Origin of the sequence: Pedobacter sp. Leaf176, from assembly GCF_001424305.1 — a bacterium.
Lineage (GTDB): Bacteria > Bacteroidota > Bacteroidia > Sphingobacteriales > Sphingobacteriaceae > Pedobacter.
The window spans coordinates 230,687-288,357 of sequence record NZ_LMPD01000006.1 but is presented as its reverse complement, the minus strand read 5'-3'; the positions used below and the strand labels follow the sequence as shown (position 1 = coordinate 288,357).

Sequence of the window (57,671 nt, the reverse complement as noted above, 5' to 3'; positions counted from 1 at the left end):
TGTGCTGAATGAACTGCTCGCAGAACTAAATGATTTCGGTGATGTATTTAACACCAGCAAAAATCCTAACGCAATAAAGCTGGTGATAAGCGGCGATATGCCCGCGCCTTCAAACTTTAAAAACTGGCCTGATTATATTTATTTTGATGGCCGCCCTGAAATTCAATATACAACTGAGGAATTAAAACATATTGCCATGATAAGTCAGGATATTAAAAAATATTCTGTATGGAACGGAAAAGGTGTACCTACACCGACAGATTTAGCGAAATTGAAAAAAGTTGTCGAAGATGCACATCAGTTGAATAAAACCTTTCGTTTCTGGGCGACCACAGACAATCCCAATACCTGGATTGTTCTTAATCGCCTTGGTGCTGATTGGATTAATACCGACCATCCAGAAAAATTTTCAGAATTTTATGCGCAGCAGGAAAAACGCAGTTACACCAATCCAAATCCTTATCCGGTTTACACACCGTCTTATCGAAACGATGGCACCAATAAAAAAGTTAAAAACGTTATTTTACTAATAGGAGATGGGATGGGCCTGGCGCAGATTCACGCCGGTTTAATTGCCAATCATGGAGATTTAAATATCAGCAGGATAAAAAATATCGGTTTTTCACAAACTGCCGCAGCCAATTCAGATAATACGGACTCCGCTGCCGGAGCAAGCGCGATGGCAACCGGCGAAAAAACCAATAACCGATACGTTGGTATGGGAACCGACAATAAAAAGCGTACAAATCTTATCGATTCGCTGAATAATTTTGGGATTAAAAGCGGGATACTAAGTGTAGGAGACATTACCGATGCCACTCCCGCAGCTTTTTACGCGCATCAAACCGAGCGCACCAGAAGCAATGAAATCGCCGCTGATTTATTAAATTCTAAAGTAGAAGTCCTGGTTGGCTCCAATCAAAAAGCATTTTTGAATAATAACGATGCCGGCTTGATTGAAAAATTAGGCAAATCTGGATTTTCGCTGAGTAAAAGCTGGTCTGATTTTTCAAAGCAATCAAGCGGAAAACAACTCGTTCTATTGCCCGATGAAGATACCCGGCCGGTATTGAAAGGGCGTGGAGACCTGCTTAAAAAAGCCCTTTTGAAAACCGTTGGGATGCTCAATAAAAACCCTAACGGCTTTTTCATTATGGCAGAAGGTGCACAAATCGATCATGGTGGCCACACAAACGATTTACCCGTGGTTATTACCGAAATGCACGATTTTGATAAGACGATTGAGGCTGCCTTGCGCTTTGCAGACGAAGACGGAGAAACACTCGTTCTGGTTACAGCCGATCATGAAACCGGCGGCTTAACACTTTTAGATGCAGATACAAAAAGCGGAAAGGTTAGCGGTCATTTTAGTACCGACGATCACACCAATATTATGGTACCTGTATTCGCTTACGGTCCGCATTCTGGCGAATTCAGGGGAATTTATCCTAACAACGAAATATTTAAAAAGATAATGAGTGTACTTGTAAATGGCAAGTAGTCCTTTTAGACTTAATTGCTTTAGTTGTCCTTATAGAGTAAATAGTGAATTGATCAAAAGAAAAATTAATTTTCGAGTTAGAATCATCGTTATTTTTTTAGCTGTAAGCCGTGCAAAGGTCAATAATTGAGTATGTGGAAGTATGTTGTGAATATGTTAATGCAACATTTTGGCAATTCTGCGACTTACCTTAAAATACTAAATATTTATGATCCGTATTACCACTATGCTGCTGGGTTTGATTACCAGCCTTAATGCTTTTTCTCAAACTCGGGTCCAGCTAAAAATTGACAGTGTGTTTAGAATGATGCATGCCCAGCGTCAGTTCAATGGTACCGTATTAATTGCAGATGGTGGCAAGGTAATTTTCTCCAAGGGCTATGGACATCGGGATACGCTCTCAAGACATGGAAATACGCGTGAAACCATTTATGAACTGGCATCCTGTTCCAAGCAGTTTACTGCTGCTGCTATCGTACTGTTGCATAGAAAAGGAATGTTGCGTTATGAGGATAGCCTGGTCAAGTTTATTCCGGAATTGGCTTCATGGAAGGGAGTCACAATCTATAATCTACTCAGGCATACTAGTGGAATAGGCGAATATTTTATAGATATGTCGGCTGGCTGGGACCATAAGAAAATAGCAACCAATGATGATCTGATCAGATTTTATGCATCGCGTCAGGATTCGCTATTATTCACGCCAAATAGCAAGCACCAATATACCAATACAAATTATGCACTTCTAGCCACCATTGTGGAACGTGTCTCCGGTTTGAGTCTTGCTGAATTCTTAAAGAAGCAAATTTTCTTGCCTTTAAAAATGAACCATACTTTCATTTACAATAGCAGGCAACATCCGGAGAAGATCAGAAACCGGGCTACAGGATATGTATGGAAAAGAAATTCATTTGATAAAATAACATCTGAAAATCCAGCGTATGGCGACAGTTTTGTCTTCTATCTCGATGGTATTGTTGGAAATGCCAAGGTGAATTCAAATGTTAATGATGTTTATAAATGGATAAGAGCATTGAAAGACAAAACGTTTTTTTCTTCAGAAGAATTTAATTTGATGACGGCCGTAACGAAGACAAGCTCGGGCAAATCCATTCCGTATGGATTTGGGCTTGATTTATCCGGCAACAACGATGACCTTTCCTTTGTCCATACGGGAAGCTGGGATGGCTATGCAACCTTTATCCATCACAACATGAGTAAAGATCGTTCTGTCATCGTTTTACAAAATTTTAAAATGGGTGCCTATCCATTTAAAACAATTAGCCAGATTCTGAATAATCAACCCATTGGTGTAGAATATGCAAAAAAGATTTCATTACCGCGGGCAGCTGTAGAAAAGTTTACAGGTGTTTATCTTGATGTTGACACCAACGGAGGACAGCAGAAAATTACATTTTTGGATGGTTATCTGATCCATAATTCCAAAGCTGTACAATGGGATATGCGATTTTTTCCTATAAATGAAAATTGTTTTCAGGCCATTAGGCAAGGCGGCGCAGATGCGGTGCTCAAGTTTACGGAAATGGTCAATGGAGATACCAAACTTGAAATGCTACAACGCGGAAAGGTTATCGGCACCGCTTTAAAAAAGAAAGTTTCTGAAATTTAGTTAGGGATTGCTGATAAATGTATACTGAAGAATATTGATTATTTAATGTCCGGACCCGTAAAAATAGTTTTAAATGTAGTACCCTGCTCTGGTACAGAGCTCAATTTAACGTTTATATTCAAATAGTTTGCTATGCTTTTTACAATGGCCAGTCCCAATCCATATCCGCTGTGCTCTGAATTTACTTTTTTGAAACGATCGAATATCCTGGGCATATCTTCTGCTGAAATTCCCTTTCCGCTATCTTCAACAATAACATAATAATTTTCTTTTTCAAAGCCATCTGCTATTGTGATTTTACCATTTTCCTTGTTGAACTTGATCGCGTTGTTAATCAGGTTATAAAACAACTGGAATAAAAGGTCGTGGTTTATATGGCCTATCACTTTATTGTGAACCAATTTGATTTCGATCCGTATATTTCTTTCTTCCAGCCTATGGCGAATTTCCTCAAGTATTTCTTCGAAGAGCTTTTTGGGTTCTATGCTTTCCTGCCTGGAAAACTGTTCATTCTCAATTCTGGAAATCAGCAGCAGCGAACGGGAAATCTTTTTTAACCTTTCCAGGGTCTTCATCATGTCGATGATGTATTCTTGTACCGCTTCCGAAGCCGTTTCTTCAACTAAAAGGTTTTCCATCTTATTTTGCAAAATGCTGATGGGCGTCATAAACTCATGCGATGCGTTGGCTGTAAATTCCCGCTCTTTTTCGAAAGCATCGTTAATCTGGTTCATCAGGGAGATCAACGATTGATCCAGGTAGCTAAAATCCGCAGTAGTAGTACTGATCTTTTCGTGGTTCTTTTTAAAAGGAAATCTATTATTGGAAAGCCTTGTTTTAATTATTTGCCCTAATGGTTTAATCAGCTGGCGTGTAAAAAGTAAATCAATTACAATGCTCAGGGCGATTAGAATTATAAGGACATACAAAGCAAATTTTTGCAGCTCTTTGTTATAAAGGTTGATGCTGGCGGTGGTTTTACCGATTTCTAGAAGGTAATTGACCTGGTCTTTCTTAAAAGTATGGCTCAACACCCGGTAGGCGATCGTATCCTGCTCCACAATCCTTCTGGTATCCCGAATGGTGTCTAGTTTTAGTTTAGGGTTTGCAAGCTCAAGTGCGATGTACTCATCTTTAAGCATGGTGTAACTGCCATAATTGTTCTCGCCTTCAAAATAGTAATTAATGCCCTTCTGGTTGATGTTATGAAGTACTTTTTTTTGCTGATTCCGGAGTGAAAAATTAGTGTAATTTGATGCAATCTCCTTAATCAGAAAAGGAAGCACTAAAACAAACAGGCCTACAATTGCAAGTTTAGAACCTGTGATAAATAAGGTAAGCTTAGTAGATAGTTTCAATGCTTTTTAATTCTATAGCCAACACCTCTAACAGTTTCCAGCCAATCGGTAGGTGCATAAACGTTTAATTTTTTCCTGATATTTTTTATATGGGCATCGATATAGTTGGAGTCGTAATCATCATCAGCAAAATTACCCCAAATATGTTCACTTAATTGTATTCTGGTAAGCACCCTGTTTTTATGCAACAAGAGATAACTTAAAAGGTCGAATTCTTTTCTCGAAAGTTCGATCTGTTCCTTATCAAAAAACACAAATCTTCTTTGCAAATCGACATTAAAAGCACCCAATGAAATCAATTCTTCAGTTACGTTAAATTTTCGCCTGGCAATGGCCTGCATTCTCGATTGCAGCTCCGGGAGAAAGAAAGGTTTGGCGAGGTAATCATCAGCACCCATATCCAGTCCAGCAACCCGGTCCTCTAAATTTCCCCGGGCGGTTAGAATAATGTAAGCGGCGTCAGGATTGTTTTTTTTTGCGTTTTTCAGCAATTCCAAGCCATCGCCATCCGGCAGGCCTAAATCAATTAAAATATAATCATACTGGTTTAAGTCGAGCTTTTGCAAGCCTTGTTTAAAGTTGTGGGCTAAATCGCACAGGTAGAATGCCTTTTTCAGGAATTTTTCGATCTCGAATGCGAGCGTCTTTTCATCTTCAATGATGAGTACTTTCATAAATTAAAACTGATAATAAGCAGCTAAACCAAAAAACGATTGTTGATGTGCTACATTTTCTTCCTTTTTATTCCCCAAAACTGAAAACTGATAACTTGCCTCCGCTAAGAAATTTCCGTAGCTCCAATTGAGTGGCAGTTTGAAGTTATAGGATAAAAGCTTGAACCTGCTGGATGAATTTTCTATGGTTTGGGTGTTACCTTTGTTTGAAATGCCAGGTGCTGAACCGCTTTTACCATTGCCATTAGCGTTTTGTCTTTTGCTTTTTTCGATGATATAGGTTTCGTAAAAATGTGTCGTGCCGGCAGTAATTTCAATTGCCGGAACAATAGAAATTAAATTGTTTTCGCTAAAAATGGCACCCAGACCAATCTCTTTGGAATTGGTAAGACCGATAAATAAATCCTTTTGCTTTCCGAAAGCGAAATCGATACTGAAATCCGTTTTAAACCAGGGCCATTGACGGGCAGCTGAAGCATTGATGTTATTGTTATTTGAGGCCTGGAGCAGGGGGGAGTTAGACGGGAAAAAGGAATGTGTGTATGCAACTCCAGCGCTAAAGTTTTCATTAAACTCATGGTCATAACCAATGCCTAAGTCGGTTTCGGAGATGGCCGAACCGAAATTTAATAACTTATAACCACCTCCCGAAAAGTATAAGCCATTTGGCAACCTGTATGTCGCATTAAATAAAATATAAGGATATTTTTCGGCAGTCACCTGTCCGTAGTAACTGATATTACTGTTGTATATAGCGGCAAGGGTAAGCGTGGCTTTTGAAGTATCCTGCTGGGCAAATACGACGCTTGTAAATAGGAATAAAGCCAAAATTGAAATACGGAAGCGCATATGCCAATTTGTTAAGGTCTTTTAATTTTTGGTTTAATAATTTTAATTGGTTTTACCTTAATATTGGGTTTAAGGGCCACCGGCTTAGGCTGCCTTTTCGCCTTGGGTACTTCTTTAATTTCAGGCTTGTCAGGCTTTTGATTTGATGTTTTCTGCTTCTGGCTTTTTTGCGCCTGTTTTTGTTTATCCTGATCCTGTTGTTTATCTGTTGCACTAATCACCGCGGCATCCTGAGGCATAGAATAGCCTTTCAGAGAAATAAACAGGAATAAACAGCAGGTGATAAAAAATCTGAACATCCGATAAATATAAAAAAAGTTTACCTCATACGAGGCAAACTTTACCTAAAACCATTCAATAATTGAACAATCTATAATTCAAATCTAAATGAGCAACATGAAAATAAGATGAAAAAAATAAATTAAAAATTTCATGTTGGTTTCATCTTCGGCTTACAACTTTGGTGCGTTAATAAAAAAATAAAATCTACTCATTATGAAAACAAAATTTGTCTATACCATCTTTTCGGCGTTATTGCTCGCCAGTGTAGCATTTACCGCATGTAAGAAAAACGAAACAAGTGACGGCACGACTAAAGTTCAGATTAAAATGACTGATGCACCGGGCGATTTCGATAAAATCAATCTGAGCGTAAAAGAAATTGTATTGGTATCAGGGGGCAAGCCTTATGCATTCGCATCTACAGTCGGTGTATTCAATATCCTTGATTTTAGGATCGGAACCAGCAACCCTGATATTTTAGTTGCTTCAGGCGAGATGCCTACAGGAGAAATAACGGAAATCAGATTGGTATTAAATGAAACGGGCAATACCATTGTTGTTAATGGTGTTTCGCAAGAGCTTAAAACACCAAGTGCGCAAACATCGGGCTGGAAAGTAAAGCTAAGTGCGAATCCAAATTTGGTTGATGGCGCTGCATATACGCTGCTTTTAGATTTCGACGCCGCAAAATCCATCGTAAGTACCGGAAATGGAAAATATTTGTTGAAGCCTGTAGTGCGTGGCATCGCTACAGCAACCACCGGTTTGGTTTCGGGCACCGTGTTACCGCTCGCAAGTCATCCTGAAGTTCTGGTTATTGCCGGAACAGATACAGTTGGGACTATCGCAGATCCGCTGACAGGCAGGTTTACTGTAGGCGGTTTATCAGCCGGAACTTATTCGGTGAAATTCGCTCCGCTTGCCGGCTATAGAGATAGCACAATTAATTCGGTTAAGGTTTCGCTGGGGCAAAATACAGCACTAGGAACCATTACCCTAAGACAAAATTAATTTAACCCTTAAACTTACTATATGAAAAAGTTATTATTTATGTTGCTGCTTGCATTAGCTTTCAGCATTCATTTTGAATCAAAAGCGCAAGTTGATGTAAATGTCAATATTGGTTCGCAACCATCATGGGGTCCATCCGGCTATGACTATGTAGATTATTATTACCTGCCCGATATTGAAAGTTACTATTACGTTCCTAAAAAGCAATTTATTTACATGGGCAACAATGGCTGGCTTTTTACAACAGCGCTGCCACCCAAATATAAAGGCTATAATTTGTACAATGGCTACAAAGTGGTCATAAATTCGCCCTCACCATACATGTCCTTCAAAGCACATAAGGTAAAGTACGCCAAGTATAAGGGAAATCATGGTCAGTCAGTAATTGGAAAAAACAAAAAATATACGGCCGCCAAAGGAAATTCAAATTTCAGGAAATCTGTTTCTCATCAAAAAGTAAAGCCAATGAAAGCGCAACAGGTTAAAGGCAATTGGAAAGGAAATCACCAGGGCAATGGCAAGGGAAAACATTAGTTATTTGCGTGTTTAGTCCTGTTATTTTATTACGCTTAATAAAATGATGTGATTGAGCTTATAAAATGAACTGCGTCAGTCATACATATCTTCAATAAATTTGTGTTAGAATGCGGAAGAACCTTTGGTTTAATGCATTCTAGCACAATTAACAACAATGAATTGTTAACGAAAAGGCTTGAGCTTGCGATGTTTTAGCAGTCAATAGGCAGCACTGGTAATATTTGTTTAAGGTGTTAATAATAGAATCTAAATCCAAAATAAGAACTCAAAAGGTTTAAAGAATATGGATTTGATGGGAAAGTATTTAAACGCTGATGCCTCCTAGAAATAAAGCCCTTATAACCTGGCCTGTTACCAGTGAGTCATGTTCTAATGGTTGTCTGTAACAAACTCTTAGCTCTGTAAACAAACCGCAATTGACGATTATAGCAGTATTAAAACAGCTTCATTTGTATTTCTGACTTCTGAATTCCAAAGACTGTCCTTCCACCGTATTTCCAGCTATCTGATCGCTCTTTTTCTATAACTTTATTAAAATCCATGTTTGGGGTAAAATTCTGTTCCGCATTTTTTGAAATCTGATGGAGGGATTTTATTGCTTGCTGTTTATCGCTATTTCCGATTTTTGCCATATCAATTGCCTTCTGCAAAACCCTTATGGTTTCGTCATAAACATTTACGGGAACTGGAAAAGGATGACCATCTTTTCCTCCGTTAGCAAAAGAAAACCTTGCCGGATCACTAAAGCGAGAAGGCGTTCCGTAAATAACTTCGCTTACTAAAGCCATGGATTGCAATGTTCTCGGACCCATACCTTCCAGCATTAAGAGTTCTTCAAAATCCGATGGTTTTTTTTCCTGAGCCAGCCACAAAATACTGCCCAGTCGCTTTAAGTCCACATCTTTCGCTTTTAAATCATGGTGCGCAGGCATAACTAGTTTTTGTATTTCTGCAATCATTTGATTTGGCCTTTCATCAGTAATCGCTAACATGCTTGCCCTCGTTGTTGAAGCGTCGTTAGCTGTTAAATTTAGAATTTTTCCCTGGTTGATGCCGCAGATACCGGTATGCGGTTCTTCAACAAATGATTTAAGGTTTTCTGAATGCCAATGGTACCTCCGCGCGGTTGAACTAGAGTTGCTCATTCCTTGCTGAACAACAGCCCAGTCACCCTCACTGCTCAAACTAAAACTGTGCAGGTAAAGCTGGAAACCATCCTGGATCGCAGTATTATCAACCTTGGCACTCAATTTACTGGCACGAACCAGTTCATTTCCGTTTAAACCCGTTCTATCAGCAACTCTTAGAAGTTCGGCAGGTGTTTCACGGCTATGCTTTCCCTTTCCTCCGCAGATGTATATGCCCAACTCTTTAGACAAGGGATTTATGGATTTTTTCAAGGCACCCATTACAGATGTTGTAATACCCGAAGAATGCCAGTCCATCCCCATAACCGCTCCCAGGCTCTGAAACCAGAATGGATTACTTAGCCGTCTGATAACTTCAGCCTTGCCATATTCTGCTAAGATGGATTCAGTAATTGCCAGACCAAGTTTGGCCATACGCTCGGCAAGCCAGGGCGGTACATGGCCATAATGTAATGGTAAATCTGCGCTTCCTGATCGTTTCAATACTAACAAATTTAGTAAATATTTTAAAGATTATTAGTGCATTCAGAAGAAATAAAATAATACGATTATCTAACAATGTGTTTGTGCTCTTTGATACCATCATTAAACAATCGATTTACGCTTGAAATCAATAGAACATTAATTTTTCTGTCAAAAAATGAGTAATGAACATTTTGATCATATAAATTAGACGGACGCTTATTGTCACTAAACTAATGTATTTTATTTTTGTTAAGATTGCTATTGATAACGCTTTCGAAATGAGAAGACTTTTACAGAAATTACTTAACGCCTGGATCATCAGGATGTCGAACAAATTTGGCTCCAGGCCAGACAGAGCGCGCATCCATGAAGCCTTGTCGAAACTTTATGACAATATAAATTCTCATCCGGGTAAAAGAGGTGAAATTTATGAACTTAACGAAGGGCATAAAATTATTGTTCTATCTGATCAACATAAAGGGGGCAGGGATTTTTCGGATGACTTCGCTTTAGCGGAAAAAAACTATTTGAAGGCACTTGAGTACTATGAAGCAAGGCAGTTTATCTATGTAAATCTGGGCGATAGTGAAGAGCTTTGGGAAAATTTACTCGAATCAGTTATCAAACATAACAAGGCAACTTTTGAAGCGGAAAAAACATTTATAAAACGAAAAGCTTTTACTAAAATATTCGGAAATCACGATTTATACTGGGATAACGATCCCTTATCTCAATTTAACTTAAAGAGGATATACGGAGAAGTAATTCGTATTTATGAGGGTGCAATTCTCCGTTTTAATTTAAATGGAAAAAAGTTAGATGTTTTTTTAACGCATGGCCACCAGGGCGATCTACAAAGTGATGGAAATTGGTTCAGCAAATGGTTTGTGAGTACGATATGGGCTCCTCTGCAAGCCTACTTAAGAATAAACCTGAACACACCCGCTTATAATAATCAGCTAAAAACGGAACACAATATATTAATGTATGATTGGGTTCAGAATCAGAATGGGGTTGCTTTAATTACAGGACATACGCACCAGCCCGTTTTCGCATCTCTGACCTATCTGGAACGCCTGTACGTAAAATTAAAAAAGGCTGTTGGTGAAAAAAATACGATTGAGGTCGATAACTTAACTTTAGAATTGCATAAATTGGCTGCGAAAGGCGAAGAGCCGCCTGTTATAAATAAATATAAATCTGCCTATTTCAACTCAGGTTGTTGCTGCTTTAGTGATGGAGATATAACCGGAATAGAAATTGAATCGAGCTTAATCAGGTTAATAAAATGGTCTTATAAAAATGGGGACATGTCTGAAAGATTTGTACTTGAAGAAATGAAACTTGAAGATTTGCTTTAATAATCATTTATTTAATAGGCAATTCGACATAGAAAGTGCTGCCCTGGTTTTTTCCGTCACTTTCTGCCCATATTTTTCCTTTGTGCAGATCGACCAGCATTTTAACTAATGCTAAGCCCAAACCATTTGCGTTCTCGTTATCTGTGGCATAAGAACTCATAACAGCAAATTTCGTAAAAACCTGCTCAAGGTCTGCCTCGTTTAACCCAATTCCACTATCTTTAACTGCAATGGTTATTGTTTCGCTATTTTTAAACACCAAAACTTTGATTTCAGTACCATAGTTAGAAAACTTAATGGCGTTGCCGATAAGCTGTTTAAAAATTTCAATAAATTTTCCTTTTTCTGAATAGATTTCGATGTTTTGTTTGATATCGATCAGAACGGTTTGTAATTTCTTCTTAGCAGAAAGCGAGGTAATATTTTTTATTTCATTAAAAACATCAATAATATTCAGCTTTTCCTTCTGAAGTTTATAAGTACCTTTTACGCTTTTTGCCGATGAAAGTATATGGTTGAGTTTATCGATGATACTTTTAGATTGCGCATTAATTTTCCCTGCAATTAACGTAATTTTTTCATCAACTCCAGTTATCCTGCTCATTAATTCAGATTGAAGGGATATGGTAGTCATCGGATTCTTTAAATCGTGCACGAGCACATGCAGCCTGTCATCTTGGGCCTGCAAGGTTTTTCGAATGGAAATTCTGGTTTCAAGCTTATCCATTACCATAGTCGCCAATGATTTTAAAATCGTTAACTGCCTGCTATCAGGATTGTGCGGAACAACATCCGATACGCATAATGTACCCAAAGCGTATCCATCGTCGGTTAAGAGTGGTGCAGCAGCGTAAAACCTGACTTCATCGTTATAGTTATTTAACCTGATATCGTCTGTCTTATCATCGATAACAGTAACGTCTTCACTTAACATAGCAATTGAGCACAAACTATTTTTCCTCAGATTACTTTTTTCTATATTGCCGATGTTAGATTTGAAGAATACATATTCCTTAGCTATGAAATTGATGCCAGCCATTGGTACATTGAAAACTTCAGCTGCCAGTGAGGCAATTGTATCAAATGCCTTTTCGGCTGGGGTATCTAAAATTTCAAATGATGTTAATTTTTCAAATCGATTTTCCTCGTTAGCAGGAATAATATTTTCAGGAAAACTGATTTTAGTCATAATGATAAAAGAAATTCAAAGTTAAATATTAATATTTACCTGTGTTGTGAAAAAGATAAAGATCGAAACAATTAATAAGTAAATTAGTTAGTTATAACGATTGATATCACGAGATAATATTAAGCCTAATCATTAACAATGTTATAAAATGAGACTGCATATAGAACGAAAACCTGTAAAAGTAAACCCCGATACAAAAAGAGTTATTGCCAGATTCTTCTTCAATGGTGAGGAGAGAGCCTTGCAAGTAATAACGAAAGTGCTTCAATTTTCAGATGATAAAGTTTTTTCATTGATTTCACCAATCCTTCAGGAATATTCTAAGCGCCATAGAAATATTACCAAAATATTAAATCGCCACTGTAAGAAACTCAAAAAGCAATTTGCTACGCTTAATGTTGACTACGAGAGTTTAGATTCTTATATGCGTTTATTAATAGGTGCTTATTTTACCCATGAATACTCAATTGAATCGGCGGCCTTTTTTAACCCGAGTATAATCGAAGATCCCGATCAAACCGATCTGGTAGAAGGCGAAAAGCGGGTAATCATTAGCTTTAGAGCAGTCGGCGAAGGACATATTTCTTCTATTGTGTTCAGGAGGGCATTAATAGATGCAAAAAATAACATACAGGTGTTGCCTGTTGGAAATTATGTGGATGAGGCTGAGGTTGTAAAAAATGCCATCTACGTAAAACGTATGTTCTTGAAAAAAGCGGCTTATGCACAAATTGATGCTTCCGTGCTGGAAGAAATGGAAACCAAGCTGGATGACAAATTTGAATACACAAGTTTGAGTAACATCATTAAAGATTCCAAGACGTTACATAAAGAAAACGCTCAACGTTTAATTGAATATGATAAAGTACTCTGGCTATCGGACACCTATCATACCATAACCTTTTCAAAAGATACTGATATTTCTGACCGCGTAATTTTCCCTATTTCTGAGTTCGAACGTAAGGGAATTGAAGATGCGCGTTTCGTTAAATTTATTAAAGAAGACGGGAGAATTGTTTACTACGCAACATACACAGCTTTTGACGGTTCGCTAATCATTCCTAAGTTGGTTCAAACAGAAGATTTTTATGAGTTTAAAGTCATCCCATTATATGGGGATGGTGCACAAAATAAAAACCTGGCACTTTTTCCCAGAAAGATTAAAGGTAAATACGTCATGATGAGCCGTATTGATGGCTGGAATAATTATTTAATGTTTTCAGATAAAATAAATGTATGGGAAAACCCGATACTATTAAAACAACCTAGGTTCGACTGGGATCTGGTACAAATCGGAAATTGTGGTTCTCCAATAGAAACCGACAAAGGGTGGGTCGTAATTACACATGGCGTAGGGCCAATGAGGCGTTACTGTATAGGTGTGAGTTTATTAGACCTTGAAGATCCAAGCAAAGAAATCGGACATTTAAAGGAACCATTAATTATCCCAAACAACGATGAGCGTGAAGGTTATGTACCCAACGTTGTTTATTCATGCGGCTCTATTATTAGCAATGGAGAATTAATTATTCCTTATGGTTTATCCGATTATAGTTCTTCGTTCGCAACAGTCAATTTGGAATTGCTACTGAATAAGTTGTTAGAAAACAACGGGAAGTAATTTCTAAGCAGAAAAAGGCCTGAATATGATGAGTATTCAGGCCTTTTTATTATTTGTATAAGCAATCGTTACTTTTTACCTTTTGTAGGCAACTGCTGCTGTTGTTGACGCATATAATCATCTAAACGTTGTTGAAATTTAGATTTTTTCTTTTTCTCATCAGCAGGTCTTGCTTTGTTTTGTTGAATTAAAGCGTGGATTTTATCATCATCAACCATTTTACGGATTAGGAACTGCTGTCCGAAAGTCATTAAGTTGGCTAAGAAATAATAGTAGTTCAAACCTGCCGGATAGCTATTTAATACCCCTAAGAAGATAACCGGCATAATGTAACCGATGTACTTCATTTGTCCTGTAGCGCCCGAAACCTGATTGTTAAAATAAGTCATGATTAATGTAGAGATGGTCATCAATACACACATCAAACTTAAGTGATCACCTATAAAAGGAATCTTCACACCGAAACGGATGAACTCGTCATAAGTTGATAAATCTTTCATCCAAAGGAAACTTTCCTGCCTCAGCTCAAATAAGTTCGGGAAGAAGAAGAAGAAGGCCATTACCAATGGCAATTGTAAAACCATCGGTAAGCATCCGCCTAACGGGTTTACACCAGCCTTTTTATATAGCTTTAAATATTCCTGTTGTACTAGAGTCGGGTTATCTTCACCAACTTTTGCTTTAATTTCATCCATTTCAGGTTTAAGAACCCTCATTTTAGCCATAGACAGGTATGACTTGTATGTTAATGGCGATAAAGCTAGTTTAAGGAGGATGGTCAAGGCAAAAATAATTAACCCGTAATTCCATCCGAAGCCGTTAAGGAAGTTGAAAACCGGTAGAACAATGAAACGGTTAACGTATTTTAATGGCCAGTAACCCATATCTACCTGCTGTTCTAAATCATAACCTTGCGCTTTCAACGCTGAAAACTTATTGGTTCCAAAATAGAATTCCATTTCGTACGTCTGGTTAGCTTGATGCGCATATGGCAATTGCATATTGGCAGCATAAAATTTAATCTGGCCAGGAGCAGTTGGAATTTTAACTTCCAGGTTTCCTTTTTCGAAAGCTTGCTTAGCAATTAATGAAGCAGAGAAAAAGTGTTGTTTAAATGAGATCCATTGAATTTTCCCTTTCGTCAACTCTTCTTTTTCATCTTTGGAAACACTCAAATGGTCGACGTCACCGTCTAAATATTTGTAATAAGGAGCAGAATAACGGTGTTCGCTTTCAATGGATTTTTCCTGCTGGAGTAAAGTCGTTTCCCAGTTTAAGTTAACGCTGTTACCAGAAATAACTTGTTGCAAGCCTACTAAATTAATATTGAAAGCAACTTTATTGCTAAGCGCCTTTAAATCATAGGTATATTCAACATATGCATTTGTACCATAATCGGCATGCATGGTTACTTTACTTCCAGCCTTAACAGGCGTAAAATACAAATCATTCGTATTGACAACTTTACCTGCTGCATTCAGATTTAAGCCAAATTTGTTAGTGCCGCCATCGAAAAGAATTAACGGTTTGCCATCAAAAGTTTTTTGTCCTTTTACTTCTACTGATAAAATTTTACCGCCTTTATTGGATAAGGTTATTAATAATTTTTCGTTTTCTAGGACTGTTTTCGCTTCGGTACCGGTAATTGCAGTTCCGAAAGGACCTTTTAATGCAAGGGAATCAACAACCGGCGTGGTTGGTGTAGCTTTTATTACCGTATCTTTCGGTGCTATCACAGCACCTGCTTTTTTAAGAGAATCTATTCTTTCAGTTTCCTTGGCTTTTTTTAGTTCTGCTTCACTTGGTCTGAAGAAGTAGAATGATCCGCCTAAGATGATCATAATCAGGAATAATCCTGTAAAGGTATTTCTATCCATTATTTGTTTTTATGCTGCCTTTAATTTGTTTTCTTTTTAGCATACTCCATTGCAGCGGCCACAAATTTAACAAAAAGTGGGTGAGGATTTGCTACTGTTGATTTTAATTCGGGGTGAAATTGCCCGCCTACGAAAAAAGGATGGTTTTTCAACTCAATAATTTCTACCAGGCCTGATTCAGGGTTAATGCCGGAGGCAACCATACCCGCCTCTTCATATTGCTTCAAATAATTATTATTGAATTCATAACGATGACGGTGGCGTTCGCTGATATGCTGTTTCCCGTAGATAGCAAATGCTTTTGTGCCTTTTTTAACATCACATGGATATGCCCCTAAACGCATTGTACCGCCTTTATTGGTTATCTTTTTTTGCTCTTCCATCATATTGATGACCGGATGCTTGGCGTTTTCTTCGATTTCTACCGTGTGGGCACCTTCTAAGCCTAAAACATTGCGTCCGTATTCAATGACAGCACATTGCATGCCCAAGCAAATTCCAAAGAAAGGAATGTTATTTTCACGCACAAATTTAATGGCGTCTATTTTACCTTCAATACCACGGCTTCCGAAACCAGGCGCGACTAAAACACCTTGTAAATGCCCTAGTTTTTCTTTTACATTGTCTGGGAAAATGCCTTCCGAATGAATGTATTCTACCCTGACTTTGCATTCATTTTTGGATCCTGCATGTACAAAAGATTCAATTATTGATTTGTAAGCATCAGGCAATTCAACATATTTACCTATTAAACCGATTTTAACTTCTGCGGTAGGGTTTTTCAAACGACCCAGGAAATCTTTCCAGCTTTCCATGTCCGGATCATTTTTGGTCGGAAGCTTTAATTTTGCCAAAACGGTCTTATCCAATTGCTCTTTTAACATCAGTAGGGGCACATCGTAAATTGTAGACGCATCCATTGATTCGATTACTGCATTGACGTTAACGTTACAAAAAAGTGCAATTTTTTTTCTGATGTCTTGAGAAATATGGTGTTCTGTACGGCAAACCAGAATATCGGGCTGAATACCATATTCAAGTAAAGCCTTTACAGAGTGTTGTGTTGGTTTAGTTTTTAACTCACCTGCAGCTGCAAGATAAGGTATTAATGTTAGATGGATTACAATTGCATTGCTGTTTCCCTGTTCCCATTTAAACTGGCGAACAGCTTCTATAAATGGTAGAGATTCGATATCGCCAACCGTACCGCCAAGCTCAGTGATAACGATGTCAAATTCACCACTTTCACCGAGAATGCTCATGTTACGCTTAATCTCATCGGTAATGTGCGGTACAACCTGAACGGTTTTACCTAAGTATTCACCTTTACGTTCTTTATTGATTACGTTCTGGTAAATACGACCAGTTGTGATGTTGTTTGCCTGTGATGTTGGAACGTTAAGGAAGCGTTCATAATGACCAAGGTCCAAATCCGTTTCTGCACCATCTTCCGTTACAAAGCATTCGCCATGTTCGTATGGATTCAGTGTTCCCGGATCGATATTGATGTACGGATCAAATTTTTGAATGGTTACACGGTAGCCCCGTGCCTGTAAAAGTTTAGCTAAAGAAGCGGAAATGATGCCCTTTCCTAAAGAGGAAGTAACACCGCCCGTAACAAAAATATACTTAGTCATGTTTGTGATTTTTTACAACAAATGCAAATATTGTTGCTTTTTGTACGGGATACAAAGGTACGAAAAATTATCCCCGTTTCAGGGCGTTTACACAATATTTTTTGGGAATATTATCTGATTGATATTGATTGTTTTACAAAAATAAAGACCTTAAAATATTCATTGTAGAGTTCTTTCTTTATCGCTTATATCTTCCTGGGATTTCTTTTGTCGTCTTAAAGGGTATAGAAATCGATCATCTTTGAAAATAATTTTTGTTGTTAATCAATTGTCCATTAACAGTGGCCATCATTTTTTAAAATGGTTATGTTACTAGTCGATATTTTGATTTTAACAAACAAATTTACTGTGTTGTATTTGCCGTCCAATCTATCAACCGTAAACTTGCGTAGTTGGTGTTTAGATTTTAGGAATTTCATCCTTACGCATTCAGGGTTTATTTAATTCACAGCAGTTGTAATAGATTTTTACCTTTTTTTCTTTCTCGCTCCAGGCAATATAGAGGTTGTTCTCTTTCCCCAGACGATATTTGAAGCCGTTTAGTCTGGTTTTTTTTAACTCTTCATATAGCGCTTTATCAGGAACATAATTGTCGGCTTTATCTTCGGGCATTACAGCAGGCTCCAGAAAGTTATCCTCTGCAAAAAAATCGTCAGCGATGGTTTTTAAGAAAATGACCTGATCTTTTTCTTTAGATAAATCGATATTTGGATCGGTGTTATCTAAAAGATCTGTTCCTTTAATTTTAGTATTGTAGATCTCCAGACCTTTGGCATTTTTGATGGTGAAATTCAAAACCATTTCTTCGGGTTTTCTACCTGTTAACTCAATTTTGAAAGTATCTTTAGTATTTAAATCAGAAAAAGACCTTAATACACTCGAATTAACGTTTTTAAACTCAATAGAATTTGATTTCTTTTTGTCGCCGGAATTACAAGAAAAGAAAAATAAAGGGAATAACAATAAGAGCAATAATTTTCTCATAAACCAAAAATACTAATTTTATAATTTGTTGAAACCTAATAAAGATATTGAGTTGGAGAAATTATGAGTTAACCGTCGACAAAGGAACTGGTTTGCAGCGATATCAATCAACTATTCCAGTTTCAATGCGTCTAACAATTTATTCAATTTGACTAAATCTTCTGGTGTATCTATTGCAATGGTTTCTGAGTTTGTAATTTTGGTCTGTATGTAAAAACCATTCTCTATCCAACGTAATTGTTCAAGGCTTTCGGCTATTTCCAATGATGACGGTGACAATTTTGTGATGGCTTTCAAGGCGTCAGTACGATAGCCGTAAATACCTATATGTTTATAAAAATGATGTTTTTCAGCCCATAAACCGGGCTCGCTGTTTCTAATAAATGGAATCGGACTACGGCTGAAATAAATTGCCCTTCCGTTCACATCAATTACAACTTTGGGACTGTTTGGATTATAAATGCTTTCCTGGCTTTCAATAGATTTGATTAAAGTAGCTAATTGTACTTTTTTTTCAATAAAACAACTCGCAAGTAAGTCAATTTGCGCCGGTTCAATAAAAGGCTCATCACCCTGAATGTTTATTACGATATCGAAATCTGGCATTTGTTCAATAACTTCTGCACATCTGTCCGTACCGCTTTGGTGGGTCGGAGCGGTAAAGACAAAATCCCCTCCAAACTTTTTAACCTCTTCAGCAATCCGTTCATCATCAGTTGCTACAACCACTTTAGTTAAACTTTCTGCTTTAGAAGCCTGTTCATAAACGCGTCGAATCATGCTTTTACCTGCAATATCCACCAAAGGTTTCCCGGGAAAACGAGTGGAAGCAAAGCGGGCAGGAATTATGCCGATGATTTTAGGAATGCTCATACTAGTGGTAAATTTCATAAGCAACAAATGCAAATATAAGTGCTATAAATATAAATGAAATTGGATGGGCGAAATTAAAAGTCCAGCCTAACCCCACCATTTGTTTGGGAACTATGATTCGGGAATCATCTCTGTTGAAATAAAACAATCCCCATTTCCAGTTTTCGGGATTATCGTGTCGAAAATCTTTGCCCACGGCCTAATTTAAAATAAACCGTTTATTTCTGCCTCAATAGATTGAATAACCTGGCCTAAATCTTCTGGATTATTAGTAAAATCTAACCTGTCCTTATCTAAAATTAATAATTTACCGAGGTTATACCCCTTAATCCATGCTTCATATTTTTCATTTAATTTTGATAAATAATCAATACGGATACCTGCTTCATATTCACGTCCTCGACGCTGAATGTTATTTACCAATGTTGGAACTGATGCCCTTAAGTAAACCAATAAATCGGGTGGTTTGATGAATGAAGTAATGTTGTCGAAAATGGCCCGGTAATTATCATGGTCGCGGGTTGTCATTAACGCCATATCGTGCAGATTCTCGGCGAAAATATGAGCGTCTTCGTATATTGTCCTGTCTTGAATAACATTACGTTTATTTACTTCAATGTCGGTAATTTGCTGAAAACGACTATTAAGAAAATAAATTTGAAGGTTAAAACTCCAGCGCTTCATGTCGCTGTAAAAGTCTTCGAGATAGGGATTGTTATCCACTGCCTCATATAAAGCTTCCCAGCCATAATTTTTTGCCAGCAAACCTGTTAAAGTGGTTTTGCCTGCGCCTATGTTTCCTACTATTGCTATATGCATATTTTTTGCGTTTTGCGATTAAGCGCATTGCAATAAGCATTTTACACGCCAACCGCCAATACGCACTTAACACAATTATTAATTAAAAACTCTTAAACCCGATTAAACTACGCACTTCCCTTATGGTTTTCTGTGCGCTTTCGCGAGCCTTCAAAGCGCCATGTTTAGCAACCTGCCTCAAATAAGCATCATCTTTTGCAATATCCTGAATGCGTTCGCGCATTGGAGTGGTTGCAATAATCATATCTTCTGCCAATTGTTTTTTAAAATCGCCATAGCGTATCTGCATTTTATTATATAGATCATCGAAATGCAAATGTGTGTCGGCACTCGACACGACCTTCATTAAATCAAACAGGTTTTGGATGGGTTCGGGCTTAGGCTGATTTTCCTCAGTTGGTCCACCATCGCTCACTGCTCTCATTACTTTTTTTCGTATGGTATCCGGATCATCTGACAAATAAACAGCGTTAGCCTCACCTTCTGATTTACCCATTTTTCCTTTTCCATCTAAACCAGGTACTTTGACAAGCTTTTCGGTAAAACTGAAAGCATAAGGTTCGGGGAAATATTCCGTATGATAAAGGCGATTAAAACGGTTCCCAAAAGTACGGGCCATTTCCAAATGTTGTTCCTGGTCTTTTCCTACAGGCACCTTTGTCGCCTTGTGAATTAATATGTCTGCTGCCATCAAAACCGGGTATGTCAGTAATCCGGCATTCACGTTATCAGGGTTGGAACGCACCTTATCTTTAAAAGATGTACTCCGCTCAAGTTCGCCCATATAAGCATTCATATTCAGATAAAGATAGAGCTCTGCAATTTCCGGAACGTCACTTTGTATGTAAATTGTACTGTTTTCAGGGTCAATTCCACTTGCAAGGTATTCGATTAAAACATGCTTTATATTGCCGTGTAAATCGGCAGGGGTGGGGTGTGTTGTTAAGGAGTGTAAATCAGCAATAAAAAAGTAGCAGTTATAATCATTTTGCATTTGCACAAAGTTTTTTACTGCACCATAATAATTGCCTAAATGTAATTTTCCTGTAGAGCGAATGCCGCTCACCACTGTTTCTTTCATAATGGCACGAAATTAAAAATAAAATGGCATCAAAAGGTATTCTATATTAATTTTATCACATAAGTATTTTATACAAATGATGATACTAACCTAAAAGGATAACCTCTATGTTAGGAATAAACTTTATTTGCAACCGATCATTTTTACACCGGTAAAATGCGCTTCTTTAAAGATCAGCATGTAAACTGGTTAAATTGATTTATTTTATAAAATAAATACTAACTTATATTTTTTTGACTATCTATGATTATGTTTTTGAGGCGAGCGCATCGTGTATGGTATCTTTTCTGGATACTGTTTTTTTTCTTTCTTTTTTATCCTTTATATTATTTGAGCTCCCGTAACTCCAGGTATTATAGTGTTTTAAATTTTTTCAGAAAGACAAATAGTTTGCTCAGCAGTTTGTTTTCGGGTATTTTTTTTTCATATCAGTTTGAAGAAAAAATAAAAAAAAACCAAACATATATCTATTGTGCAAATCATACATCAAATCTTGATATCATGATATTCTGTATTCTGGCTAAGGGCAGGTATCATTTTATGGGGAAGGATGAACTATTGAATAATCCTGTATTAGGGATTTTTTTTAAAACGATTGATATTGCAGTGAACAGAAACAGCAAAATATCGGCTTTCAGGGCTTTTAAAAAAGCGGGTGAGAATTTGGAGAAAGGGATGAGCCTTATTATTTTTCCGGAAGGAAAAATCGACGACCATTACCCACCTAAACTTAGCGAGTTTAAGAACGGTCCATTTAGGTTGGCTATTGAAAAAAATATCCCGATAGTACCGGTAAGTATTATTAATGTGTGGAAAATAAGCTGGGATGACGGTACGATGTATGGAAGTAAGCCGGGAATTTGCGATATTTACATCCATAAACCGATTGATACCTCAGGATTATCATACACTGATACCGATACGCTGAAAGATGAGGTTTTTAATTTAATCAACAGTAAACTAATATTATGAATTTAGACTCGAAAACCATCCATAAAATAGCTGAGCTGGCCAGAATTCATATTGGTGAAAGTGAAGTAGATACCCTAATTCCTGAAATGAACAAGATTTTATCGTTTATGGAGAAGTTAAACGAATTAGATACTACGGATGTTAAACCTTTGGTTTACATGAATGAAGCTACCAATGTTTGGCGTGAAGACGAAGTTCAACAAGACATAGCAACTTTTGATGGTTTGAAAAATGCCGCAAAACACAGCGATCAGTTTTTTATGGTTCCAAAAATAATTGAAAAATAGTTCAAAAATTTATCGTTTGAGCAGCAGCAGTATAAATTTAGAGACTCCTGTAACATCCTTACCCTAATCCTTGTCTAAAAAATAAAAACTATGTCGCAACCACTCATCACAATTAAGGAAATTGGTCGTAAATATGTTATCGGTACCGAAGTTATTCATGCTTTAAAATCAGTTAGTTTAGATATAAATAAAGGCGAGTTTGTGGCACTAATGGGGCCGTCAGGTTCTGGAAAATCCACTCTAATGAACATTCTGGGTTGTTTGGACACACCGTCGAGCGGAACTTATACACTAAATGGCACGGATGTTAGCCATATGACGGATGATGCGCTTGCAGAAGTCCGTAACCAGGAGATCGGCTTTGTTTTTCAGACTTTTAACCTGCTTCCCCGGTCAACTTCACTGGATAACGTCGCTTTGCCTCTAATTTATGCAGGAAACAGTAAAAAAGACAGGGATGAACGTGCAAAAAAAGCTTTGGAAAATGTAGGTTTAGGTAATCGTATGGATCACAAGCCCAATGAACTGTCTGGTGGTCAACGTCAACGTGTTGCTGTTGCGCGTGCTTTAATTAACGATCCGTCTATTATACTCGCCGATGAGCCGACAGGTAATTTAGATACCAAAACTTCTATTGAAATTATGGGCTTACTTGAAGAAATTCATAGTAAGGGCAACACAATTATTCTGGTTACACACGAAGAAGATATTGCTCAACATGCACATCGTATTGTGCGTATGCGTGACGGTCTTATCGAAAATGATTACGTCAACACAGACATAAAAAATGTTTCCCCTCGTTTACAAGCGCTAAGAGAAAGCGGAAGCGATTGGGAAAAAATAAATTAAAAGTTTTAAGTAATAAGTTGTAAGTTTCACCTTGTACTTAAAACTTACAAATTAATACATACTACTTTTGAGCATGAAAATCTACACTAAAACCGGCGATAAAGGTCAAACTTCATTGATAGGCGGCACCCGGGTACCGAAACATCACTTACGTATCGAAACCTATGGAACAGTTGATGAATTAAATTCGTACATCGGACTAATCAGGTGTCAGGATATCCAGATTCATCATCAGGCTTTGCTAAAAGAAATTCAGGACAGATTATTTACAATAGGTGCTTCTTTAGCTGCTGATCCTGAAAAATCACAAATGAAAATCCCGGATTTAAACGACTCAGATATTGTATTGTTGGAAAAGGAAATGGATACTATGAATGAAGTGTTGCCGCCTTTAAAGCATTTCGTTTTACCTGGAGGAAATACAGTTGTTTCGTATTGTCATCTCGCCAGGTGTGTGTGCCGGAGAGCAGAACGGTTAGCGGTTGCTCTGACTGAAAACAGCTTTGTAGATGAGCGTACAGTTGTTTATCTGAATCGTTTGAGCGATTATTTATTTGTTTTGGCACGAAAACTGAATGCGGATTTTAAAGCGGAAGAAAGCATTTGGATACCTCGTATTTAATAGTTGAAAAATAAGTTTGTTTTGCTCAAAAATTTTAATATACTTTGCGCATTATTAAGAATAAGAATTTAATAGAATTGAAGATATGTATTGGACACTAGAATTAGCTTCCCACCTGGAAGACGCACCATGGCCTGCAACAAAAGATGAATTAATTGACTACGGCATCCGTTCAGGTGCGCCTGTAGAAGTAATAGAGAATTTACAGGCATTAGAAGACGATGGAGAGCCTTATGAAACAATAGAAGAAATCTGGCCGGATTATCCAACTAAAGAAGACTTCTTCTTTAATGAAGACGAATATTAAATAACATTAGAATCCCGACATTAAGTCGGGTTTTTTTTTGCTCAAATGTTACTTTTACAAGTTGTAAATAATTAATTAAATGTCTGATTTATAATTATTTAAAAATAAATTTTACATTTTGTAAACAAAAGATAGTTAGTCGTGTTACTACATAAACATTTACTTAAAAAATTAACAAAATGGGAAATTTATTGTATTTAGTAGCAGTAGTATTAGTAATACTTTGGGTTATAGGTTTTGTATTCCACGGCTTCGGAGATGTTGGCGGAATCATCCACGTTTTACTTGTGATTGCAGTTATTGCAATTTTGCTTAAAGTTATAGGCAGGGCGGCATAGAATTGGTCAACCCATTTGTTTAAAAAGTTTCATACTTAATAAACAAACGATAGTTAAAAAGGAGATTCTAAATTAGAACTCCTTTTTAATTTAATTATTTAAAAGCAGTTCTGCGAGTGCTAAATCAACAGGATAGGTTATTTTTATGTTGTTTCTATCGCCTTCCACAATGTTTATTTCCTGACCAATAGATTCGACAACGCTTGCATCATCCGTAAAATGACCCACAAAATTTTGTTGGTAAGCTTTCTTCAATACTTCCAGACTGAAAGTTTGTGGTGTTTGGACCAAATATATTTCGTCGCGTTTTAAAGCCGACGTTTTTTCGTTTTTAAACATTCTAATGCTATCGCTCGATTGAACGGCGGCAATTACGTTTCCTTGCAACTGCGCCTGTCTGAAACAACGGTCGATAAGTTCGGTAGAGACTAAAGGGCGAACAGCATCGTGTATTGCAACAAGACATTGTTCTTCAATACTTGAAATTGCATTTTTTACAGAATAGAAACGCTCTGATCCACCGGCAATTACCTGGTGAGGAATATTGAAATTGAATTCCTGACATAGCCTGTTCCAATAAGTGTGCTGGTCGACATGCAGTACAACAATAATTTTCGGCTGAGAATCGCTTTGCGCAAAAGCTTTTATCGTATGCATTAAAACCGGCAGGTTTTTTAGCAACAGGAATTGCTTCGGAGTTTCTGTCTGCATTCGATTTCCAGAACCTCCTGCTACAATTACAGCGTAGTATTTCATAATTTAAGTATCAAGATTAAAGTATCAAGTATCAGGAAACTTATCTTGATACTTGATACTCGCTACTTAAATCTATATTAGATAATCAGCATGGCATCGCCGTAGCTATAAAATTTATATTTTTCTTTTACAGCAACCTCGTAAGCATTCATAACATTCTCGTAACCACCAAACGCACTCACCATCATCAAAAGTGTAGATTCCGGAGTGTGGAAATTGGTAATCATTGAATTTGCGATACTAAAATCGTAAGGCGGGAAAATGAATTTACTTGTCCAGTCGTTAGCTGCTTTTAAAGTCCTGTTTGCGGAAACTGCAGATTCAATAGAGCGCATTGATGTTGTACCAACCGCGCAGATTTTTCTTTTTTGTTCTAAAGCCCTGTTAACAATGTCAGCATCTTTTTGCTCGATGATGAATTGTTCAGAATCCATTTTATGTTTAGTTAAATCTTCAACCTCTACAGTTCTGAAAGTTCCTAAACCGACGTGTAAAGTAACTTCAGCAAACTCAACACCTTTTAGTTCAAGGCGTTTCATTAATTCACGACTAAAGTGTAAACCCGCCGTTGGCGCTGCTACCGCACCTTCGTGTTTTGCAAAAATAGTCTGGTAACGTTCCTTATCTTCAGCAGTAGCTTTGCGTTTAATGTATTTTGGTAGCGGTGTTTCACCTAAGATTTCAACATTTTTTCTAAACTCCTCGTCCGTACCTTCGAATAAAAACCGAATGGTGCGGCCACGTGAAGTTGTATTGTCTACTACTTCAGCCACTAATAAATCGTCGTCACCAAAATATAATTTATTTCCTACACGAATTTTACGTGCCGGATCGACCAAAACATCCCAAAGGCGTAATTCTTTATTTAATTCACGAAGTAAAAATACTTCAATTGTAGCACCGGTTTTTTCTTTATTGCCATATAAACGGGCAGGAAAAACCTTTGTGTTATTTAATATCATTACATCTTTATCGTCGAAATAACCTAAAACGTCTTTAAAGATTTTATGTTCAATTTTACCGCTGTCTTTGTGTAGAACCATTAAGCGTGCTTCATCACGTTGTTCGGCGGGATTATTAGCCACCAATGATTCGGGTAAGTTAAATTTGAATTGTGATAATTTCATTCTTGATGAATTTTTTGAGGTGCAAAAATACGAATTTAATCTTTCTTTTCAGTATTTATAATACCTAATTGGTACACATAATGTTTTTATCTTAGAATTTTTGACTTAAGTACAAATAATTATAATAAAATTAATTAGTTTTAAATTCACTGTAACCTTTTTTACTGCTCCGTGTCTAAACAACAATTATGATTATTTTCAGGCTTATAGGCGAGAGTTTTCGGTTTGCATTTGATGCACTACGACAAAATAAATTGCGTACCATGTTGTCTCTTCTGGCAATCACGATAGGTATTTTTGTAATTATTTTCGTTTTTTCAGGAGTAGATACTTTTCGTGGTAAATTACAATCCAGCGTAGATAAACTTGGCTCTAATACAATATACATACAAAAATGGCCATGGAGTTTCGGCGATAATTATCCCTGGTGGAAGTATGCAAATCGTCCGGAACCATCTATGAGGGATTTTGCATCCTTAAAAGAACGAATGGAGCATGCCGATGGCATCACTTATGAAATTTCTACTGGTAACAGAACGATAAAATACAGAAGTGGTTCAGTCGAAGGTATTAACATTTCGGCTGCTTCGCAGGATTTTAACAAAACATGGAATTTTGAATTAGAACCTGGTAGAAGTCGTTATTTTACGGAAACAGAAAGTAATAACGGTGCGCCCGTTTGTTTGATTGGGGCTGAAATTGCCGAAGGATTATTCGGTACGGATGATCCGATTGGAAAACAGGTACAGATTCTAGGCAGACGGGTAACTGTTGTAGGTGTTTTTATCAAAGAAGGAGAAGATATGCTGGGCACATCGCTCGATAAAAGTGTAAACATTCCAATTAATTTCGCCAAAGGAATTTTAGATATTCAGAATGAACGATACAATCCGCAAATCACGGTAAGAGGTTCAGAAAATGTTTCCTTAGAAGAAGTGGAAAGCGAACTCAGAGGCGTAATGCGATCAATACATCGCTTGAAGCCAAACCAGGAAGACGATTTTGCGCTAAATAAAACAACCATTTTATCTAATCAGCTAAATAAAATGTTTGATGTCGTGAACCTCGCTGGCTGGGTAATTGGCGGCTTTTCAATTTTGGTTGGTGGTTTTAGTATCGCAAACATCATGTTTGTTTCCGTAAAAGAACGCACCAATATTATCGGAATTCAGAAATCTTTGGGAGCTAAACGGTATTTTATATTACTTCAGTTTATTTTTGAAGCAATTTCTCTTTGTATTTTAGGTGGGCTGCTCGGTCTATTACTGGTCTTTCTATTAGCATTGGCTATCGGAGCCGCAACCGATTTTCATATTATACTGGGTCTGAACAACATCGTATTAGGAATCGGTATATCGGTTATCATTGGTACTATATCTGGTTTTTGGCCAGCTTATTCCGCCTCAAGACTGGATCCGGTCGAAGCGATAAGGAGCTAATAATATTTTTTACCTTTGGTATTCAAGTTATAATTTTTGTGGGACTGTCATTTTTCCCCTGGCACTATTAATAAGTACCTTAGGAATTTCTTTTAATGTAAATGGAATATTAACAGCAAAAGATTTTATTAACAAATGAAATGAATACTTGAAATTCAGTTCACGAATTAAATTATGCTTGGCAAATTCGACTAGTCCATGCATATACCTTTCCTCCAATATTTTTCTTTCTTTAGAGGTAAGCAAATGTTTGAATTTTATAATTTTCTTTTTGGCATCTGCAATGTATAGAAATTCAAGCACCTCACTCCATTTTCTGCCATCGTAGACATTTATATCATCAACACGCTTGTCCCACAAACGTTGTAAAGTAAACGCAGCACGACATTCTCTATTTAAAATCAGTTCCAAGTACATACACCAGTCGTCACCAATATTCATTTCTTCGTCCCAGCCTTTTAAAATAGCCGAGCGTCTAATAACAACAGAAGATGATGGAGAAGGGCACGATTTTATATAAAGATCACGAACTTCTGGGTACTCCAAAATCACCCAGTTATCCTTTTCTTTAACGTAATAGGGGGTTAGAAAAGGATCATTTCTGAGGAAATCCCAAGGATCACCAATCCTGCTTTCCTGTTCCCAATTCGCAAAAACAAAATCAAGGTTTTCCGATTCCAGTTGGGTGACACATTTTTCTAAAAAATCAGGGTGCCAAACATCGTCTGAATCCAATGACGCTATTATTGTACCTTTTGCATGTGCTAATCCTGCATTTCTGGCAGATGCCTGTCCGCCGTTTTCTTTATGATAATATTCGACCTGGGGATATTTTTTCACGACGTCTGAACTTTTATCGATAGAACCATCGTCAATTACAATAACTTGAATATTATTATAAGTTTGATTTATTGCGCTTTCAATGGCATCCGGCAGTCTTTTTTCCCTATTATAAGTAGGGATAATTATAGTTACTAATTCTTTGTGAACCATTAAGTTTTCTAAAAAGGGGTAGATTTTTAGCGCTAGATTTACCGCGATAAAATATAATAGTGTATGCAGTAAATCTAAATACAAAGTTAATAAAGAAACTTCAAAAATATTTTGTTTTTGGGTAATTAGTTCAATCGGCAATTAATTATTTCAATAGCAAATGTTTTATCTTGAATAGAACCACTTTGCTAAAATAGAAATAATCAAAAATAGCAAGCCATAATATATAAGGAAACAGAAGTATGTGAGCAACTAAAATTATAATATTATTGTAATCAGAAATACAGGCTGCCAGCAACAGTGCTATTGGGAAGAACATTTGATAATAATCGGCCATTAAAATCTGAAATGGTTTATCATTATTTTTTAGTATTATAATGATTTGGGTATTGTTGATTTTGTATCTCAACCAAAGCAGAATAAGATATAATGCTAAACAAATAAACGGTGTTATCAGGGCTATTTTAAACAGCATAACGGATAAAGCTATAAGTTCGGCAATTATCAAAAACCTGCTTTTAGTTTCAAACTTGTCCGGTGCTATTTTACTTGCGTACGTATTTAAATTTACTTTGATGTCATTAACTCTGTCGGCGAACTGATGCCATAAGATCCCTCTTAATCCATATGTTAATGCCCATATACCGACAGCTGCAAACCATAGCCAATCTATCTTTTGATTGGTTATGTAACTCATACTTGCTACCATTAATAAACTGGGAAACAAATGAGATCCGCAACCATCTGCTAAAACACCTAATATACCTCGGTTTTTTAACCTTACGGGTTTTATAGAATAAAAGCTAAATACAATCCAGGATGATAGATAAAGAGCGCATGATAATAAATCCGGATATAAAAAGTAGCTAAAAATAAGACCCGTCAACAAACAGAACGCAGGTATAAACCATCTATATTTTTCTGGTACTTGTTGAATTCTATTGATTTTTCCACTTGCAACATCTTCCTCAAGATCGGATATATCATTAATTACGCTAACATAAATTGCACCGAAAACAAGCGAACTCAAAAGAAATACTGTCCATAGCGCAACGCGGTAAAAGGGCAGAGGCGACATCAAAGCCGTAGCATAAGCAATCGCTAAAAGTGGTGGTAATTTGTGCGACCACCATTCCTGAGATCTTATTATACTAAATTTTGTCATTGAAAAATGCAGATTTATACATTGCCAATGACTCTAAACAAAACGCGGTTGTTATTTCCTCAGAACCACATACTTGCTTTTTAGAAGGGCCATCATAATATATTGCCCATCGAGGCCATTCTCCATAGGTATTTTGTGTATTAATTAAATAGGATGCTGCTTTTTTAATAATGTCAGATTTATTTCCCAGAGAAATTAATGATATAATCGCCATAGCTGTTTCTAGCGCCGATTCTCCTATTGATCCATTTTGATTAACTTTCAATAAAATACGTTGTATTATTGGGTCTTTAATTGGTTCGAGCCCGTAAATACCATTATAATAATTTCTCGCAAAAAAATAATAAACAATTAATGGATTTCTATACCATAAATCACATTCTGCTTCCTCATTTTTCTCTATAATTGAAATGATATAAGGTATTATCGGTTGAGTTTCAGCCCTTAAGCCAAGGTAATATAATACATTAGCATTTACCACCCCGTCAATGTCGTGTCGAGTGGCCTCATTAGTAGTCCAGTATCGATAGGCGCCAAAAGGGTTTCGAAAACCCCTTAAAATAATCAACCAATAATCTTTTTTTAAAATTTTATTAAATCTTAGAGTATACCATGTATAAAATAATCCATTTTTAGCCCTATTATCAAATAATATTTCTTTGTTATCAGGATATTCTTTATCCAAAGCTTTTAAAACTATGGATGCGCAAGAGGTATTATCTACATCACAAGGATATACGCTAAAACCATTACTCCAATTTGTTAATTGATTCCAGACGCCTGCCCTCATACTCTGGAACTGTAAAAAAGCAGACGAAAGTTGAAGCATTTGTTTAACTTCAGGAATGTTTTTCATTTGTAACAAAGAAAAACATATAAGAGATGTAGGAAACACATGGCTATGTGGAACGCATTCTTTTAAATCATCTTTAGAACCTATGTAGTTACAAAACTCTCCATTTGGAAATTGATGCTGATGGAGGTAAATAATACCTCTATGAATGGATTCGTCTATACCTTTGGTAAGCATGTAGTAATATTAACTAGATTTAATAAGTTCAATAATCATATTGGAAAAATCGCTTTCAGGAGATTTAGGGACAACCCTGGAGACTGTTTTTGCGCCACTTAAACCCATTTGTTCCCATTGATCTCTTTTTTGCCACGCTTTTTCCATAGCATCAGCAAAAGAAACCTCATTAGGATAACCTGAAAAAGCATTTACACCTTCATCTATAATTTCGGTGTTACCACCTGCGTTTGAAACTATTACAAGTCTCCCGGCAGACATTGCTTCGACCATAGACAGAGGTAAACCCTCACTTCGTGAAGGTAGAATAAGTGCATGATAATCTTTCCACATTGCTTCGATATCTTCCAGTTGACCCACGAAATCGACATTATCGACTTTTAACAGATTTTTCATATCAATCAACGCGTTTTTGTCGACGCCTGAACCAATAAAGGATATGTGAACCGGTCGATTTCTCCATTTTTCTTCGGACAAAATTCTCAACAATAAATCTTGACCTTTATCTAGTACAAATAATCGGCCAAGGCATGCTAACTTATAAACATCTGTATTTTTAGGGTATGGTATAACATTGCCAGAAAGCTTAACTGGATTAAAGATTACCTTCGAATTGGTTAACCTTTTCCCAAATTGTTCTTCTGTAAGCCGCAAATTATGATTAGAGACAAAATAGTTCATTTTCGAATATTCCAATGCAGACAGCATCATTTCCCTATCTTGTGTTTGAGGCCAATAAAAATCTACTGCCTTCTGTGCTATTGTAATATAGGGAACACTTAACAATTTGCATTGGTAAGCGAGTTTTAGACCATCGAAATTGATCCCTTGGGAAATTATCACTATTGATGGTGATTCTTTTTTTATAATATTTAAGAAATTACTGAAATCTTCCTCATACTTATATGGAACAAGTCTTAGCCCAATGGCAATCTTTTCAGAAAAGAGTTTAATTATATTAACAATTCGTTTAGGAACGGATTTTTTGGGGAAAATGTCAAACAATTTTACATTGTTATTTGCCAACTTGATGAATAACGGGTGTTTTCTATTGATTTGATATTTTACTACGGAAACAGCAAATCCAGCTTTTTGAAATAATGGTACACTTCTTCCCCACAACTCTTCGCTTCCACCCCAATCTTCGGCACAAGTACTAACGATTAAAATTTTTTGCATTGTTTATTTTTTACCTGAATCGCTTTGAAATAAATTATAATATGTTCGTTTTAAATCTGTAAGTTCTTGGTGTGTACCAGATTCTACTATGCTGCCGTTTGAAAGTACATAAATATAATCAGCGTGTTTAACAGCAGATTGCCTGTGGCTTATAATTAATGCTGCACGGTTTCCAATTCTATCTCTAAACGAATCGAACAGTTCTTTCTCTGCGGTTGCATCTAATGCACTCGTTGCCTCATCAAGTATTACGAATCTGGAGTTACTAAAAAATGCTCTTGCTATGGCTAGTTTCTGCCATTGTCCAATACTTACTTCGTATCCATCTTCAAATATTCTACCCATTGTCGTATTGTATTGCTGAGGAAAGTTGTTAATGAATAAATCTGCACCTGAATTTTTAGCTGCTTCTACAATATCATCATGGGTACGATTATTATGGATATCTCCAAACCTAATGTTTTCAGCGGCCGTAACATTATATTTTCCAAAATCCTGAAAAACTGCGCAAATTTGTTTTTGATATTCGGCTATTTTGAATGACTTAATATTTTTATTATTTAAATTGATAGAACCTGAAGTCGGATCATATAACCTGCAAAGCAATTTAATTAAGGTCGATTTTCCAGCACCATTGCTGCCTACTACAGCCACTATTTTACCTGCCGGCATTTTTAAATTAATATTTGTAAGCGTATTTTTTTCTGCATGGGGATAAATAAAACTGACGTTTTTCAATTCCAAATCAATTTCATTATCTGAAGGTATTATCAGTGGACTTTCATTTTCTTTTAAGCTACTCTTCAAATCAAACAACTCAAAAATGCTTTTTACAAAAATATTATTATGATATAGCGTTGAAATACCCGTGGAAAGGCCCTGCATAATATTAAATGCCTGTGGAAAAGCAACTAGAAATAGCGTAATGTCGCCAACACTGGTAATGCCATGGATACTGCCGACAGCGATGTAGGCCACGCAAGCAAAAAAACCTAGGGTTGCGACGGTTGAGGTAATCAATTCCTGATGGGTTTTTTGCTTACTTATTTTTAACCTGCCTGACAATAATAGTAACCGGATATCTACATATAATTTTTTTAAATGATTTCCCAATCCAAAGCTTCTAATTTCTTTAGCGTGCAAATCTGAGGTTAGCAGCGTACTAAGATAGTTTGATTTACGCTCTAATGCGGTTTGAGACAGTCTTAAGGTGTTTTGACTATCTGCAAAATTAATTTTGACCCATAATGTTGGTAATACAAATAATGCTAATATTGGGAAAAGCCGCCAGTCTATAGCAACTAGCATTGAAGCAATTAAAATTAAGCTAAGAAGGTTCTTTGCAATATCAACCATAGTAAAAACAATTATATTAGGTCTTTCGGTTGCCATGTCTCTAGCTCTTTTGAGTATGTCAAAATATCCCGGACTTTCATAGAAAGAAAGATCAAGGCCTATAGCACTGTTATGTATCTTTTCATCAATGTATTCAGAAACTTTTCCCGACTGTTTTTCGGTTATATAACTCGATATTGCTTTAATCGAAGTATAGAGGATAGCCGAAATCGTGGCCAAAATAATGTATTTTATAACTTCTGGTTCATTTTTAATGTCGGATATTCCATGTCTGGAAATCGTATCAATAAGTATTTTCAGAAGATAGATAGAAGAAAAGAATAATCCGCTTTCAATTGCGATAAAGGAAATTGAAATTACCGACCATTGTTTTGATCCTTCCCAGATAAGTTTAAGAAGTCTGAAAATACTTAAATTAGTACTAAATTTTTGAACTTTATAAGTAAACGATTTGATCATAGAAATAGGCTTGGAGATTTAAAGATTATACTTCAATAATTTCAGGTATAACGACCTATTAAAATTGATGTGTTAAACTTTCACTTTTTTCCGGGATTTCTTTTTTTCTTAACAAATTAAATAACCACACCAAGATAATGCTCATTAATTTTGAAAGCGGTTTTTCTATTAATACATTCAGACCCCAACAAACAAAGCCAATAAAAATCAATAATCCCCACAATAGCAAATCAGCTTGAATTGTATTTCTGAAATACCAGTAAATTCCCAGGAAGAATATGTGGAATAGGAAAAACGGATATGTAATCTCGCCAAGCTTTTTTAAGAACGGATATCCTGGAATGTTAATCTTTCTTAAAGCGATAAGAAGGAATGAAATATAAATAACCGCCATAATTACTGCCATTATCCATGGATTTGCCGAATGTGGTATTTTGTAATACCTGTCGATATCTTCAGCTAGAAATATGGATCCTTTTAACGCAAAACAGAAATTAATGGCAGCAAGCGTGTATACTTTCCACTGCGTGAATTTGTTGGTGTTGATAAAATAAAATAACATCCCAGCAATAAACGGAGTAAAAATAAAGTATGCGTCTTTTGTTACCTGAAAAAACTGGCCTAATATAAACAAACTAAGAAAAATCGTAATTATTGTTAAGATTTTATTCCACCCCTTAAAAATCAGTATAAAAAGCACAAAAAGATAAAAGCAGAGTTCTATTACTAAAGTATGAAAAACGGGATTGAGTAATTCGAAACCAAAGACTGTTGGCATCATGGTTGTATTCATCAAAAACGTTTTGAAAGATACTATCGGGAGGTATGAATGCGCACTGTAAAATCTTGAAATTAAGAATGCAACAACACAGCTAACCCAAAATAAAGGATAGATCCTTGCCAATCTAATAATAACGAAATCCTGTATATTTCTTTTAAGAGAAGTCATTGTTATTACATAACTGCTGACCATAAAAAAAATAGTTAATGCTGCTGTGGAATACCGAACAAAAGGACTATATTTTAAATTTTCTGGCACAATTTTATAAACATAATTGAATGAATCGGCATAATGGCCTAAAAAAACTGCTATTACGGCAATAATTCTTAATAGATCCAAAGAACCAGATCTATTCTTCTTTGAGATTGCTCCTGCTGTCATTAAAGAGAATTGTACTTGTAGAAGTGATTGATATCAGGTAAAGATAATACCTTATTTTGATTCTGGAATATTATTTACTTAAAGTATCATCTATTTTAAAATATTCATATAGTCTATTTTAGTCAGTATACCTTTGACTCAAACAAAAAATCCCCTGCTGAATAATAAGCAGAGGATTTTTGAAAAAACATTTAACTCAATTTACCCAAAGCTTCTTTTATTCTTCTTAAAGCTTCAACCAAACTTTCATCTGATGCAGCGTACGACAAACGGATGTAATTGTTATTACCAAAGGAATCGCCGCCAACTGTTGCAACGTGACCCACATTAAGTAAATATAAAGCCAAGTCTGAAGAATCCTTAATTACATTTCCATCAGCATCTTTTTTACCGAAAAACGAACTGATTTCAGGGAAAAAATAAAATGCACCGTCTGGAAGGTTCGTTTTAACGCCTGGAATTTCATTTAACAAATTGTAAACTAACTCACGACGGCGAAGAAAAGATTCTTTCATTTCTAAAACACTCTCCAAACCTTGTTCGTAAGCAACAATACCAGCTCTTTGTGCAATTGAACAAGTTCCAGAAGTTGTTTGGCCCTGCAATTTATCATTTGCTGCCGCAATCTCTTTATTTGCGGCAATATAACCTAGCCTCCAGCCGGTCATTGCAAATGCTTTAGAAAAACCATTTACAATGATTACCCTATCTTTTATACTTTCAAATTGCGCGATAGATTCATGTTTATCTACAAAATTAATGTGCTCATAGATTTCATCGGATAGGATATAAATATCAGGGTATTTTTCAAAAACTTTAACCAATGCTGCAAGTTCATCCTTACTGTAAACCGAACCGGTTGGGTTACAAGGAGAGGAGAACATGAAAAGCTTTGATTTTGGCGTGATTGCTGCTTCAAGTTGCTCTGGCGTAATTTTGAAATTGCTTTCTATATCTGTATCAATAAAAACAGATTTTCCCTCAGCAAGTACAACCATTTCTGAATAAGAAACCCAATAAGGCGTGGGAATGATTACTTCATCATCCGGATCAATTAAAGTTAAAATGACGTTCGATAAGGATTGTTTTGCACCTGTAGAAACGACAATCTGAGAAATATCGTAATCTAAATTGTTCTCCGTTTTAAGCTTGTTAACGATGGCCTGACGTAAATCAGGATAACCGGGTACGGGAGAGTAGCGTGTATAATTGTCATCCAATGCTTTTTTTGCGGCATTTTTAACATGATCCGGTGTGTTAAAATCCGGCTCACCAACACTTAAACTTATGATATTAACCCCTTTAGATGCTAATTCACGACCAAGTTTGGTCATTTTAAGCGTTGCGGATTCGGACAGACTATTGATTCTTTTAGATAAGGTGCTCATGGTTAAATACTTTGAGCGCAAATATATAAACCAAATATTATTCTGCACTAAAAATCAGCTAGTTTTTCTTATTTATTTGTTGCATAAGCGTATTTTTGGAAAAAAAACATTGTGTCGGTTAAGAAGAGAGCAATTATAATTTCGTTGGCAGTAAGTGTTATATTAATGCTGGCTAAATTTATTGCCTATTTTATTACGGGCTCTAATGCTATATTGACTGACGCAGCCGAAAGCATCGTGAATGTTATTGCAGGTAGTTTTGCTTTCTACAGTATTTACTTAAGTACGCAACCACGGGATGAAAATCATCCATATGGCCATGGGAAAGTTGAATTTTTTTCTGCATTTGTGGAAGGCATACTCATTCTACTCGCCGGCCTAATTATCATATTTAAATCTTCTTATAATTTGATATATCCACATGCGGTCGGTAAGTTATTTGAAGGAACTCTAATAATTGGTATTACGGGATTGGTTAATATGATTGTGGGTTTATACCTCATAAATGTTGGAAAAGATGAGCACTCTGTTACACTACAGGCAGATGGAAAACATTTGCTGACAGACACTTACACAAGTGCTGCGATTGTTATAGGCTTGATTTTAATTCAACTTACTAATATAATATGGTTTGATAGTTTATTATCTGTTTTAGTCGGTTTCTACATTGTTTATTCGGGTTACACTTTAACCAGAGGTTCAGTTGGCGGCTTAATGGATGAAAGTGACTTCACCCTTGTAGAGGAGGTCGTTGACGTATTGCAAAAGAACAGGCGCGACCCCTGGATTGATGTTCATAATCTTCGTACACAACAATACGGTCCGGAGTTTCATATCGATTGTCATGTTACTTTACCTTACTACTTTGACTTAAACGAGGTGCATCGGGAGATTTCTCAGATTGATGAACTAATTAATAAAAATGGCTTTAGGAAAGCGGAACTTTTTATACATGCAGATCCGTGTTTACCTGAATGCTGCCATTACTGCCATATGAAAGAATGCCCTGTAAGAGCTGAATCCTTTAAAAGGGAGATTATCTGGACGCCGGAAATAGTGATTAAGAATAAAAAGCATTTTGAAAATGAGCTACTTTAATGTAAGGGTTTATGGTCTGCTCATTAATGAATATGATGAGGTTTTGGTAAGTGATGAACAGGAATATGGATTTCGGTTCAGCAAGTTTCCAGGGGGCGGTTTAGAGTTTGGTGAAGGTTTAATTGATGGCCTGAAAAGAGAATTTATTGAGGAATGTAACGCTGAAATTGATGTCTTATCTCATTTTTACACGACTGATTTTTTTGAAAAATCATCATTCAACGATAGCCAGGTTATAAGTGTATATTATCTTGTTAAAGAAAAAGCCCCGCTGGAATTGTCCTTTAAAGAGAAAATATACGATTTTGATGACTTAGGCGAAGTACTTCAGGCATTTCGCTGGGTGAAAATACAGGATTTATCGATTGACGAAATTACTTTCAAAACAGATAAAACTGTTGCAGAACTATTAAAGCAGCAATTTAAAATTAGTGGAAAATAAATTTTATATTATATCAGACTTGGTTTGAAAGGAACGCTAATTTGCAATTTATTTAGCGATTTGCATTATTTTTCTAATCTTCAAAATCCGTATTAACCTGTTTTAAAAATTGTAGATGCTTCATGAGTTTGATAGAGAGAGATAGTAAGGTAATCTGGCACCCTTACACTCAAATGAAAAATGCCTTACCTCACATTCCAATTGTGAGGGGAGAAGGGGTTTATGTTTTTGACGAGAATGGAAGGCGGTATATTGACGCCATTTCTTCATGGTGGGTGAATATTCACGGACATGCGCATCCCTACATTGCAGAGCAGGTTTCAGCCCAGCTAAAAGTATTGGAACATGTAATTTTTGCTGGTTTTACGCACGAACCCGCTATCCGCTTGGCAGAGCGATTACTTCCTTTACTTCCTGGAAAACAGGCGAAAGTGTTTTATACCGATAATGGCTCAACTGCAGTTGAAGTTGCTTTAAAGATGTGTTTGCAATATTGGGATAATAGAGCCAAACCGAAAACTAAAATTCTGGCCTTCAAAAACGCATACCATGGCGATACTTTCGGAGCCATGTCGGTAAGTGGACGAAGCATTTTTACCAATGCGTTTAATGATTTATTATTTGATGTTGAGTTCATCGATTTACCAAATCAGGATAATATTGAAAGGCTCAAAGCTCAAATTCTAAAGCTGAAATCGGAATTGGCATGTTTCATTTTTGAACCGCTTATCTTAGGCTCCGGGGGCATGCTGATGTACGAAGCCACCTATCTGGACGAACTGCTTGCTGTTTGTAAAGAAGTGGAGGTGCTCACTATCGCAGATGAAGTAATGACGGGTTTCGGCAGAACGGGTACCTATTTTGCTTGCGAAAAGTTGGAAAATAAACCAGATATATTTTGTTTAAGCAAAGGTTTAACTGGTGGGACAATGCCATTGGGTATAACCACCTGCACAAATGAGATATTTGAGGCGTTTTTAAGTGATGATAAGCTAAAAACCCTATATCATGGACACTCGTTTACAGCCAATCCAATAGCATGCGTTGCATCCTTGGCAAGCTTAGATATCTTGTTACAAAGTGAAACACTTCAAAACATTAAGCGAATCGAAGCCAGACATGCCGGTTTTCTAAAGGAAATCAAAACACATCCTAAAATTAAAACAAGCCGCCAAACCGGAACAATTCTGGCGATTGAATGGGTAACAGTTGGTGAAACATCTTACCTGAGCAATTTGCGTAACATATTATATACCTATTTTTTAGATAAAGGGATTATTTTAAGACCGCTTGGCAACATCATTTATATTTTGCCTCCTTATGTAATTAGCGACGAAGATCTGGATTATGTTTACGACGCAATCAGATCAGCTTTAGATGAGATCTGATTTTACTAAATGTATTTGATTTAATGAATTTATGTACTACCCATCACGTTTGTAAGAAGAATAAATTAATTACTGAGGCAAAAATCATGGTATAAGTGTTCCAATACTATTGCTTATTTGCCAAATAATTCTTCAATGCATTACTTAAAAAATATGTCCATCCAGCTTTAAAACTACCTTTACTGAAATTTTCACCATTTTCTGAAAAGGTTTCCAAACCTGTATGCGTTATAACCACCCGCGTTTGTCCTGCTTTTTCAAATAATTCCCAGCAAACTTCCGAGTTACCGGGATAACCATCATATCTCCATGTATAAGCCAGTTTTCGGCCTTCAACAAGTTCTGTTATTTCACATAAGTGCAAATAATGAGGCCCTTGTTCTGGTCCGCCGCTAAAATCGAATTTATAACCAATCTTTGGCTTAAAATCCTTCAACTGGAAAAACCATTTCTTAATCTCGTTATTGTCTGTTAAGGCGGTCCATATTTTTACTGCCTCTACATTGTACAAATATTCTAATATTAATGCTTTGCTCATTGTTAGCATATTACACTGATTATCACCCGAGTGGCATCTTACTCATATCCATGTAAAGTATACTCCACCGTTGTCCGTCCAAATCAATAAACCCACACCCATACATCCAGCCATCTTTATAACCTGGTTCGCCATAAATTGTACCACCAGCAAGTATAACTTTTTTTGCTAAATCATCAACTTCTTCCGGGCTTTCAGCATCTATTGAAAATAAAACTTCAGTTCCGGAAATGGGATTTGATACTGTCCCGCCAGCAAAAGATTCATACATCTCTTTTTTAAAAAGCATAATGACCAGTTTACTTTCGCCAACAAGAAAAGACGCGGAATCATCATTTGAACCGTATTGCGTATTTGGCGTGAAACCGATTTGTGTAAAAAAATCTCTAGATCTGTTTACATCATTAACCGGAAGATTTATCCAGATTGATTTTGTCATAACGTTATATATATTTAATTGGATAAAGATATATAACCTTCACTGTAATGAATGTCGTTGATAAAGAAAATTTATAGGGGTATTCCGGACAAAATTTTTATGACGTGATTGCCATCGTATAAATATGTCAAGGCATTAACATCTATTCTGAAATAATTTATACCCTTACAACTTGTAAAGTTTTTGCGGATGCAGCTCTGCGTAATTGAGAATTAAATTTAAAATATAGCTGTTGGATTGATAAACGGAAAGGTTTTCCTTAACAGGAGCAAGGCCGTCTGCAAGGTAATTCTTGTCGGTAAAATAGCCCATTCCATAAAACTTTCCTTTTTCCACGACGAGGCAACTCAATTCTTCCTCTTTTCTGCCTTCATCTACAAGTGCAAAGCTCGGCTGCAAATTTTGAAGATCTTCAAGTGCAGCGTTTAAACGTTTATTATAAACGGCAACGGTTTCTATTCCACTACAGGCACCGAAACATTGCCCTTTTTCATGCGCATTACATTTCGTTGCTGCTTTTTGTAGATAACAGAGCCTTGAACAAAGTTGATATTTGTCTATTATCTGATTGAGAAAGTTGTAACCCTCCAGCAAATTATTGAAGCTTTGTAAAGCTTTGTTGTTTTTTTTATGCTTATCTATTGCGAGTCTTAAATAACCATTTTGATCTTCAAAAACATATAAATCATATTTATGTTCGTAGCGTTTCATCGCACGATTATTTTCCGGCCAGAGCCGCCTGATTTCATTTGCTTCCAGAATCAAAGCCATTAATTCAGTGCCACAGGTTACATAATCTACATGATGTATGGTTTTCAAAAAATCCTGACGTTGTCTATTAGGCTTATTACCCGTAAAATGGCTTATAACGCGTTTTTTTAAATCCTTGGCTTTACCTACGTAAACAATTTTGCCCTTACTGTCTTTGAAATAATAAACACCTGGCTGGTTTGGCAGTTTTAAGATTGATTCTTTGCTAAGGTTTGGCGGCAATACCTGTTCTTTTGATGTTTTTTTAAGCATTTCAGGAACAAGACTTTCAGCATCGTTTTGAAGCAAAAGATTAAAAAGTAAACTCGTTGCGTCGGCGTCTCCAGCTGCACGATGCCGATTTTGCAATGGAATCTGAAGGGCATTACAAAGCTTGCCCAAACTATAAGAAACTTTTCCCGGAAAAATTTTTCTGCTCATTCTTACCGTGCAAAGTTTTCTGCATTGTAAGTCGTAGCCTGCGGCAGCAAGGTGGTGTTTAAGAAATGAGTAGTCAAAGTTGACATTGTGTGCAACGAAGATTTTGTTGTTCAAAAGCTGATAAATCTGAAGGGCTACATCTCCAAACAAAGGTGCGTCTTTCAACATTTCGTTGTCTATCCCTGTAAGTGCCGTGATGTAAATGGGCACATCCTGTTGAGGGTTTATTAACGTGGTAAAGCTTTCAACAACATTGTCATCATCGTGAATATTAATAGCTACCTCCGTAATCCCATTTGCCGAAGCATGCCCACCTGTGGTTTCTATATCTACAACTGCATATAACATTAAAGCATATTTTACACAAATCTATACTAAAATAATTAGCAATAAAATATTTTAATGAATTAATCTTGAAATCTTTTTCCTACAATATGATAAAGTTGCAATTAAGTAACATATCAGGTTAATTAGGAAGAAGGATTGTTCGTGTTGGTCACTTATAACAGGAATTATGAATTTAACATTTTCACTAAATAGAAAAAAAAGCGACAACCTAAATTTAGGTTGCCGCTTGGCGTTATCTTATCTTATCTGATTCTAAAGCTTTTTCAATAATTTACTAAGATTTGGCTTTATGCCGATAGAGATTGGAACGGTATTAAACATCCTGTCCTGGATTTTACTAAAACCATACATGTAACTTACTTCAGCGAATAGGTTAGCACCGCCAATGTTATATTCGATACCTCCGCCTGTTTCGATAATTCCCGTACTGTTTGTTTTATTATCCATAGTTACCTGTAAGTTTTGCGGATTTACACCGGCTTGTGGGGTTAGAATAAAACCACCTCCAGCTCCTGCAAAGCCATAAAACACCCATTTTTCGACAATTTTACGGTAGCCTAAAGCAACATTCATAAGATAGGTTGTTGCACGTCCTTTTTGTATTGTATAGTTGTAGCCCATGTCTGGCGTAATTTGATTGAATTGGAAAGCATGTAAGCTCAATTTCGGATATAGAAACAAGCCACTATTTCCTAAACCAAGGTTTAATCCCAATGAAGTGGAAAATTTAGCTTTTAAGTAATCTGCACTTTCTCCAACCGGGAGTGCAAAACCAATTCCACTCATAGAATATAATTTGTCTGGACGATCGGTTTGGGCCATTGAATTAACTGAAAGGGCCAGGAATAGGGCCGTAACAGGCATTAGTAATCTTAATTTCATATAATGTATTGTTAGTTTTCAGTTAATCTATTTACCTTTTGGAGCATTACGGACATATTAAATGGTTTTTCCAGATAATCGTCGGGGTGATATTTTTGCGATATGATATAGTTTTCATCGTATCTGGCTGATGCCATAATTACTGGAATTTGCTCAGTTTCCGGATTTGACCGAAGTTGCTTAAAAACGGCTCTTCCATCCATGCCGTTAAGCATGATGTCAAGAATTATTAAATCAGGATTAAATTCTCTAATGGTTTTAAAAATATATCTTGGTGAAAGTAGCGGAAAAACGGTGTAGTTTTCAGCTTCCAATGCAAGTTGAAATACCTCCAAAATATCAGGATCATCATCTACAACAAGTACTCTCTTCACTCTATAATTATTTTAAGTTTGCTATTATGCTAATACAAAATCCAACTGATAATGTTTTAATGTGATCATTTTATGATGCCACTTAAACAAAGCGACTCAATTTGAGTTTAATAGTAAAACAATCAAGGACATGCCCGATTTTGAAAAAATAATATTTGGAGATGAAAACTGGACATTTATCCCGGAAATTATAATCCGTACACTTATTATGTACATTATAATTCTGGTTAGTTTAAGATTGCTGGGAAAAAGAGGGGTCAAACAACTATCCATTTTTGAGTTAGTCGTTATCATCAGTCTGGGCTCTGCCGCAGGAGATCCAATGTTTTATAAGGAGGTAGGCATTGGTTCAGCCATATTGGTCTTTGCTGTTGTTGTAAGTGCATATAAATTGACATCTTTTCTCGTCGGCAAGAGCGTTCCGATAGCTAAAGTAGTGGAAGGTACTTCGACCTGTTTAATTAGGGAGGGAGAGTTTTCCATTGAAAATTTTAAAAAGGAACCTTTAGCACAAGACGAATTTTTCGCGGAACTCAGGCAAAAGAACATTACTCATTTAGGACAGGTTAAGTTAACGATAATTGAAACTTCTGGCGAGCTTAGTGTATTTTTTTATAAAAACGAAGAAATAAAGTTCGGTCTTCCAATCCTGCCGGATTTGTTTGATAAGCAACATAAAGAAATTAAGTACCCAGCAATTTATTCCTGTTCGTTTTGTGGAAACACTTTAAAAATAGAACCAACGAATAAACATATATGTCCAAAATGTGAAAAGGTAAAATGGGTAGAAGCCATAAACGAGGAACGCATAACTTAGTATAATTCATTGGTGCATTGAATTTATCAGAAAAGCAAAAATCTATAGAAGACTGTCAATTTGTGTGGGACCTTTTGCAAAACCTATAATTTGTTTACTTTGGTTATCTGATTTGCCCCAGGCAAACGCGACCAAAATGAAAAACAAATTATTCTCATTTATTTTCAGTGTGGTATTTATTGTCCAGCTTTACGCACAAAGTAATAGCGACACACTGCTACGTGATTTTTCCAAGCCTTTAATTGTAATTGTGCTTTTGATTTGGCTTTATTCAACTACAAATTTAAAGGGGCGCTTTCATAAGCGCATCTTTACAGGATTACTTTTTGCGCTTGCAGGAGATGTATTGCTAATGCTTGAACACAACCATGCCGGTATGTTTATTTACGGCCTTACCGCTTTTTTAATTTGCCACATTTTTTATATCCGGGCGTTCATACTCGATCATAAATCTAATCCGGACCTTAAAAATCCATTTTTCTTATGGCTGGCCGGTGCGCTGATTATATATTGCATTGGTTTGTTTTTTTACCTCCAGCCATTTCTGGGGGGCATGCAGTTTGCAGTGCTGACGTATGCCATTATAATAACCATTATGGCTATTATGGCCATAAACCGGTATAAAAAAGTTAATGTTTTTAGTTATCAACTTATTATATATGGCGCGCTGTTTTTCTTATTATCAGATAGTGCACTGGCTCTGAATAAATTCGCCTATAAAATTCCCCAAGGAGATGTGTTGATTATATCAACCTACATGATAGCACAATATTTGATTGTTTACGGAACTGTGGAAAGGAAATTAATCATCACCAAAACAGAAGTATAAAAAAAGAGGCTTGAAGCCTCTTTTTTTAATGTCTGCCATGTTTTTCACGATGTCCCCGTGAAAACAAACTGGAATTCACGCGTCTGTCATGGTTCCTGTAATCGGCCCGTTGCGGTTTGTAATGGCCTCTTGGTGAATTGTACCTAATTCTGTTTCCGCCACCGTAAGCCGGGCGATAATGGTTATAGTTATTTGCATATCTTACTCTGTGGGAATTGTAACTGCGGTAGGGACTATTTCCATACATTACAATTTTTCTTCCATGATTGAGATTATAATTTCTATACCTGCCTGGCAAATACCTGGATCTTGTCCAGCGGTTACCATTCAGGTAAACAAATTGCCTTTGTGGAACATAGTAGTAAGAATGAACCTCCGGAAGGTAATAATAATTAACATTTTGATAACCAGCAGGAATCCAGGCGGGTTGTGTACCAATATTTACGTTTAAACTTACTTGAGCGCTAGATTGGTTTCCGTTTAGAGCCACGATACCTACAATCGCAGAGATGATTAATAACTTTTTCATAATCCATAGTTTTTGTGTGTGTTAACGATTATTCAAACGTTGTGCCAAACATTCTATTGTAAGAAATACAAAAAAGGGAGCCCTTTCGAACTCCCTTACACAACTAAATTGAATTTAATGGCGGTCTTTTACTTTTTCCAGATGATTATTTCCGACTTTATCAGGATTTATACTCCCGTTGTTTCGAGTTGGCCTTGGTTTTTGATTAACCCTTACTATCGTATTTTGATTGCGAACAGGCCTATTGTTGTTTACAACAACCGTTTTATTTACATTATAGTTGGGATGTCCCTTAACTACATAATATTTTGTGTCGCGACTATCTCTTATTATGGTCTGGCGCCCGCCATAATTTTTAAACTTGCTAAATTTTGCCACATAAACATTATTTCTTAAATATGGTTTTGGCTCATTTACAACCACCTTATAAGCGCGGTACAAGTCAAAGTTTCCAAATTTTGCCGGCAAACTACGTACCGAAATCCATCGACCACCATTCGAATAAATGTATTGTCCCGTCGGAACATAATAGTAGGCGTCGATGTCTGGAAAATAATAATAATCTACATGGTCATAACCCGTTGGTCCCCAAACAGGTTGTTGTCCGATATTTATGTTTAAACTAACCTGCGCTTTTGCATAGTTTATGCTAAGTAGTGAAACCATCAGAACTGCAGCAAATAATACTAACTTTTTCATAATTTTTTAATTTAAGGTTTCCTGTGTGTGTTAATTATCGAAATAGACAAAGCCGTTACACAGTAGTTTAACCGAAGCAAATTCTTTTAACATTCTTTAACTATATTTGCCAGCACAATACATTCAAAGGCATCATTTTATATGAGTTTAGGTACATCCGAAAACAATTACGAACTCGTTTCAGGACTTGAAATACACGTCCAGCTTAATACCAACACTAAAATATTCTCTGCTGACAGTGCATCTTTCGGTGCTTTACCTAATCAAAATATTTCAACCGTTTCTTTGGCTCTGCCTGGTGCATTGCCTAAGCTAAATAAGGAAGTTGTTGCGAAAGCCATCCGTATTGGGCTGGCCTTGAACTGTACAATTAACCAGATCAACCATTTCGACAGAAAAAACTATTTCTACGCTGATTTACCAAAGGGATATCAAATCACACAGGATAATCAGCCAATTTGTATAAATGGATTTTTAGAGGTAGAACTGGCTGATGGATCGGCAAAAAGAATCGGAATTAATAGAATTCACCTGGAAGAAGACGCGGGTAAAAGTATTCACGACCAGGATGATAACTATTCCCTGGTCGATTTAAACCGTGCCGGTGTACCTTTAATTGAGATTGTAACCGAACCTGATATCCGTAGTGCTGAGGAAGCATCAGCCTTATTAGCAGAGATTAGGAAGCTGGTTCGGCATTTAAATGTGAGCGATGGCAACATGGAAGAGGGAAGTTTGCGTTGCGATGCAAATATCTCCATTCGCCCAATGGGTTCTACAGAATTTGGTACCCGTTGCGAAGTAAAAAACCTAAACTCAATGCGTAACGTACGTAGAGCAATGGATTTTGAATTTGGCAGACAGGTGGATGTTATATCGAATGGTGGTCGAATTATTCAGAGTACATTGAATTTTGATGCGGACAAAGGTACAACCTCACCAATGCGTACTAAAGAAGAGGCTAACGATTACCGTTATTTTGCTGACCCGGATTTGCAACCTGTTTTTATTTCAAACGATTGGCTGACAGAAATTAAAGCGGCAATGCCTGCTTTACCAAACGAGATTTCAAAAAAAATGATGTCTGAATTTGGGATTAGTAAAGCTGATGCGGCGCTTTTTGCCGAAGACCTGGAATTGTTGAATTACTTTAATCAGGCTTTGCCAATTGTGAATACCAAAAAAACCTTGATCAATTGGTTAATTGGACCAATAAGGGCTGTTTTGAGCGAAAAATCAATATCCATATCGGAATATAATGTAAAACCTGAGCAGTTGGCAATTGCGATTAACTTGGTTGACAATAAAAAAATCACTCAAAAAATTGCCATTCAGCAATTACTACCCGCCGTTGAGAAACATGAAAATGTAGATGTTGCGGGTTTAGCACAATCGTTAAACTTAATAATTTCTGAGAATGGCGACGAATTAGATCGTTTTGTTGATGAAGTATTATCTAAATACCCGCAACAGGTTGAAGCATATAAAAAAGGAAAAAAAGGCGTTTTAGGTTTGTTTGTTGGCGATGTTATGAAGTTAGCCAAAGGAAAAGCCGATGCCAAAAGATTAAATGATTTGATACTTGAAAAATTAAAATAATGAAATTAAAAAACCTGAGCCTTATCGCCTTAATTGCGATTGCTTTCACAGCTTGTAAACCGAAAGATAGCTTTACCATCGATGGAACTTTCCAAAATCCCGGAACAGAAAAGAAAGTGTTTCTGTATGGAATGCAAAATAGCCAAATGGTACCTGTTGATTCTACAAATTTGTCGGAGAAAGGGGCGTTTAAATTTATCCGTAAAACGCCATCTGTCGATTTTTTCCGCGTATCAATCGGTAATCATGAGTTCATGTTAATCGCCAAAAACGGAGATGAAATCAAATTAGAAGCCGATTTATCAGATAAAACAATGGCCTATACAATTTCAGGTGCTAACGAAGTGGAGAAGTTATCGGAATTAAATGCACTCAGAAATACTTATGCCAAGCAAGTGGAGCAACTGCAGGCCGATTTTGAATCAAAAGTAGCAACACAACCTCAAAACAGGGCTGCTGTACTGGAAGAACTGAAACCAAAATATGAATCATATACGAATCAACTGAATGCTTCAATTATCAGATTTGCTAAAGATAACAAAGGAACATTGGCAGGTTTTTATGCAATGAATACGTTGAGCCCGCAGGAGTTTGAAGCAGAATTGGTAAAATTCGCTGATGAGGTTAAAGAAGAAATTAAAGGAAATGCTACTGTAGATACATTTGTTAAACAAATGGCATTATTAAAAACCGTTCAGGTTGGGCAAATCGCACCATCGTTCACAATAAATACTGCAGATGCAAAACCGGTAAGCTTATCGGATTTCAAAGGAAAATATGTTTTAGTTGATTTCTGGGCATCCTGGTGCCAGCCGTGCCGACAGGAAAACCCAAATGTTGTTAAGGTCTATGATAAATATAAAACCAGGAATTTTGACATTTTAGGAATCTCATTAGATACGGACAAGGCGGCCTGGTTAGGCGCCATCAAAGCGGACGGTTTGAACTGGACACATGTGTCAGAGCTGAACGATTTCAACGGAGAAACAGTTAAAAAATACCAGGTTCAGGCTATTCCTACTTCGTACCTAATTGACCCCAACGGTAAAATCGTTGCCAAAAACCTTCGTGGGGATGAGCTGGAGAACTTTCTGGCTAAAACGTTACGTTAAAAGAAACTCAATGTTAAACTAATTTAAGTCGTTAACAATTTCTTAACTTAGTCTTAACTGAAAATTACATCAGAGACAGTACTTTCGTAACAAATATTTAACTATGAACAATACAGGTCAGAAAATATTAATTGTTGATGATGAACCAGATATTCTGGAATTGATTGAGTACAACCTGAAAAAAGAGGGATATCAGGTATTTACGGCTTCTAATGGTCAGGAAGGAATCACCATAGCAAAAAAGGTTCATCCGGATTTGATAATTCTGGATATTATGATGCCCAAGATGGACGGAATTGAGGCTTGCCGGTTAATGAGAGCCATTCCAGAATTCAAAAATACGTTCATGGTTTTTTTAACTGCCAGGAGCGAAGAGTATTCTGAAATTGCAGGATTTAATGTTGGCGCGGATGATTATATCGCGAAACCAATTAAGCCACGCGCTTTGGTGAGTCGCATAAATGCCATTTTACGACGGAACTCCGGAACTGAAGAAGTATCAGAGAACAAATTAGAAATCGGCGATTTGGTTATCGACCGCGAGGCTTACCTCGTTTTTCAAGGTGGCAATAAAGTGGTTTTGGCTAAAAAGGAATTTGAGCTGTTATATCTTCTGGCCTCTAAGCCCGGTAAAGTGTATACCCGCGAATCAATCCTGAAAAATATCTGGGAAGATTCGGTTGTCGTAACCAATAGAACGATCGACGTTCACATCCGTAAGCTACGCGAAAAATTAGGTGAAACTTATGTATCAACCGTAAAAGGTGTTGGTTATAAGTTTGAACTTTCTTAGAAATACAATCATAGAGAATTAAGCCGCAGATTTTCTGTTTATCAGATTCTGCGGCTTTTTTTGTTCTTTAACTATTAAGTATTTATATTGTATCAAATAATTAAATAACACAATATGGCGCAAAATTCAATTAACAGATATCACTTCTTGGTCGATTGGGGAGGAACAAGGGTAGGCTTCGCAGAAGTTTCTGGATTGAACATTGAAATTGAGGTCGTAGCTGTTAGAGATGGTTCAAGTGCTGTTGACAGTGGTGCAAAAATTCCCGGTATTCGTAAATTTTCAAACATTATATTGAAACGCGGAATAATGAAAGGTGACAATGAATTTTTCAATTGGATTAACACAAAATCAAATGGGGATATTCAGCCAAGAGATGTTGTGATCAATCTTTTGGATGAAACACATGCGCCTATATTCACATGGAAATTAAAGAACGCATTTCCTATAAAATATATTGGTCCTGTTTTAGTCGCTGATGATAGCCAAATTGCGCTCGAAACGCTCGAATTAACACATGAAGGTTTAACTGTTATCTCTCAGAATAATTAATTGAATTTAACGGCAACCTCATGAGCCCGGGAGTTATCATTGTTTTAGGAAATGCAGCAATAAAAGCGGTGTAATCTTAACGTTAAAAAAATAAATCCGTATTTTTGTACTTCATTAATAACAGCACAGTTTGAAGTACCCTAATTTTATAGACCTTATTCTTTTTGAAGACAACGATTTTATCGTTATCAATAAACCGCCATTTCTAGCCTCACTTGATGAAAGAGGTGGATCTGGCGAAACCAATGTATTACGTCTGGCTAAGCAATATAGTGATGACGCCCAGGTTTGTCATAGGTTGGATAAAGAAACTTCGGGTGCGTTAATTATCGCAAAAAACCCGGAAGCTTACCGCCATGCATCCATGCAATTCGAACGTAGAAAGGTAAACAAAACTTATCATGCTGTAGTTGATGGCCATGTAATTTTCGATGAACTTTTGGTCGATTTGCCAATTCTTAATGATGGAAACAAAAACGTAACCATTGACAGGGCAGAGGGGAAGAGGGCTGAAACGATTTTCGATTCCTTAAAATATTACAAGCATTATACTCTGGTAGAATGTAAGCCAATTACAGGTCGTATGCACCAAATCCGAATCCATTTGGCTACCCAACGAGCTGCTATTGTGGGTGATGAAATGTACAAGGGGAAACCGGTTTTTCTTTCATCAATTAAACGAGGTTATAAGCTGACAAAAGGTGAAGAGGAACAGCCAATTATGAAACGTTTTGCGCTCCATGCGAGGCACCTGGTTTTTAAAGGGCTGGATGATAAAGACATCAAGATTGACGCCCCATACCCAAAAGATTTTGCAACTTTAATTAAGCTTTTAGATAAATTCGACGCCTAAGCTTTAATTACCAGATTAAAATAACATGTATATTCGCTTTGTAAATTACCTTGATAAGATTAACCGATACAGAAAATCAAAAATATCAAACCGTAATTTCTTAGTCATACTTGCTGTTGTTGTTGGTATTCTAGCCGGATTGGCAGCCGCGGTGTTAAAAAGTTTAACGCACCACATCGAAGAATTTCTCCAATCAGACTGGCAATGGAAATATAAATATTACCTGTATTTGCTTTTTCCGATGGTTGGTATATTACTAACCGTTTTATACATCAAATACTTTATTCGAAAAAGTAAATTTGAAACAGGATTAACGCCCTTGCTGTATGCGATTTCGAAAAAATCGAGCAGGGTAGAGCCCCATAATATTTATTCACAAATTATTACAGCAGCTGTTACTGTAGGCTTTGGTGGTTCAACAGGACTGGAAGCACCGATCGTAACAAGTGGTTCTGCTATTGGTTCGAACCTTGGTAGATTTTTGGGTTTATCTTACCGGGAGATCACAATGTTAGTGGCATGCGGGGCGGCGGCGGGAATAGCAGGAGCATTTAACAGTCCGGTTGCGGGCATTGTGTTTGCCATAGAAATATTACTTCCAGAATTCACAATACCTGCATTTATTCCATTGTTACTCTCTGCCGCAACCGCTGCCGTTGTTGCCAGACTCTTTTATACTCAACAGCTGTTCTTTTTAGTTACGGAAGGTTGGAAAGTAAATGCGCTGTTTTATTATGTTATCTTGGCGGTGCTAATTGGCTTATTTTCAATCTATTTTACTAAAGCCAATTACGCTGTAAAAGGATTTTTTTACAAAATAAAACATCCCTACACCAAGGTCGTTGTTGGCGGCTTAATGCTTGGCGCATTGGTTTTTCTTTTTCCAACACTTTATGGAGAAGGTTATATCACGATTAAAAGTCTGTTAAGAGGAGACTATCTGGCCGTGATCAACAACAGTATTTTCTCAGATTACAATACCATTCCAGCGCTGGTTATACTCTTCACCGTAGTTACAATTTTCATGAAATCAATTGCCACATTGGTTACACTTGGCGCCGGTGGTAATGGAGGTACTTTTGCACCAAGTTTAATTATGGGCGGACTGATAGGATTTATTTTTGCCTACGTAGTTAATCTTTCAGGGGTTGCGCAATTAAACGTATCTAATTTTATTGTTGCCGGCATGGCTGCTGCTCTTGGTGCGATCATGCATGCACCATTAACGGGCATTTTCCTGATTGCAGAAATCACAGGAGGATACATTTTGATGGTTCCTTTAATGATTACCACTGCCATTTCCTACGCGGTGAACAGAAGTTCTCAAAAACATTCAATTTATACAAAAGCGCTTGCAGATAAAGGTGAACTACTTTCACATGAAGATAAGGACACAACAGTTTTAAGTCAGATGAAGTTGAAATACCTTACTGAAAAGAATTATCCAACTTTGCTTATGAATGATTTGGTCTCATTAAAGATGAGCGAAATTGTTCAATCTCATAAAAATATATGTTCTGTAATCGATGAACTGGGAGATTTTAAAGGCGTAATCTATGTTGAAGAAGTTTTTAACGAGATGATGAAGAATGAAAAAAAAGATTCTTTAACAGCCTCGCATTTAGTTCAGCAAGCACCCGCCACCATCAGCGAAAACGATAATCTGAAATTGGTCCTCGAAAAAATGGAACAGGAAAATGCCTGGATCCTGCCTGTAGTTAACAGCGAAAACCAATATAAGGGCTTCGTGTCTAAAACAGCCATCTTTAATAAATACAGGGCGCTGCTAATGAGGCAAAACGATTATATGGGCTAATTTAAGTTGTAAGTTTTAAGCACTACGACTTATAACTTACAACATATAAATTTAACTTATTCTCTTTTCAATCCAAACTTTTCAATCTTGCTGTATAGATGACTCCTTTGAATATCAATCTCATCAGCAGTTTTTGAAACGTTCCAGTTGTTTTTTTCCAGTTTGAATTTGATGAATTCTTTCTCTGCGTGATCTTTATAATCCTGGAAGTTGTTGAAACTATCGAAAGAAGAAGACATGCCAGACCCTTCATTTGAACCCGCGATCTGGGCACTTGTTGCCGACCCGATATTCGTACCTCCACCTGGATTCGCAAAAGCGCGAACATCATTTTCGGTAATCACTTTATCGCTTAAAATAATTAAACGTTCAATCATATTGTGCAACTCGCGGACGTTACCCGTCCACGGTAAAGCTTGCAAAGCAGCCATACCACCTTCGTTAATCTTTTTAACAGGCATGCCATAATCGTTGCAAATATTTTCTAAAAAGTTTTGCGCAATTACTGGAATATCATCAATACGTTCAGTTAAATGCGGAACGTGAATATTAATTACATTCAGGCGGTGGTACAAATCCATACGGAAATTACCATCTTCAATTTCTTTTAATAGATCCTTATTGGTTGCCGCTAAAACACGAACGTTAACTTCTATTTCTTTTTCGCCTCCAACTCGGGATATTTTGTGTTCCTGTAATGCACGCAGTACTTTTGCCTGGGCAGAAAGGCTCATGTCGCCGATTTCATCTAGGAAAAGTGTTCCGCCATTGGCCAATTCAAACTTACCGATACGTTGTTTTACCGCAGAAGTGAATGAACCTTTTTCGTGGCCAAACAATTCGCTCTCAATTAACTCAGATGGAATTGCTGCGCAGTTTACTTCAATTAAGGGGCTGTCCGCACGGTTAGATTTTTCGTGCAGCCAACGTGCAACCAACTCCTTACCGCTACCATTTGCACCTGTAATTAAAACGCGTGCTTCTGTTGGAGCAACACGTTCAATCGTTTCTTTAATTTTAGAAATGCTTTCTGATGCTCCAAGGATTTCGCGTGTTTTACTTACTTTACGTTTTAAAACTTTAGTTTCAGTAACTAAATTTCCACGGTCTAAGCCATTACGAACCGTAATTAATAAACGGTTTAAATCTGGTGGTTTTGAGATAAAATCAAAAGCTCCTTTTTTACTTGCTTCAATAGCCGTCTCAACTGTCCCATGACCGGAAATCATAATGAAAGGTAAGTCAGGTTTGATGATTTGTGCCTGTTCAAGCACTTCCATGCCGTCCATCTTATTCATTTTGATATCGCAGAGAACGAGATCAAAATTGCCTTTTCTGATCATTTCGAGGCCATCGATACCGTTGTCGATATCTTCAACATCATAATTTTCATATTCCAGGATTTCGCGTAGGGTACTTCTTATTGCCCGCTCGTCATCAATAATTAATAGTTTGGCCATTTGGTAATTGTTAGTCAATTGAAATGCGAATATATTATTTTTAAATTAATGTATAGTTTATTATACAATGAATTTAGGCTATAACGGTAAATAGCAAAAAAGGTTTTATTTTTTTTACTTGGAAACGAGGAATAATTTCTATCGGATTATTCGATGATTGCATTTATTTACGCGACAAACCTGCGTCAATCAAGAGCTAAATCCTTTCTGTGCCTTCTGTGTTTCCGTGGCAAAAGCATTATAAAGAGGATTAAATATAACTAAGCGCTGTGTTTATTCTAACCTTTATTATACAGGTGTTTGTTTATTTTAAAAAGATTGCCACGTCTTTCCTCATCGCATTGATGAGCAGAACGTATAAAAACAAACACAAAAAGATTGTAGTGAAAAGCAGAAATGAACTAACAGAAAAGAAACTGTTATAGTTTTTGAAAAAAATAAAAATGCAGGTCTGTAAGCCGGGTTCTGTTTCCTGATTACTCAGGATTTCTATCATTAATCCACTATAAACGTTGCCGTTTATCTCTAACGACCTACCCACTAACATCGGACGGGCAGCCCTACATGCGTTAGCCTATTTGGTCTTTCAACTCCCGGGGTTTACAAACCATTGCAGTCGCCTGCAATGCTCGTGCGCTCTTACCGCACGTTTTCACCCTTATCCCGACTTTATATCGGGACGGTATATTTTCTGTTGCACTAATCCGTAATTCAGGTTTTCATTCCTAAATTCCTTTCCGTTAGAAAGCGGGATGCCCTGCGTTGCCCGGACTTTCCTCTCTTCCGATTAATCGAAACAGCGATAGAACAACCTGCATTTTGCGCAAAGATGGTTTTTTTTGACCACAAAGACACAAAGAATACAAGATTTATTTATTTACAATTTTGCAGATTTTTCGAAACCTGAGCGTAAGGGACAAAACCTTGTTTGTTCCCGAATGAATTAGTAATGTAAACCATTACCTGTGCTACATCAATATCTGCTAATTCGGGGAAAGCCGGCATTTTTTCCTTGTATTCTTTTCCATTAATAATAAATGACTCATTTGCGCCATTTTTAATGATGCAAGCCAAACGGTCTCTATTGGTTTTTAAAAAAACGGAATCGGTTAGGGGAGGCGCCAGCTGCCCTAAACCCTCGCCATTTTCGCCATGGCAATTTTGACATTTAGCTTTATAAATATCCTTACCATTAGACATATAGTTATGCAAATCAATGGTTTCCTGGTTTTGACAAGAGATTATTACTGCGATAACAGAAAGCAGAAGGGAAGAATTGATGACGTATTTGCGCATGGATGTTTTTTTATTGATTAGTCGTCATTTCGAGCCGAATGAAATGCAGCCGAGAAATCTTTTAAATTAGCTTTAAAGATTTCTCCACTTCGGTCGAAATGACGACTTAAACTATTGTTTCTATTTTTTATACTCAGCCAATAAAACCGGGATGTCTTTTCTCAATTGTTCTACCTGATCTTCTTTGGTTCCATCGTAAGCGCCACGGATTCTCCTGTCTTTATCGATTAAAACCAAATAGCCCTGGTGGATATAACCATCTTTTGCAGTGCTGTCTTCGCCAACTGCTACGAGATAATTTTTCTCGGCTAATGTATAAACGCTGTCTTTACTACCATAAAGAAATAGCCACTTTGAACCATCAACACCCAGTTTCTGAGCGTATTTTTTTAAAACGTAAGGTCTGTCGTATTTAAAATCTATAGTATGTGAAACAAACATTACATCAGGATTGGTGTTAAATTCTTTATAAACAGTCATCAGATTACGGTGCATGGTCGGGCAAATCGTGGTACATGACGTAAAGAAGAAATCAGCTACATACACTTTTCCATCGGTAGCTTTATTGGTCGTAACCACACTATCCTGGTTTAAGAAAGACCAGTTTGGAATGGTTTGGTAAACCGTGTCTATCTTCTCTACACCAGCTGCATCTTTAACGGTTTCTGCATGGCGTTCGCCATAGAAAGGTAGTTTCTTATCTTGCTGACAAGAAGAAAGTATTGTAATAGATAGCAAGCAAATTGCCACTGAAGAAATAATTTTATTCATGATATTTTATTAAAATGTAAATATACAACCTATGCGCTGCAGTAGGTAATAATTGTGGTTCTGTTATTTGTACAAATAGTTTCCCGCTGATTTAATGTGATAAAGGCCAAAATTAAAAAGGTTCAGCGTAAATCTGTGAAATCAGCGGGAGAACAATTAATGCTTATGATGTTCCATTTTCATTTCTCCGGACGACGAAACATTATAAAATTCCAACACTGAATCCGATGCTCTGGAAACCTCGATATAAGCATCCTCAACTGCTCTTACTTTTACCATTTCAGATTTGTAGTAGTCTATGGCCTCCTGCTCATTTTTTCCATTGAAATCATCTTTGAAGAAATGCATCCAATCCATCATATTTTCGTCCGCTTTGTTTAATCTTCGAATTAAACCGGTAATTTTTATTGAATCCTCAGCAGATTTGATTTTACCAGATTTTAAAACTGAATCCAGCTTCATTTTATTTTTCATAACTTTTTCACCGTCTACCATTAATTTATCGTGGATATTCAACACTTCTTTTTTTATTGCAGCTGAATCTGGTTCCGATTTACAAGATGTAAAAAAGGCGACGATTAAACAAAATCCTAATGTTATCAATTTTTTCATATTAAAGAGATTAAAAATTATAAGTAATTCCCGCATAAATCTTTCCTGCGCTCATGGGATGGTCTGTTTCACCCTCCCAGATATTTTTCTGGATTCCTGCATTCAAGGCTATATTTTTATAAAAAATATCGGCACCAACGCCGCCCATCAAATTGTTCATGACATGCTCACCGGTTTTAATGCCTTTATATTTTTCTCCGGCAGAATATTCATAGAAAAATTGAGCCGATGGCATTATCTGTACATCTTTCCCAATTCTTTGCGTGTAGAAAATGTTAAGGAAACTGGTAGTGCTATTGGCAATTCCTTCATCACGGCTATTCGTTCCATTTACTTTGTAGGATGTGTTTAAACTTGCTCCAAACCTGCCTAAGCCAACCATATAATTGAGGTAGATGAAGCCATCGGTACTGCCGGTTCCGCCTTGCATTAAGGAAGAATACCTGATACCCACATTATTTTTGAAGTCGTTTTTTCCTGTTGGAAGTTTTATTCCTGCTCCTGCAATAAGTTGCTGCTTAAAATTATCTTCCAATTTTTGAATAACATGATACCCCGCGTAGAGGTTTATATCGCCAATGCCCGAGATAGAAGATGTATAGCCATTATAGCGCTCGCTATTTGAAACATACGGTAGAATGGCATTAATCTTCAGCCGACTATTAATGAAGTATTTTCCCCTGATTTCCATTGATCGGTACAACTCATAGTCTTCAGCATTCCCTGCATGACCCGTTATTGGTGAATTTTGCTGTCTTGCCGGAATAAAGAAATTTCCACCGTTTGGAAATAGCGAATGGGATTGGCCATCGTAGCCATTAAATGAACGGTATCGATATAACAAGCTGATGCTATTTCGGTTATAATATGGCGTGATGCCCATAAAGCAACCACAAATGTCGCAGGC

At 36.7% G+C, this 57,671-nt stretch carries 58 protein-coding genes and 1 other RNA gene (2 of these 59 running past the window's edge); 24 read left to right on the top strand and 35 right to left on the bottom strand.

Annotated features, from left to right (window positions below; translation table 11 throughout):
- Positions 1–1,501, top strand: the 3' portion of a protein-coding gene (locus tag ASF92_RS17345) for an alkaline phosphatase (RefSeq protein ID WP_231729853.1). It extends 350 nt beyond the left edge of the window; 1,501 of the gene's 1,851 nt are visible here — the last part of the coding sequence; its start codon lies off the left edge, out of view; the stop codon is at positions 1,499–1,501.
- A gap of 208 nt (positions 1,502–1,709) precedes the next feature.
- A complete protein-coding gene (locus tag ASF92_RS17340) occupies positions 1,710–3,131 on the top strand; it encodes a serine hydrolase (protein ID WP_056096174.1) in 1,422 nt (473 codons plus the stop codon).
- 38 nt (positions 3,132–3,169) lie between these two features.
- Here ASF92_RS17340 and ASF92_RS17335 read toward each other — a convergent pair whose 3' ends face one another.
- The 4 genes from ASF92_RS17335 to ASF92_RS17320 are packed head-to-tail and all read right to left on the bottom strand — an operon-like array spanning position 3,170 to position 6,311.
- On the bottom strand, positions 3,170–4,489 hold the full coding sequence (locus ASF92_RS17335) for a HAMP domain-containing sensor histidine kinase (RefSeq protein WP_056096169.1): 1,320 nt from the start codon (positions 4,487–4,489) through the stop codon (positions 3,170–3,172).
- Complete coding sequence (locus ASF92_RS17330) at positions 4,486–5,163, bottom strand: response regulator transcription factor (RefSeq protein WP_056096164.1); 678 nt, start codon at positions 5,161–5,163, stop codon at positions 4,486–4,488. Before ASF92_RS17330 ends, ASF92_RS17335 begins: the two co-directional genes overlap by 4 nt.
- A 3-nt stretch (positions 5,164–5,166) precedes the next feature.
- A complete protein-coding gene (locus ASF92_RS17325) occupies positions 5,167–6,012 on the bottom strand; it encodes a hypothetical protein (protein ID WP_056096161.1) in 846 nt (281 codons plus the stop codon).
- 11 nt (positions 6,013–6,023) lie between these two features.
- On the bottom strand, positions 6,024–6,311 hold the full coding sequence (locus ASF92_RS17320) for a hypothetical protein (protein WP_056096157.1): 288 nt from the start codon (positions 6,309–6,311) through the stop codon (positions 6,024–6,026).
- Between the two features lie 196 nt (positions 6,312–6,507).
- On the opposite strand from ASF92_RS17320, the gene ASF92_RS17315 reads away from it, so the two are divergent.
- Both ASF92_RS17315 and ASF92_RS17310 read left to right on the top strand, forming a co-directional pair.
- On the top strand, positions 6,508–7,305 hold the full coding sequence (locus ASF92_RS17315; protein ID WP_056096153.1) for a DUF4382 domain-containing protein: 798 nt from the start codon (positions 6,508–6,510) through the stop codon (positions 7,303–7,305).
- A 21-nt stretch (positions 7,306–7,326) separates the two neighbouring features.
- Positions 7,327–7,839, top strand: coding sequence for a hypothetical protein (locus tag ASF92_RS17310; RefSeq protein ID WP_056096151.1), 513 nt, complete (start codon positions 7,327–7,329; stop codon positions 7,837–7,839).
- Between the two features lie 437 nt (positions 7,840–8,276).
- On the opposite strand, the gene ASF92_RS17305 is transcribed toward ASF92_RS17310, so the two are convergent.
- On the bottom strand, positions 8,277–9,473 hold the full coding sequence (locus ASF92_RS17305; protein WP_056096149.1) for a DUF763 domain-containing protein: 1,197 nt from the start codon (positions 9,471–9,473) through the stop codon (positions 8,277–8,279).
- Between the two features lie 215 nt (positions 9,474–9,688).
- Here ASF92_RS17305 and ASF92_RS17300 point away from each other — a divergent pair, with 215 nt between their 5' ends.
- A complete protein-coding gene (locus ASF92_RS17300; RefSeq protein ID WP_231729852.1) occupies positions 9,689–10,816 on the top strand; it encodes a metallophosphoesterase in 1,128 nt (375 codons plus the stop codon).
- A 7-nt stretch (positions 10,817–10,823) separates the two neighbouring features.
- Here the strand turns inward: ASF92_RS17300 and ASF92_RS17295 are convergent, their stop codons facing one another.
- Positions 10,824–12,005, bottom strand: coding sequence for a GAF domain-containing sensor histidine kinase (locus ASF92_RS17295; protein WP_056096145.1), 1,182 nt, complete (start codon positions 12,003–12,005; stop codon positions 10,824–10,826).
- A gap of 148 nt (positions 12,006–12,153) precedes the next feature.
- On the opposite strand from ASF92_RS17295, the gene ASF92_RS17290 reads away from it, so the two are divergent.
- Positions 12,154–13,626, top strand: a complete 1,473-nt coding sequence (locus tag ASF92_RS17290; RefSeq protein ID WP_056096142.1) for a glycoside hydrolase family 130 protein — start codon at positions 12,154–12,156, stop codon at positions 13,624–13,626.
- A 68-nt stretch (positions 13,627–13,694) separates the two neighbouring features.
- Here the strand turns inward: ASF92_RS17290 and yidC are convergent, their stop codons facing one another.
- The 7 genes from yidC to trpS all read right to left on the bottom strand — a co-directional run bounded on the left by yidC (position 13,695) and on the right by trpS (position 20,897).
- Positions 13,695–15,503 carry a membrane protein insertase YidC gene (yidC, locus tag ASF92_RS17285; RefSeq protein WP_056096140.1) on the bottom strand — a complete coding sequence of 603 codons (1,809 nt, stop codon included), beginning with the start codon at positions 15,501–15,503 and terminating at the stop codon, positions 13,695–13,697.
- A gap of 20 nt (positions 15,504–15,523) precedes the next feature.
- Entirely contained in the window at positions 15,524–17,140 is a 1,617-nt protein-coding gene (locus ASF92_RS17280) for a CTP synthase (protein WP_056096138.1), read from the bottom strand.
- Between the two features lie 429 nt (positions 17,141–17,569).
- Positions 17,570–18,124, bottom strand: coding sequence for a hypothetical protein (locus tag ASF92_RS17275; RefSeq protein ID WP_056096135.1), 555 nt, complete (start codon positions 18,122–18,124; stop codon positions 17,570–17,572).
- Positions 18,125–18,235: 111 nt separating this feature from the next.
- Entirely contained in the window at positions 18,236–19,015 is a 780-nt protein-coding gene (gene kdsB, locus ASF92_RS17270; RefSeq protein WP_231729851.1) for a 3-deoxy-manno-octulosonate cytidylyltransferase, read from the bottom strand.
- Positions 18,999–19,193 (bottom strand): DUF5808 domain-containing protein, encoded by a 195-nt coding sequence (locus ASF92_RS21515; RefSeq protein ID WP_056096129.1) that lies wholly within the window; start codon positions 19,191–19,193, stop codon positions 18,999–19,001. Before ASF92_RS21515 ends, kdsB begins: the two co-directional genes overlap by 17 nt.
- An 8-nt stretch (positions 19,194–19,201) precedes the next feature.
- On the bottom strand, positions 19,202–19,816 hold the full coding sequence (locus ASF92_RS17260) for a deoxynucleoside kinase (protein WP_056096126.1): 615 nt from the start codon (positions 19,814–19,816) through the stop codon (positions 19,202–19,204).
- An 82-nt stretch (positions 19,817–19,898) separates the two neighbouring features.
- Positions 19,899–20,897: a tryptophan--tRNA ligase gene (gene trpS, locus ASF92_RS17255; protein WP_056096122.1), complete on the bottom strand. Its 999-nt coding sequence runs from the start codon at positions 20,895–20,897 to the stop codon at positions 19,899–19,901.
- 243 nt (positions 20,898–21,140) lie between these two features.
- On the opposite strand from trpS, the gene ASF92_RS17250 reads away from it, so the two are divergent.
- From ASF92_RS17250 to ASF92_RS21095, 6 genes are all read left to right on the top strand, one after another.
- Positions 21,141–21,869, top strand: coding sequence for a 1-acyl-sn-glycerol-3-phosphate acyltransferase (locus ASF92_RS17250; protein ID WP_056096119.1), 729 nt, complete (start codon positions 21,141–21,143; stop codon positions 21,867–21,869).
- A complete protein-coding gene (gene gatC / locus ASF92_RS17245) occupies positions 21,866–22,156 on the top strand; it encodes an Asp-tRNA(Asn)/Glu-tRNA(Gln) amidotransferase subunit GatC (protein WP_056096116.1) in 291 nt (96 codons plus the stop codon). The genes ASF92_RS17250 and gatC overlap by 4 nt, the downstream gene beginning before the upstream one ends.
- A gap of 90 nt (positions 22,157–22,246) precedes the next feature.
- The gene (locus ASF92_RS17240; RefSeq protein ID WP_056096113.1) at positions 22,247–23,005 is read left to right on the top strand and encodes an ABC transporter ATP-binding protein; all 759 of its coding nucleotides are present in this window, start codon (positions 22,247–22,249) and stop codon (positions 23,003–23,005) included.
- 73 nt (positions 23,006–23,078) lie between these two features.
- Positions 23,079–23,627 carry a cob(I)yrinic acid a,c-diamide adenosyltransferase gene (locus tag ASF92_RS17235; RefSeq protein WP_056096108.1) on the top strand — a complete coding sequence of 183 codons (549 nt, stop codon included), beginning with the start codon at positions 23,079–23,081 and terminating at the stop codon, positions 23,625–23,627.
- 85 nt (positions 23,628–23,712) lie between these two features.
- Complete coding sequence (locus ASF92_RS17230) at positions 23,713–23,934, top strand: DUF2795 domain-containing protein (RefSeq protein ID WP_010603503.1); 222 nt, start codon at positions 23,713–23,715, stop codon at positions 23,932–23,934.
- Positions 23,935–24,113: 179 nt separating this feature from the next.
- A complete protein-coding gene (locus ASF92_RS21095; RefSeq protein ID WP_109924584.1) occupies positions 24,114–24,272 on the top strand; it encodes a lmo0937 family membrane protein in 159 nt (52 codons plus the stop codon).
- Positions 24,273–24,362: 90 nt separating this feature from the next.
- Here the strand turns inward: ASF92_RS21095 and ASF92_RS17225 are convergent, their stop codons facing one another.
- Together ASF92_RS17225 and queA are read right to left on the bottom strand one after the other, a co-directional pair.
- Positions 24,363–25,028, bottom strand: coding sequence for a 2-C-methyl-D-erythritol 4-phosphate cytidylyltransferase (locus ASF92_RS17225; RefSeq protein ID WP_056096105.1), 666 nt, complete (start codon positions 25,026–25,028; stop codon positions 24,363–24,365).
- Positions 25,029–25,105: 77 nt separating this feature from the next.
- Positions 25,106–26,155, bottom strand: a complete 1,050-nt coding sequence (queA, locus tag ASF92_RS17220; protein ID WP_056096102.1) for a tRNA preQ1(34) S-adenosylmethionine ribosyltransferase-isomerase QueA — start codon at positions 26,153–26,155, stop codon at positions 25,106–25,108.
- Between the two features lie 188 nt (positions 26,156–26,343).
- On the opposite strand from queA, the gene ASF92_RS17215 reads away from it, so the two are divergent.
- Complete coding sequence (locus ASF92_RS17215) at positions 26,344–27,594, top strand: ABC transporter permease (protein WP_082489602.1); 1,251 nt, start codon at positions 26,344–26,346, stop codon at positions 27,592–27,594.
- Between the two features lie 27 nt (positions 27,595–27,621).
- On the opposite strand, the gene ASF92_RS17210 is transcribed toward ASF92_RS17215, so the two are convergent.
- From ASF92_RS17210 to ASF92_RS17180, 7 genes are all read right to left on the bottom strand, one after another.
- Positions 27,622–28,728, bottom strand: coding sequence for a glycosyltransferase family 2 protein (locus ASF92_RS17210; RefSeq protein ID WP_231729850.1), 1,107 nt, complete (start codon positions 28,726–28,728; stop codon positions 27,622–27,624).
- A 4-nt stretch (positions 28,729–28,732) separates the two neighbouring features.
- Positions 28,733–29,752 (bottom strand): UbiA family prenyltransferase, encoded by a 1,020-nt coding sequence (locus ASF92_RS17205; protein WP_056096097.1) that lies wholly within the window; start codon positions 29,750–29,752, stop codon positions 28,733–28,735.
- Positions 29,739–30,782, bottom strand: a complete 1,044-nt coding sequence (locus ASF92_RS17200; RefSeq protein WP_157263958.1) for a hypothetical protein — start codon at positions 30,780–30,782, stop codon at positions 29,739–29,741. The genes ASF92_RS17205 and ASF92_RS17200 overlap by 14 nt, the downstream gene beginning before the upstream one ends.
- A 9-nt stretch (positions 30,783–30,791) precedes the next feature.
- Positions 30,792–31,961, bottom strand: a complete 1,170-nt coding sequence (locus tag ASF92_RS17195; RefSeq protein WP_056096092.1) for a glycosyltransferase family 4 protein — start codon at positions 31,959–31,961, stop codon at positions 30,792–30,794.
- Between the two features lie 3 nt (positions 31,962–31,964).
- Entirely contained in the window at positions 31,965–33,776 is a 1,812-nt protein-coding gene (locus ASF92_RS17190; protein ID WP_056096089.1) for an ABC transporter ATP-binding protein, read from the bottom strand.
- Between the two features lie 58 nt (positions 33,777–33,834).
- Positions 33,835–34,938 (bottom strand): acyltransferase, encoded by a 1,104-nt coding sequence (locus ASF92_RS17185; RefSeq protein ID WP_056096086.1) that lies wholly within the window; start codon positions 34,936–34,938, stop codon positions 33,835–33,837.
- Between the two features lie 191 nt (positions 34,939–35,129).
- Positions 35,130–36,326 (bottom strand): pyridoxal phosphate-dependent aminotransferase, encoded by a 1,197-nt coding sequence (locus ASF92_RS17180; RefSeq protein WP_197413323.1) that lies wholly within the window; start codon positions 36,324–36,326, stop codon positions 35,130–35,132.
- A 111-nt stretch (positions 36,327–36,437) separates the two neighbouring features.
- Between ASF92_RS17180 and ASF92_RS17175 the strand changes: the two genes are divergently transcribed.
- The 3 genes from ASF92_RS17175 (at position 36,438) to bioA (ending at position 39,254) form a co-directional block, all read left to right on the top strand.
- Positions 36,438–37,424 carry a cation diffusion facilitator family transporter gene (locus tag ASF92_RS17175; protein WP_082489601.1) on the top strand — a complete coding sequence of 329 codons (987 nt, stop codon included), beginning with the start codon at positions 36,438–36,440 and terminating at the stop codon, positions 37,422–37,424.
- The gene (locus tag ASF92_RS17170; protein ID WP_056096082.1) at positions 37,411–37,866 is read left to right on the top strand and encodes an NUDIX domain-containing protein; all 456 of its coding nucleotides are present in this window, start codon (positions 37,411–37,413) and stop codon (positions 37,864–37,866) included. Before ASF92_RS17175 ends, ASF92_RS17170 begins: the two co-directional genes overlap by 14 nt.
- A gap of 122 nt (positions 37,867–37,988) precedes the next feature.
- A complete protein-coding gene (gene bioA / locus ASF92_RS17165; protein WP_056096079.1) occupies positions 37,989–39,254 on the top strand; it encodes an adenosylmethionine--8-amino-7-oxononanoate transaminase in 1,266 nt (421 codons plus the stop codon).
- 106 nt (positions 39,255–39,360) lie between these two features.
- Here the strand turns inward: bioA and ASF92_RS17160 are convergent, their stop codons facing one another.
- The 5 genes from ASF92_RS17160 to ASF92_RS17140 all read right to left on the bottom strand — a co-directional run bounded on the left by ASF92_RS17160 (position 39,361) and on the right by ASF92_RS17140 (position 43,026).
- Positions 39,361–39,792, bottom strand: a complete 432-nt coding sequence (locus ASF92_RS17160) for an SRPBCC domain-containing protein (protein ID WP_056096076.1) — start codon at positions 39,790–39,792, stop codon at positions 39,361–39,363.
- 22 nt (positions 39,793–39,814) lie between these two features.
- On the bottom strand, positions 39,815–40,231 hold the full coding sequence (locus ASF92_RS17155; RefSeq protein WP_056096073.1) for a VOC family protein: 417 nt from the start codon (positions 40,229–40,231) through the stop codon (positions 39,815–39,817).
- A gap of 165 nt (positions 40,232–40,396) precedes the next feature.
- The gene (locus ASF92_RS17150; protein WP_056096070.1) at positions 40,397–41,770 is read right to left on the bottom strand and encodes an exonuclease domain-containing protein; all 1,374 of its coding nucleotides are present in this window, start codon (positions 41,768–41,770) and stop codon (positions 40,397–40,399) included.
- Between the two features lie 252 nt (positions 41,771–42,022).
- Entirely contained in the window at positions 42,023–42,652 is a 630-nt protein-coding gene (locus ASF92_RS17145; protein ID WP_056096067.1) for a hypothetical protein, read from the bottom strand.
- 11 nt (positions 42,653–42,663) lie between these two features.
- Positions 42,664–43,026 (bottom strand): PleD family two-component system response regulator, encoded by a 363-nt coding sequence (locus ASF92_RS17140; RefSeq protein ID WP_056096065.1) that lies wholly within the window; start codon positions 43,024–43,026, stop codon positions 42,664–42,666.
- A 130-nt stretch (positions 43,027–43,156) separates the two neighbouring features.
- On the opposite strand from ASF92_RS17140, the gene ASF92_RS17135 reads away from it, so the two are divergent.
- Positions 43,157–43,843 carry a DUF421 domain-containing protein gene (locus tag ASF92_RS17135; RefSeq protein ID WP_056096062.1) on the top strand — a complete coding sequence of 229 codons (687 nt, stop codon included), beginning with the start codon at positions 43,157–43,159 and terminating at the stop codon, positions 43,841–43,843.
- 136 nt (positions 43,844–43,979) lie between these two features.
- The gene (locus ASF92_RS17130; RefSeq protein ID WP_056096058.1) at positions 43,980–44,672 is read left to right on the top strand and encodes a lysoplasmalogenase; all 693 of its coding nucleotides are present in this window, start codon (positions 43,980–43,982) and stop codon (positions 44,670–44,672) included.
- Between the two features lie 25 nt (positions 44,673–44,697).
- Here the strand turns inward: ASF92_RS17130 and ASF92_RS17125 are convergent, their stop codons facing one another.
- Together ASF92_RS17125 and ASF92_RS17120 are read right to left on the bottom strand one after the other, a co-directional pair.
- Complete coding sequence (locus tag ASF92_RS17125) at positions 44,698–45,201, bottom strand: hypothetical protein (protein WP_056096055.1); 504 nt, start codon at positions 45,199–45,201, stop codon at positions 44,698–44,700.
- Between the two features lie 114 nt (positions 45,202–45,315).
- Positions 45,316–45,900, bottom strand: coding sequence for a hypothetical protein (locus ASF92_RS17120; protein WP_056096051.1), 585 nt, complete (start codon positions 45,898–45,900; stop codon positions 45,316–45,318).
- Positions 45,901–46,041: 141 nt separating this feature from the next.
- On the opposite strand from ASF92_RS17120, the gene gatB reads away from it, so the two are divergent.
- From gatB to ASF92_RS17090, 6 genes are all read left to right on the top strand, one after another.
- Positions 46,042–47,499: an Asp-tRNA(Asn)/Glu-tRNA(Gln) amidotransferase subunit GatB gene (gatB, locus tag ASF92_RS17115; RefSeq protein WP_056096048.1), complete on the top strand. Its 1,458-nt coding sequence runs from the start codon at positions 46,042–46,044 to the stop codon at positions 47,497–47,499.
- Positions 47,499–48,611 carry a TlpA disulfide reductase family protein gene (locus tag ASF92_RS17110; RefSeq protein ID WP_056096045.1) on the top strand — a complete coding sequence of 371 codons (1,113 nt, stop codon included), beginning with the start codon at positions 47,499–47,501 and terminating at the stop codon, positions 48,609–48,611. The genes gatB and ASF92_RS17110 overlap by 1 nt, the downstream gene beginning before the upstream one ends.
- Positions 48,612–48,714: 103 nt before the next feature.
- Positions 48,715–49,404, top strand: a complete 690-nt coding sequence (locus ASF92_RS17105; protein ID WP_056096042.1) for a response regulator transcription factor — start codon at positions 48,715–48,717, stop codon at positions 49,402–49,404.
- Positions 49,405–49,518: 114 nt separating this feature from the next.
- Positions 49,519–49,956, top strand: coding sequence for a phage tail protein (locus ASF92_RS17100; protein WP_056096039.1), 438 nt, complete (start codon positions 49,519–49,521; stop codon positions 49,954–49,956).
- Positions 49,957–50,086: 130 nt separating this feature from the next.
- Positions 50,087–50,809, top strand: coding sequence for an RluA family pseudouridine synthase (locus ASF92_RS17095; protein ID WP_056096037.1), 723 nt, complete (start codon positions 50,087–50,089; stop codon positions 50,807–50,809).
- Between the two features lie 25 nt (positions 50,810–50,834).
- Entirely contained in the window at positions 50,835–52,625 is a 1,791-nt protein-coding gene (locus ASF92_RS17090; protein WP_056096034.1) for a chloride channel protein, read from the top strand.
- 56 nt (positions 52,626–52,681) lie between these two features.
- Here the strand turns inward: ASF92_RS17090 and ASF92_RS17085 are convergent, their stop codons facing one another.
- The 6 genes from ASF92_RS17085 to ASF92_RS17065 all read right to left on the bottom strand — a co-directional run.
- On the bottom strand, positions 52,682–54,085 hold the full coding sequence (locus tag ASF92_RS17085; RefSeq protein ID WP_056096031.1) for a sigma-54 dependent transcriptional regulator: 1,404 nt from the start codon (positions 54,083–54,085) through the stop codon (positions 52,682–52,684).
- Positions 54,086–54,523: 438 nt separating this feature from the next.
- An RNA gene (rnpB, locus tag ASF92_RS18955) (RNase P RNA component class A) lies at positions 54,524–54,904 on the bottom strand.
- A 54-nt stretch (positions 54,905–54,958) separates the two neighbouring features.
- On the bottom strand, positions 54,959–55,381 hold the full coding sequence (locus tag ASF92_RS17080; RefSeq protein WP_056096029.1) for a cytochrome c: 423 nt from the start codon (positions 55,379–55,381) through the stop codon (positions 54,959–54,961).
- Between the two features lie 120 nt (positions 55,382–55,501).
- Complete coding sequence (locus ASF92_RS17075) at positions 55,502–56,152, bottom strand: SCO family protein (RefSeq protein ID WP_056096027.1); 651 nt, start codon at positions 56,150–56,152, stop codon at positions 55,502–55,504.
- 156 nt (positions 56,153–56,308) lie between these two features.
- Positions 56,309–56,764, bottom strand: coding sequence for a hypothetical protein (locus ASF92_RS17070; protein WP_056096025.1), 456 nt, complete (start codon positions 56,762–56,764; stop codon positions 56,309–56,311).
- A 10-nt stretch (positions 56,765–56,774) separates the two neighbouring features.
- On the bottom strand, positions 56,775–57,671 hold the 3' portion of the coding sequence (locus tag ASF92_RS17065) for a transporter (RefSeq protein WP_082489600.1). It continues 81 nt past the right edge of the window; 897 of the gene's 978 nt are visible here — the last part of the coding sequence; the start codon falls outside the window, past its right edge — the gene reads right to left on this strand; its stop codon occupies positions 56,775–56,777.

Coding starts and splice junctions, on each gene's coding strand:
- gatB (WP_056096048.1), top strand. CDS start 46,042: ATGAGTTTAGGTACATCCGAAAACAATTACGAACTCGTTTCAGGACTT.
- ASF92_RS17330 (WP_056096164.1), bottom strand. CDS start 5,163: ATGAAAGTACTCATCATTGAAGATGAAAAGACGCTCGCATTCGAGATC.
- bioA (WP_056096079.1), top strand. CDS start 37,989: ATGAGTTTGATAGAGAGAGATAGTAAGGTAATCTGGCACCCTTACACT.
- ASF92_RS17185 (WP_056096086.1), bottom strand. CDS start 34,938: ATGACAGCAGGAGCAATCTCAAAGAAGAATAGATCTGGTTCTTTGGAT.
- ASF92_RS17200 (WP_157263958.1), bottom strand. CDS start 30,782: ATGCTTACCAAAGGTATAGACGAATCCATTCATAGAGGTATTATTTAC.
- ASF92_RS17130 (WP_056096058.1), top strand. CDS start 43,980: ATGAAAAACAAATTATTCTCATTTATTTTCAGTGTGGTATTTATTGTC.
- ASF92_RS17085 (WP_056096031.1), bottom strand. CDS start 54,085: ATGGCCAAACTATTAATTATTGATGACGAGCGGGCAATAAGAAGTACC.
- ASF92_RS17180 (WP_197413323.1), bottom strand. CDS start 36,326: ATGAGCACCTTATCTAAAAGAATCAATAGTCTGTCCGAATCCGCAACG.
- ASF92_RS17090 (WP_056096034.1), top strand. CDS start 50,835: ATGTATATTCGCTTTGTAAATTACCTTGATAAGATTAACCGATACAGA.
- ASF92_RS17320 (WP_056096157.1), bottom strand. CDS start 6,311: ATGTTCAGATTTTTTATCACCTGCTGTTTATTCCTGTTTATTTCTCTG.
- ASF92_RS17135 (WP_056096062.1), top strand. CDS start 43,157: ATGCCCGATTTTGAAAAAATAATATTTGGAGATGAAAACTGGACATTT.
- ASF92_RS17100 (WP_056096039.1), top strand. CDS start 49,519: ATGGCGCAAAATTCAATTAACAGATATCACTTCTTGGTCGATTGGGGA.
- ASF92_RS17215 (WP_082489602.1), top strand. CDS start 26,344: ATGATTATTTTCAGGCTTATAGGCGAGAGTTTTCGGTTTGCATTTGAT.
- ASF92_RS17300 (WP_231729852.1), top strand. CDS start 9,689: ATGTATTTTATTTTTGTTAAGATTGCTATTGATAACGCTTTCGAAATG.
- ASF92_RS17110 (WP_056096045.1), top strand. CDS start 47,499: ATGAAATTAAAAAACCTGAGCCTTATCGCCTTAATTGCGATTGCTTTC.
- ASF92_RS17150 (WP_056096070.1), bottom strand. CDS start 41,770: ATGTTATATGCAGTTGTAGATATAGAAACCACAGGTGGGCATGCTTCG.
- yidC (WP_056096140.1), bottom strand. CDS start 15,503: ATGGATAGAAATACCTTTACAGGATTATTCCTGATTATGATCATCTTA.
- ASF92_RS17070 (WP_056096025.1), bottom strand. CDS start 56,764: ATGAAAAAATTGATAACATTAGGATTTTGTTTAATCGTCGCCTTTTTT.
- ASF92_RS17145 (WP_056096067.1), bottom strand. CDS start 42,652: ATGAAATTAAGATTACTAATGCCTGTTACGGCCCTATTCCTGGCCCTT.
- ASF92_RS17240 (WP_056096113.1), top strand. CDS start 22,247: ATGTCGCAACCACTCATCACAATTAAGGAAATTGGTCGTAAATATGTT.
- ASF92_RS17340 (WP_056096174.1), top strand. CDS start 1,710: ATGATCCGTATTACCACTATGCTGCTGGGTTTGATTACCAGCCTTAAT.
- gatC (WP_056096116.1), top strand. CDS start 21,866: ATGAATTTAGACTCGAAAACCATCCATAAAATAGCTGAGCTGGCCAGA.
- ASF92_RS17295 (WP_056096145.1), bottom strand. CDS start 12,005: ATGACTAAAATCAGTTTTCCTGAAAATATTATTCCTGCTAACGAGGAA.
- kdsB (WP_231729851.1), bottom strand. CDS start 19,015: ATGAAATTTACCACTAGTATGAGCATTCCTAAAATCATCGGCATAATT.
- ASF92_RS17190 (WP_056096089.1), bottom strand. CDS start 33,776: ATGATCAAATCGTTTACTTATAAAGTTCAAAAATTTAGTACTAATTTA.
- ASF92_RS17260 (WP_056096126.1), bottom strand. CDS start 19,816: ATGCATATAGCAATAGTAGGAAACATAGGCGCAGGCAAAACCACTTTA.
- ASF92_RS17275 (WP_056096135.1), bottom strand. CDS start 18,124: ATGAGAAAATTATTGCTCTTATTGTTATTCCCTTTATTTTTCTTTTCT.
- ASF92_RS17105 (WP_056096042.1), top strand. CDS start 48,715: ATGAACAATACAGGTCAGAAAATATTAATTGTTGATGATGAACCAGAT.
- ASF92_RS17195 (WP_056096092.1), bottom strand. CDS start 31,961: ATGCAAAAAATTTTAATCGTTAGTACTTGTGCCGAAGATTGGGGTGGA.
- ASF92_RS17120 (WP_056096051.1), bottom strand. CDS start 45,900: ATGAAAAAGTTAGTATTATTTGCTGCAGTTCTGATGGTTTCACTACTT.
- ASF92_RS17325 (WP_056096161.1), bottom strand. CDS start 6,012: ATGCGCTTCCGTATTTCAATTTTGGCTTTATTCCTATTTACAAGCGTC.
- ASF92_RS17280 (WP_056096138.1), bottom strand. CDS start 17,140: ATGACTAAGTATATTTTTGTTACGGGCGGTGTTACTTCCTCTTTAGGA.
- queA (WP_056096102.1), bottom strand. CDS start 26,155: ATGAAATTATCACAATTCAAATTTAACTTACCCGAATCATTGGTGGCT.
- ASF92_RS17315 (WP_056096153.1), top strand. CDS start 6,508: ATGAAAACAAAATTTGTCTATACCATCTTTTCGGCGTTATTGCTCGCC.
- ASF92_RS17160 (WP_056096076.1), bottom strand. CDS start 39,792: ATGAGCAAAGCATTAATATTAGAATATTTGTACAATGTAGAGGCAGTA.
- ASF92_RS17075 (WP_056096027.1), bottom strand. CDS start 56,152: ATGAATAAAATTATTTCTTCAGTGGCAATTTGCTTGCTATCTATTACA.
- ASF92_RS17250 (WP_056096119.1), top strand. CDS start 21,141: ATGATTATGTTTTTGAGGCGAGCGCATCGTGTATGGTATCTTTTCTGG.
- ASF92_RS21095 (WP_109924584.1), top strand. CDS start 24,114: ATGGGAAATTTATTGTATTTAGTAGCAGTAGTATTAGTAATACTTTGG.
- ASF92_RS17125 (WP_056096055.1), bottom strand. CDS start 45,201: ATGAAAAAGTTATTAATCATCTCTGCGATTGTAGGTATCGTGGCTCTA.
- ASF92_RS17155 (WP_056096073.1), bottom strand. CDS start 40,231: ATGACAAAATCAATCTGGATAAATCTTCCGGTTAATGATGTAAACAGA.
- ASF92_RS17170 (WP_056096082.1), top strand. CDS start 37,411: ATGAGCTACTTTAATGTAAGGGTTTATGGTCTGCTCATTAATGAATAT.
- ASF92_RS17225 (WP_056096105.1), bottom strand. CDS start 25,028: ATGAAATACTACGCTGTAATTGTAGCAGGAGGTTCTGGAAATCGAATG.
- ASF92_RS17235 (WP_056096108.1), top strand. CDS start 23,079: ATGAAAATCTACACTAAAACCGGCGATAAAGGTCAAACTTCATTGATA.
- ASF92_RS17290 (WP_056096142.1), top strand. CDS start 12,154: ATGAGACTGCATATAGAACGAAAACCTGTAAAAGTAAACCCCGATACA.
- ASF92_RS17080 (WP_056096029.1), bottom strand. CDS start 55,381: ATGCGCAAATACGTCATCAATTCTTCCCTTCTGCTTTCTGTTATCGCA.
- trpS (WP_056096122.1), bottom strand. CDS start 20,897: ATGAAAGAAACAGTGGTGAGCGGCATTCGCTCTACAGGAAAATTACAT.
- ASF92_RS17310 (WP_056096151.1), top strand. CDS start 7,327: ATGAAAAAGTTATTATTTATGTTGCTGCTTGCATTAGCTTTCAGCATT.
- ASF92_RS17205 (WP_056096097.1), bottom strand. CDS start 29,752: ATGACAAAATTTAGTATAATAAGATCTCAGGAATGGTGGTCGCACAAA.
- ASF92_RS17230 (WP_010603503.1), top strand. CDS start 23,713: ATGTATTGGACACTAGAATTAGCTTCCCACCTGGAAGACGCACCATGG.